Below are 56,302 nucleotides of genomic sequence, written 5' to 3'. Positions count from 1 at the left end.
CTGGGCCCGGTCTCCCTCAAGGGGCGTACGGCCGCGGACGCCGGTGTGGCGGGCGGCCGGGTCGTGCTGCCGTACTGGACCACGAAGCAGGGCACCCTGGCTCTGGACGTCGACACGGCGGGCGTGCGCCTGGGCCTCGGGCGGCTCACGCCCGGGGAGGTCAAGGTGACCGGCGACCGCCTCGAGGTGCCGGTGCCGTTCCACGCGCCCGGTGACACGCCGGTACTGCTCGAACTCACCCGCGGTTCCGGTGCCGCGCCCGTGAGGGTGCCCAGCACGCTGCGTCCCCAGGGCTCCGCGTCCGTCCTGGAGGCGGTGCTGCCGGTCGGCGACCTGGCCGGAGCGGACTGGCGGGCCGCGCTGAGCCCGGCCCCCGAGGCCGAGGAGCCGCGCTTGCATCCGCTGCCGTTCGCGCTGCGGGTGAAGGGGCACCGGGTCGAGGTCGTGGCCTCGCGCGCTCCCCGGCCCGCGGCCGGACAGCCGCTGGTCCGCAGGGCGCGGCGGCTGGCCGGGAGGCTGGTCGGCCGGCTCATGGCACGCTGCGGGTAGGGACAAACAGAGCCGGGGAGGACGCGTTCCGCGTCCTCCCCGGCTCACTGCGCGTCGCTCAACCGACGTCCGTGAGCTGCTTCAGGCTGGTGCGCAGGTACTCCCAGCTTCGGTCACGCTTGCTGCCGCGGTTGCGGGCGTTCACCAGCGGCTTCCAGAAGGCGGCGTCGATCAGCGTCTCCGGCTTGATCGCCACGCTCCGCTCCAGGACCGTCTCGGGCACTTTCTGCGGGTCGGGGACCACGTACTCCGCGATGATCTCGTCGTACTTGTCCGTGAGCACCGTGTTGGTCGGGTCCGCGCCGAAGACCACGAGCTGGCCGGTGGGCTCGGTGTCGACCAGGACCGCCACCAGGTCGGGACGGTAGCGGTTCAGGACCTCGATCATCTTGTAGACGTCACCGGTCCAGGCGTTGGTGTGCCGGTCCCGGGCGGCTTCGTCCACGTTGCGCGGGAGCATGTCGTCGAAGACGATCACGCTGGCCCAGTCCGAGTACCTCTCGACGTTGATGAAGTCGCGCAGCGCGTACTCGAACAGGTGCATGCCGTCGATGAACGCCAGGTCCAGCGTGACGTCCTTCCAGTAGCCGAACGGGCTGCGGTTGCGGACGATGTTGCGCAGCGGGTGACGGCCGCCCTTGAGGTGCTGCAGCGGGTTTTCGCGCGCGAAGAAGTCGTCGCTGGTGGCCTTGGCCAGGTGGACGTCGCAGCGGATCTCCGAGACCACCTTGAACGCCGGGTCGATCGCGATGCTCGGTACCCGGGAGAACGTCAGGCTACGGCCGTCGTTGACGCCGATCTCCAGGTAGTTGCGGTTCGCGCTGGCTTTGTGGAGCCCCCGCAGGAACTCGTGACGTTTCACTGGGAAATCTCCTTGCGGATGTGTGGCAGTGCTTCGTGCAGGGCGGACCAGCGTGGTGCGGGCCCGTCGTGGGCCGCGCTGCTGGTGGGGCCGGCCCGGCAGGGGTCGACCGAGGTGCCGGAACGCTCCCCGCACCGGTCCGTACCGGCTTCCCTGACCAGAACCGGATCCGTGGACGTGCCTGCTGTGAGCTCCCCCTGAGGGGACTTCGCGCCGAGGAACATGGTCCTGAGGGGCGGGCGTCGGCGGCGGCGAGGACGCTCATGAATGGTTCCGCACCTTGCTGTGGTCTCCGAGCACGAGGCGGTGGGCCCGGGGCACGCTCGGCGCCGGGGTCACCTCGAAGTGACGGCCGATCAGCGAGGACTCGACACAGGCCACGCCCTCGATCGAGGCGTCCCGCAGCACGAGGGAGTACTCGACTTCACTGTCCACGATCCGGCAGTTCTCCGCGACGGAGGTGAAGGGGCCGCCGTAGGAGTCGCGGACCTCGGTTCCGACGCCGATGACGGACGGACCGACGATGCGTGAGCCGGTGACACGCGCGCCCTCCTCCACGACCACCCGGCCGACCGTCTCGGTCTCCTCGTCGACCTCGCCGTCGATGCGGCACTCCGGACCTTCCAGGACCGTCCGGTTGACCTCCAGCGTGTCGGTGACGTTGCCGGTGTCCTTCCCGTAGCCCGCGACGACCGTGGAGCGCACGTCGGCGCGCACGTCGATCAAGTGCTGGACGGCGTGGGTGATCTCCAACTCGCCCCGCCAGGACGGCTCGACGGCCCGTAGGGCGAGGCCGCTCCTGGGCTGCTGCGGCTTCTCCTCCGGGCCGATCACCTGGCCGTCCGGGCCGAGTTCGGCGACCCCGCCGATGAAGTCATCGCCGCCGAGCCAGTGTCGCCTGGTCGATCCGTCGCCGACGGCCTCCTGAATCTCGGCGGCGGTGTCGCCGACGATCATCCCGACCCGGGTGATCCCCACGTCGGCGAGAGATTCGAGGCCGTGGAACAGGACAGCCTTGTCGGCGAGGGGCACCAGTTGTTCGGCCGAGGTGTGCGTGATCGGCCGCAACCGTGTACCGGCCCCGCCGGACAGCACGAGAGCCTTCATCTGCGTCACCCTAGTCCGGATCCGGGACGAACCGGCCAAGGCAGAGGGTAACTCGGGAGTGACGCGGCGTGACGCGGCTGGACCTCAGTCCTCGCCGCGGAAGATGTTGCCCTCCCCGGTGTTCGCCGTGGTGGTCGCCGCCCGGTCCTCGATCGCGGGCAGGCAGGTCCGCAGGTCTCCCTTGCCGTGCAGGCGGCGGGTCCTGGACCAGCCCGTCTCGGGCCGGCGTGCGACGGGTTTCTCAACGGTCTGCGAGGTCACGGCGGTTCACCGTCCTTCCATGCTGCCCTCCGGGTCCCCCGGCAGGCTCGGGACAAACGGGCCGGGAGACCCGTCAGCCCCTCGCCGCCGCACACACATTCGCCGGGGATCGGGCGCACCAGAACTTGACAGCCGGGCCGAACCGGCCTGCCCGGCTCAGGTGTTGGGCCGGGCGACGCTGATGTCGCCCAGGGCCGATCCCGGATCGCGTTCCATGGCCGCGTCGCCGAGGGCGACGATGCCCACGGGGTGGCCGTGGTCGACGACCGGGATCCGGCGCACAGCGTGTTCGCGCATGAGCTCGATCGCGTGGTCCAGGTCGTCCTCGGGCGTGACGGTCACCAGATCGTCGCTGCACGCGCCGGCCACGGTGGTCTGCTCCGGATCGCCGCCCTCGGCGAGGGAGCGCACCACGAGGTCGCGGTCGGTGACCAGACCGCGCAGTTCGTCGCCATCGGTGACCAGGACGGCGCCCAGGTCCTGGTCGCGCATGATCCTGGCGACGGCCGTCAAGGAGGTCTGCGGTTCCACGGTGACCGGAGCGCTGGTCATGATGTCGCTGACGTGCTGAGTCATGACGTACCTCTCTTCTGCGGGGTGGTGCGCTCCGAGTACCCCGCCTCAGGCGTCCAGTGCGATTTCGCTCCACACCTGTTTGCCGCCGCTGACGGGGACACTCCCCCAGGCCGCCGACACGGCCTCCACGAGGAGGATGCCGCGGCCCCCGGTGGCCTCCCAGCCGATGTTGGTGGGCTTGACGGGGGTGCGGGGCGAGGCGTCGGCAACCGAGACGCGCAGCCGGCGGCCGACGAGGGTGAGCGCGAGCCGGACCTGGCCGCCGGTGTGCACGAGGGCGTTGGTGACGAGCTCGGAGACGACGAGCAGGGCGGTGTCCATCGCGTCCTCGGGGACGCCCCAGACGCGCAGCGTGCGCCGGGTGAAGCGGCGGGCGTGCCGGGCGGCCTCGGGGACCCGCCAGACGGTCCAGCTCTCCCGGAGCGGATGGGTGGCCATGCCGTCGTAGCGCAACAGGAGCAGGGCGACGTCGTCGCTGCGGCGGGCGCCTCCCAGCAGGGCGTCGGCGACGAGGCCGAGGTGGTCGGGGTCGGAGACGGCCAGCCCGTGGGCGAGGCGGTCCATGCCCTCGTCGATGTCGGCCTCGGTGGACTCGACCAGGCCGTCGGTGGTCAGGGCGACCAGGGTGCCGGGCCGCAGCCGGAGCGGGGTCATCGGGAAGTCGGCCTGGGCCACCACGCCGAGCGGGGGGCCGCCGTCCGTCTCGGCGATCTCCGTGGTGCCGTCGGGGTGGCGCAGTACCGGCGGCAGATGACCGGCGCGCACGCACCAGGCGGTGCCCTCCTCCAGGTCGAGGTCGAGATAGACGCAGGTGACGAAGAGGTCGGTCTCCAGGTCCATCAGGAGGCGGTTGGCGCGGGCGACGACGACGTCCGGGGAGTGACCCTCGACGGCGTAGGCGCGCAGGGCGGTGCGCATCTGGCCCATGAGGGTCGCAGCGGCGGCGCTGTGGCCCTGGACATCGCCGATGACCAGGGCGACGTGGTTGTCGAGCAGCGGGATCACGTCGTACCAGTCGCCGCCGAGCTCCAGGCCGGCGGTGCTGGGCAGATAGCGGGCGACGGCGATCGCGCCGGGCAGTTCGGGCAGGCGGCGGGGCAGCAGCTGGCGCTGGAGCATGCCGACGAGTTCGTGCTCGGCGTCGAGGGCGTGGGCGCGCATCAGGGCCTGTCCGGCGAGGCCTGCGGAAGCGGTGAGCAGGGCGCGTTCGTCGGGGCCGAAGTGGTGCGGGGTGTCCCAGCCGATGAGGCAGGCGCCGGCCATGCGGCCTGCGGCGGGCAGCGGAAGGACCGCGAGGCCGCCGGGGCCGACGTCGGCGAGGGCGGGTTCGAGGACGGTGCCGGCGGGCCAGATCTGGGCGCGGCCCTCACGCAGGGCCGTGGCCAGGGTGGGCATGGCCCGCACCGGCGCCTCGGGCCACTCGCTGCGCCACTCCAGGCGCCACAGCTCGGGCCAGGACTCCGGTTCGGGCGGGTCGAGGACCGTGACGACGAGCCGTTCGTTCTCCAGCTCGGCGAGGGCGATCCGGTCGGCCCTGAGCGGGGCGCGGAGGGCGGAGACGACGGCCTGGCTGACGTCGCGGACGGTGCCGGCCATGGCGAGGGCGGCGGCCAGGCGCTGCACGCGGGCCACGTCGGTGACGTCGGAGCGCAGGGTGGAGGCGTCGGCGACGGTGCCCACGAGCTGGGAGGGACTGCCCTCGCCGCCGGGCAGCATGCGGCCGCGCAGCCTGAGCCACTTGGGTGGCCCCGACAGCTGGAGGATGCGGAACTCCAGCTCACGGTCACCGATGGACATGTGGCCGGCTTCGAACAGCGACATCAGCGAGGGCAGGTCCTCGGGGACGGTCAGGCCGAGCAGGGTCTCGACCTTGCCGTCGAAGGCGGCCCGGCTCATGCCGAACAGCTCCAGGATCCCGTCGCCGACCTCGATGCGACCGGTGTCCATGGCGAGGCTGAAGGCGTTGGAGCGCAGTTCCGTGCCCTCCCTGGCGACCACGGGGGCGGGGCAGACGATCGCGTCGGCGATCAGTTCGAGGCACTTGCGGTCCTCGTCGTCGAAACCGTGCGGGTCCTCGCTGACGGCGACGAGACAGGCTCGGCCGTCGTCGCCGTGCGCGGGCAGGACGGCCAGGTGGAAGTCCCGCCGGCCCGCCCCGCGGGGCTCCGAGCAGTCGGCGACTTCCTGCGGGCCGAGGAAGAGCGGCCGGCCCGAGCGGTGCGCGTCGGCGGGCGGGGAGGCGCCGGAGCTCGGATAGCTGTCGCGCAGCCCGTAGACCGTTCGGGGGACGCCGGCCGACTCGACGAGACCCAGCAGGTCCCCGTCCTCGACGGGCGTGTACACGGCGGCGAGGGAGGCCCCGGCGAAGACGAGCGCCTGTTCGAGGACACGGCGCAGCCTTTCGGGCGATCCGGGACCGTCCGTGACCGATGTCAGGGCATTTTCGGCACGCAACGCTCTCGTTCTGCGTCCCGCAGCGCCCTCACTCACCACTTCGCCATTACAGCGCTTATACGGCACGTGCGCAGCCCCTGTGAGCGTTCCGTGGTCCCTCTGCGGGCAGACACGCTCGAAACCCTTCGAACACTTCCTGACGCATGCGTTCCGCACAGTGGTCTCGAGACAGCCGTGACTGTCCGTGGCCACCGCCCCGCTGGAAGGCCCGATGGCGGGCCGCGGAAGGAGCCGCATGGACAAGCGCCACGAGGTGTACGCACTCACCGACAGACACTTCCACGAGACGCCCGACCGGATCTCGGCCGGCGAGGCGCCCGTCCACGAGGCGGCGCGCCGCGCGGTGCCGGACGGCTGGAACGCGGCACGCATCGGCGACCGGCTGACGCTCACGCCGCCGGGCCGGACTGCTGCGGTGGTGGACCGGGCCCGCGCTCTTCCTGCTGCGGCAGTACGAACGCACCGGCGAGCCCTGCTGCTGAGGGCGGCGGAGGTGGCGCTGCGGCGGGACCCGGAGTGCTGCGTGACGCGCCTCGCTGTACTCGTTTCCTGGCGCGGCACGTCCGCCGCGTCAGCCCTTGTCGACCTCCAACGCGTGCCCCGTTGTTCGGGTCCTGGTCCGCCCTCGGGCGCGAAGAACTGCCATCAGGGTGCGCGGGGGTACGCACAGGGCGCCCGTGTACCGTCGCGCGCTTCCACTGGAGGGCATGACCCGGGGCCGAGGGGGTACGCAGTCGCACTCGCTGTCGCGGGGGCACCCGTGTGCCCGCGCAAGGGAACGCTCGCCGTGCGGGACCTGCCGTGAGGGGGGAGATTGATCCCTGAGGGCCCGGCACGCGACAGCGGCCCGCGCCCCTTCCGGGACGCGCCCGTGCGAGGAGGTGGTCGGCGTGTCCGACGGGCACAGGTCCGCCCAGGCGCCGACGAGCGCACGGACCCGGGTGGGACGGCCACTGCTCTCCCTCGCACTGGCGTCGATGATGGACGAGGTGCACGCCCACTCCGGTGCGGTGTATCTCCTGGCCGCCGACGAACCCGTGCTGGAGATGGCGGTGATGGCGGGTCTGCCGCGGGCGTTCGCGGCGCCCTGGGAGCGGGTGGGGCTGAGCGCGCCGATCCCGGTCGCGGAGGCGGTACGGGAGCGGCGGCTGGTGTGGGTGGGCGGCGAGCAGGAGATGGCGCGCCGCTATCCGCGGATCGCCGTGGTGCTGCCGTATCCCTTCTCACTGGCCGCGGTGCCGGTGGCGACCTCGTCCAAGGTGTACGGCGCCGTCTTCGTGACCTGGCCCGGTTCGCACCCGCCGGATCTGTCCGACCGGGAGCGGGAGCATCTGATCGCGGCCTGCGGGCGGCTCGCGGTGCGGCTGGAGCGGGCGGTGGAGGACAACGTGTCGCCGCACATCGAACCGGATCTGCTGGGTGGGGCCCAGGTCGGAAGCCCGGCCGGGACGCTGGGCACGGTGGAGGCGGCACGGATGGTGGCGAGGCTGCCGTACGGACTGTGTTCGCTCGATCTGCACGGGCGGATCTCCTTCGCCAACGCCGCGGCGGCCGAGCTGATCGGTGTCCCGGTCTCCCAGTTGCTGGGTTCGCAACTGTGGGCGGCGGTGCCCTGGCTCAACGACCCGGTCTACGAGGACCGTTACCGGGCCGCGCTGCTCAGCCAGCACAGCACGTCGTTCGTGGCGCTGCGGCCGCCCGGGGACTGGCTGTCGTTCCGGCTGTACCCGAGCACGACCGGACTGAGCGTCCGGGTCAGCCGGGCCCGGGCGGTGACGGAGATGAACCGGTCCGGTCCGCAGCCCGGCGACTCGCCGTCCCGGCTCGTCACGATCTCGCAGGTGCTGAGCCTGGCCGGGGCGCTGACCGAGGCGGTGGGCGTGCAGGACGTGGTGCAGATGGTGGCGGACGAGATCGCCCCGGCGGTGGGGAGCCAGGCACTGGTCGTGCTCGGTTCACGGGCGGGGCGGCTGCTCGTGCTCGGGCACCGCGGGTATCCGGACGCGCAGGTCGTGGAGCGGTTCGACGGGCTGCCGCTGGCCGAACCGACGCCGGGCACCCGTGCCCTGACCACCGGGGTGCCCGCGTTCTTCGAGTCCCGTGAGCAGTTGGAGCGCCTGTACCCGCGGTGCCACGCCACCCCCGACGGGTTCGCGGCCTGGGCCTATCTGCCGCTGATCGCCTCCGGGCGCCCGGTGGGCACCTGTGTGCTGGCCTACACCGAACGGCACCCCTTCCCCGCGGACGAGCGGGCGGTGCTGACGAGTCTCGGCGGGCTGATCGCGCAGGCCCTGGAGCGGGCCGTCCTGTACGACGCCAAACACCAGTTGGCGCACGGTCTGCAGGCGGCCCTGCTCCCGCACACCCTGCCGTCGCTGCCGGGTGTCGACGCGGCGGCCCGCTATCTGCCGGCCACCCAGGGCATGGACATCGGCGGCGACTTCTACGACCTGGTGCGGGTGGACGGGCTGGCGGCCGCCGTGATCGGGGACGTGCAGGGCCACAACGTGACGGCGGCCGGGCTGATGGGGCAGATCCGGACGGCGGTACGGGCGTACACGACTGTGGGCCAGACGCCGGAGGAGGTCATGCGCTCGACCAACCGGCTGCTGATCGACCTCGGCGCCGACCTGTTCGCGAGCTGCCTGTATCTGCGGCTCGACACAAAGCGAAGGCGGGCGGTCATGGCCCGGGCGGGGCATCCGCCGCCGCTGCTCCGGCGGCCGGACGGCCGGGTGCGGGTGCTGGACCTGGCCGGGGGCCCGCTGCTGGGCATCGACGGCTCGGCCGGATACCCGACGACGGAGGTGGATCTCGTGCCCGGTTCCGTCCTCGTCCTCTTCACGGACGGCCTGATCGAGTCCCCCGGCGCCGACATCGAGGACGCGCTCGCCGAACTGGGACGGCAACTCGCCGAGTCCGGTGACCGTCCGCTCGACGAAGTGGCCGACGACCTCGTCCGCCGCAGCGCGGCCGCGCAGGAGCGGATCGACGACGTGGCCCTGCTTCTGCTGCGAGCGGACGGGTGACCCGGCCGGGATCCACCGTCACGCTGCCCGGCCTGCTGGAGAACACGCCGGTCCGGCCCTCCCGCCGGAGGGCCGGACCGTGGCACCTCCCGGGCCGGAACGGCGGTGTGGCCGGGAGGTGGCCATAGGGCCTGCGTCGGCAGCGGAGGGTGTGGGGGGACCGCTGCCGACGCGGCCGGTTCAAAGGTGTGGTGCCGGACCGACGGGTCAGTTGTGCGTCTGGCCCGCGGCATCGCCCGCGGCATCGCCCGCGCCGTTGCCGGTCTCCTGGCCGTTGCCGGCCTCTTCGCCGCCGATCACGTCACCGCCGGCCTGCTCGCCGCCGACTTCCTGACCGGCGCCGACCTCCTCACCGGGGCTCGCGCCGGCGTCGCCACCGGCACCTGCCTCCTCGCCCGCTCCGGCACCGGCGTCGCCACCGGCACCCGCCTCGTCACCGGCACCGGCACCGGCCTCCTCGCCGCCGGCCTGGTCATCGCCCGCGCCCGCGCCGCCGACCTGGTCGTCGCCCGCGCCCGCGCCGCCGGCCGCGTCACCCGCGCCGAGCGTGGCGCCGACCGCCTGCAGGGCGGTGGTCACCGGCTGGAAGAAGGTCTCGCCGCCGACGGTGCAGTCACCGCTGCCGCCGGAGGTCAGACCGATCGCCGAGCCGTCCTGGGTGAACAGCGAACCGCCGCTGTCGCCGGGTTCGGCGCAGACGTCGGTCTGGATGAGCCCGGTGACGGTGCCCTCCGGGTAGTTGACGGTGGCGTCGAGTCCGAGGACCTGGCCGTCGGCGAGGCCCGTGGTGCTGCCCATCCGGAAGACCTGCAGGCCTACCTCGGCGTCCGCGGCCTGGCTGATCGCGACGGTCTGGCCACCACCGACGTTGACCTCACTGGGTGCCTCGGTCGCCGGGTCGTCGTACTTGACCAGGGCGAAGTCGCCGTCGCCGGGGAAGGTGGCCTGGTCGACGGTGGCGATCGGCTGGCCGTCCTGGGTGTCCGACCACTGTTCGGCCGCGACCCCGCAGTGACCTGCGGTCAGGAAGGCGGGGCTGCCGTCGCCCGCGGTGACGTTGAAACCGAGCGAACAGCGAGCGCCGCCACCGAAGATCGCGTCACCGCCGGACACGAAGGTCTTGAAGGTGCCGGCCGACTTCTTGATGGTCGCCATGTCGGAGCCGAGGCTCTTCACGGTCGACTCGACGGTGTTCCACTTGTCGCCGGTGACCGTGCTGTCCGCGGTCACGAGAATCTTGTTGGTGCGCGGGTCGACCGCCCAGGCCGTGCCCGGGATGGTCGCCTCCTCCTTCAGGGTCTTCGCGCCGGCCGCCAGTTCGGTGAGGCTGTTGTCGACCTCACGGACCTTCGCACCGGCCTTCTTCGCCTGCACGACGACGTTGTTGTTGTCGCCGGATATGACGTTCACGACGAGCTGCTGGCTGTCGGAGTCGTAGTAGGACCCGGCGAAGGCGTCGCCGAGCAACTGCTCGAGCTGCGAGGCGAGGTCCGAGGCGTCCGTCGCCTTCAGAGTCTTCGGCGCGACGGCCGCCGCGTCGTTCGACGAGCCGTCCTGGGAAGCGTTGGCGTTGGGCAGCAGAATCGCGGCAGCTCCGAGCGCCACCACGGTGCCTGCCGCGAACGCGGCCTTGCGCTTCGGAATTCGCTTGTGACTCAAACTTCTCGACCTCCTGGGGGACCGGAGTCTGTAACCGCCGTATGGCAGTCGGTTGTTCGGGGCGCCTGGATGGCCATGGGTACGCACGGTGCGCGCGGTGCGTTCAATGCCGTTTCTTTACGCCCCGATTGCCACGCCGATTAGGCCACGGGCCGTGCCGGGCCGGCCGCGGGCGGGAACAATCCCCCATATGACGATGACGCCCGCCGAAGCCGACAAGATCCTCGCCGACAACTTCGCCCCATGGGTCCTCGACCTCGGCCTGTCGGTCGAGGCGCTCGGCGACGACCATGCGGTCCTGCGACTTCCCTGGTCACAGCGATTGGCGCGGGAAGGCGGCGCGTTGTCGGGCCAGGCCCTGATGGCCGCCGCCGACACCGCCACCGTGATCGCCGTCTCGGCGGCCAGAGGCGCCTACGGACCGATGACGACGGTGCAGCAGTCCACCAGCTTCCAGCGGGCGGTGACCGGTTCGGATGTCCTGATCAAGGCGGTCGTCACCAAGCTGGGCCGCCGCATGGCGTTCGCCGACATCACGATGACCGACTCCGCCTCGGGTGACCTCGCGGCCCACGCGAGCACGGTCTACGCACTTCTGGGTTGACACGCTCAGCAAACGGTCAGCGACGGTCTGTTGTGAAGAGCGGCCCGAATCCCCTCTCCCACGAATCTGCACATCGAATGCGCAACCAAGTCACTCCGAGCGGAAGTTCTGCACAAGCACGGACCGGCACTCATGTCATTGGCGAGGTGTGTCGCATTCGCCACGACGACGACAAGGGCCCCTTCACGCCGCCGCAACATCACCTGTGAAGAAGTCGGCACCAAGGCGTGCGCAAGCCTGCACGGATGGAGGCTTCTGTGGCTCAAGTTCCCTGGTGAGACGGGTGGTTAATTGGAAGGGCGGAGCTGACGCGTGCTTTGATCCATCGCACCGCAGGGCCGCTGGGGTTCCCGGAAACGGGATCCGGCGCCATGCGATTGCGGCCGTCGTCTGTCCCCAGAGGGGGCCGCTCCCCCCTTGCGAAATACCCATACGAAGGGAAGTTCCATCATGAACTCCACCCCCCAGGTTGAGACCGTCGAGATCTCGGACGCCGACCTCGACAACGTCTCCGGCGGCCTGCAGCTGAACGCCCTCGGCACCGTCACCGGCCTGGTGGACGGCGTTGCCCCGGTTTCCGGCCTGGTCAACACGGCCGTCGGCACGGTCGAGGGTGTGACCGGCCTGAACACCGCCCCGGTCTCCGGCCTGGTCTCCGGCCTCTGATCACATTCTTCGTGATCTGATCACTATCTTGTGGTCGACCCGTCCCGGAGCCGCAAACCGGCGGTTCCGGGACTCTTGGGTGCCGTAATCCGGCCGGCTCGCGCGAGTCGGTCCTTTCTCATTCGCAGCAGTCGCAGCTTTCGCAGGTGAGGGAAGACCCGTGCAGTTCCGCCAACAGGCCCTCGCCAAGCTCCAATCACCGGAGGAGCTCGACCTTCCGGTGCGCTTCGCACGTCCGCAGGGCTGGCTGGTGATGTCCGTGACGGTGGTCGTGATGGCCGCCGCCTCGGTGTGGGCAGTGACCGGATCGGTGGCCTCCACGGTGAGCGCACCCGCCATCCTCACGCACGGGCAGGGCAGTTACATCCTGCAGAGCCCGGTCGCGGGGCAGGTCACGCAGGTGATCGCCAAGGAGGGCACCCAGCTGCCCGCCGACTCGCCCGTACTGAAGGTCCGTACGTCCGACGGCGACACCGTCGTCCGCACGGTCGCCGCGGGCCGGCTCACCGCACTGGCGGCCACCATCGGGCAGATCATCTCGACCGGCGCGAACGTCGCCGCCGTGGAGAAGGTCGCCCATGCCTCCGATCCGATGTACGCCACGGTCTACGTGCCCGCCGAGAACGCGGCCTCCATTCCCGAGGACGCCGCCGTGGATCTGACCGTCTCCTCGGTGCCCACCCAGGAGTACGGCGTGCTGCGCGGCCATGTGAAGTCGGTGGACCGCTCGGCCCAGTCGGCACAGCAGATCGCCGCGTTCCTCGGGGACAGCCAGCTCGGCGAGCAGTTCACCAAGGACGGCCGGCCGGTCGCCGTACTCGTGAGGCTCGACAAGTCCAAGGCCACGAAGAGCGGTTACCGGTGGTCCTCCGCCGAGGGCCCGCCGTTCGCCCTCACCTCCATGGCCGCGGCCTCGGGTTCCATCCGGCTGGCCGATCAGCGTCCCGTCGATTGGCTGCTGCCGTGAGCACCGCACAGGACACCCGGAGCAGGCGCCGCTCCGCCCCGCCCAGACGCCCTGTCCCCAAGGGGAAGGCGAAGACGGTCCGTACGCCCACCGTCCTCCAGATGGAGGCCGTGGAATGTGGCGCCGCCTCTCTCGCGATGGTGCTCGGCCACTACGGCAAGCACGTCCCGCTGGAGGAACTGCGCATCGCCTGCGGTGTCTCCCGGGACGGCTCGCGCGCCAGCAATCTCCTCAAGGCGGCCCGCAGTTACGGCCTGACGGCCAAGGGCATGCAGATGGACACGGCCGCACTCGCCGAGGTGAAGACGCCGGCCGTGCTGTTCTGGGAGTTCAACCACTACGTCGTCTACGACGGCATGGGCCGCCGCTTCGGCCGCCGCGGTGTCTACATCAACGACCCCGGCAAGGGCCGCCGCTTCGTCCCGATGGAGGACTTCGACGGCAGCTTCACCGGCGTCGTGCTGGTGATGGAGCCCGGCGAGGGCTTCACCAGGGGCGGCCGCAAGCCGGGTGTTCTCGGCGCGATGCCGGCCCGGCTGCGGGGCACCGCGGGCACCATGCCGACGGCGGTGCTGGCGAGCCTGCTGCTGGTGCTGGTCGGCGCGGCCACTCCCGCGCTGAGCCGCACCTACATCGACATGTTCCTGATCGGGGGTCAGACGTCGCTGCTCGGCGTGCTGTTCACGTCGATGGGGGCCTGTGTGGCCCTCACCCTGGCCCTGACCTGGCTCCAGCAGGCGAACCTGCTGCACGGCCGCATCATCTCCTCGACGCTGTCCAGCGCCCGCTTCCTGCGCCACCTGCTGCGCCTTCCGGTGACGTTCTTCTCCCAGCGCAGCCCGGCCGACCTCGTGCAGCGCCTGCAGTCCAACGACCAGGTGGCCGAGACCCTGTCCCGTGACCTCGCGGCGGCGGGCGTCGACGCCGTGGTCGTCGTCCTCTACGCGATCCTGCTCTACACCTACGACCCCCAGCTCACCTATGTCGGCATCGGTGTGGCCCTGCTGAACGTGGTGGCCATGCGGGTCGTCATCCGGCTGCGCGCGACGCGTACGGCGAAGCTGCGCGCCGACAGCGCCCGGCTCACCAACACCGCCTACACGGGCCTGCAGTTGATCGAGACGATGAAGGCGACCGGCGGTGAGGACGGCTACTTCCGCAAGTGGGCCGGGCAGCACGCCACCACACTGGAGGAGCAGCAGCGGCTCGGTGTGCCGAGCGCCTGGCTGGGCGTGGTCGCCCCGATGCTGGCCACCTTCAACAGCGCCCTCATCCTCTGGATCGGTGGCATGCGGGCGATCGAGGGCGGTATCTCGGTCGGTCTGCTGGTCGCCTTCCAGGCCCTGGTCACCCGCTTCACCGCGCCGATCACCCGCCTGAACGGCGTGGCCGGCCGCATCCAGGACTTCGCGGCCGACGTGGCCCGGCTGAAGGACGTGGAGAACTTCAAGGCCGACCCGCTCTACGGCCGGCCCGGCGCCGGCGACTCGACGCGCAGGCTGCACGGCCATGTCGAGCTGCAGAACATCACGTTCGGCTACAACCCGCTCGACAAGCCCCTGTTGACCGGCTTCGACCTGACCGTCGGTCCCGGCCAGCAGGTGGCGCTGGTCGGCGGCTCCGGCAGCGGCAAGTCGACCGTCTCGCGGCTGATCTCGGGGCTGTACGCGCCCTGGGAGGGCGTGATCCGCATCGACGGACAGCGCCTGGACGACATTCCGCGCGGCGCGCTCGCGTCCTCGGTGTCCTTCGTCGACCAGGACGTCTTCCTCTTCGAGGGTTCGGTCCGCGACAACGTGGCGCTGTGGGACCCCTCGATCCCGGACGACGCCGTGGTGGACGCGCTGCGGGACGCGGCCCTGTACGACGTGGTGCTGCGCCGCCCCGGCGGCATCCACAGCAGGGTCGAGCAGGACGGCCGCAACTTCTCCGGCGGGCAGCGCCAACGCCTGGAGATCGCGCGGGCGTTGGTGCGCCGGCCCAGCATCCTGGTCCTTGACGAGGTGACCAGCGCGCTGGACGCGGAGACCGAGCTGGTCGTCATGGACAACCTGCGCAAGCGCGGCTGCGCCTGTGTGGTGATCGCGCACCGGCTCAGCACCGTGCGCGACAGCGACGAGATCGTCGTACTGCAACACGGCACGATCGTGGAACGCGGGCGGCACGAGGAGCTGGTGGCGCGCGGTGGCGCGTACGCGGCGCTGGTCAAGGAACGGTGACATGACCTCCCCCCAAGACGGTGACCTCGTCCTCAGCGCGCTCGGGCAGATGGGCACGCGGGTCGACTGCGCCGGTTTCAGCCGTATCGACCTCGAAGGGCCGCAGGTGCTCTGGCTGGTCGTGTCGGGCGCGGTGGACCTGTTCGCGGTCGACGCCGGACAGCAGGGTCACTGGCACCACCTGGGCCGTCTGGAGCCGGGCGCGCTGCTGCTCGGGCCGGTGGCGGGGCCGCAGCACACCCTGGTGGCCCGGCCCCTCAGGGACTGCGTGGTGCACCGCATCGGCCTGCGCGAACTGTACGAGCCCGCGCACACCCAGACGTGGTCGTACGACGAGTACGGCAACCCCCAGTACGTACCGCCGACGACGAGCCCGCTGGAGTACGCCCTCGCGCTCGGGGTGGGCCGGAGCCTGTCCATCCTCTTCCAGGCACCGATGGCCGACGAGCGGGCCGCCGCCCCGACCGACGACGACGTGTTCTGGATGCAGGTGCCGCCGGGCAGTGTGCAGTACGGCTCGCTCTACGGCGCCGAGGCGGCCGCCGACCTGCTGATGGACCCGGCGGTCTGGCAGTCCATGGTCGACCAGCAGTACCGGCTGCTGACCACGCTGGACCGCTGGATCGAGCAGCTGGAGCGCACCCACGAGACCCGGACGGCCGCCGGTATCAAGGCGGGTGAGGCCGTGCGCGCCCAGGCCGACCGGACCTTGCTGGCGTCCATCGGCAAGTCGAAGCAGCGCACGACGACGGCCGACGCCGACGCGAGTTACGCGGCGTGCAAGCTGGTCGCCGACGCGGCCGGGATCCCGCTCGCGGAGAACGCGCACAGCGGCACCGAGAGCGACCGTCTCGACCCGGTCGAGCGGATCGCCCTCGCCTCCCGCGTCCGGATCAGGTCGGTGCGCCTGGACGGCAGTTGGTGGCGCGACAACGTCGGCCCGCTGGTGGGCCACCGGGCGCTGTCGGGTGCGCCGGTCGCGCTGCTGTGGCGGCGCGGCGGCTACGTGGCCGTGCATCCGGCGACGGGACGCGAGACGCCGATCGAGAAGGACAACGCGGAGGAGTTCGAGCCGCGCGCGGTGATGTTCTACCGCCCGCTGCCCGACCGGAGGCTCAGCCCGCTCGGGCTGCTGCGGTTCAGCATGCGCGGCACCGGCGGCGATGTCACGAACCTGCTGCTCAGCGGTCTGGTGACGGTGGCGATCGGCGCGTTGGTCCCGATCGCCACCGGCAAGGTGCTCGGCGAGTTCGTGCCGAAGGCCCAGACCGCTCTCATCGTGCAGGTGTGTCTGGCCGTGATGGTCAGCGGGGTGGTGACGGCGGCCTTCATGCTGCTGCAGAACCTCACCATGCTCCGTCTGGAGGGCCGTATCGAGGCGACCCTGCAACCGGCCGTCTGGGACCGGCTGCTGAGGCTGCCGACGAAGTTCTTCACCGAGCGCTCGACCGGCGAACTGGCCAGCCAGGCCATGGGCATCAGCTCGATCCGCCGGATGATGGCGGGCCTCGGTCCCACCGTCGCCCAGTCGGTGACCATCGGTGCGATGAACCTGGGCCTGCTGTTCTGGTACAGCGTCCCGATGGCGATGGCGGCGATCGGCATGCTGGTCGTCATCGCCGCCGGCTTCCTCGGCCTCGGGCTCTGGCAGGTGCGATGGCAGCGGCGACTGGTCGTGCTGAGCAACAAGCTGAACAACCAGGCCTTCCAGACCCTGCGCGGTCTGCCCAAACTGAGGGTGGCGGCCGCGGAGAACTACGCGTACGCGGCCTGGGCCTCGGAGTTCGCCCGCAGCCGCGAGCTCCAGCAGAAGGTCGGCCGGATCAAGAACCTCACCTCGGTGATGGGCTCGGTCTATCTCCCGCTGTGCACCCTGCTGATGTTCATGCTGCTCGCGGGCCCGGCGCGCGGGTCGATGTCGGCGGCCGAGTTCCTCACCTTCAACACCTCGGTGACCATGCTGCTGACCGCGGTCACCCAGCTCACCGGCGCCTTCGTCTCGGCGGTGGCCGCGCTGCCGTTGTTCGAGGAGATCAAGCCGGTCCTGGAGGCGCAGCCGGAGGTGCGCACCGCGAGCACCCGGCCGGGGCCGCTCACCGGGGCGATGGAGGCCCGCAGGCTCTCCTTCCGCTACTCCGAGGACGGTCCCCTGATCCTGGACGACGTGTCCTTCGAGATCCGGCCGGGTGAGTTCGTGGCGATCGTCGGCCCGAGCGGCTGCGGCAAGTCGACCCTGCTCCGGCTGCTGATCGGCTTCGACCGGCCGGTCTCCGGGAGTGTCCTGTACGACGGCCAGGACCTGGCCGCCCTCGACCAGTCGGCGGTGCGTCGGCAGTGCGGTGTCGTCCTTCAGCACGCGCAGCCGTTCACCGGCTCCATCCTGGACGTCATCTGCGGCACCGAGCCCTACACACCCGAGGAGGCGATGGCGGCGGCCGCGATGGCGGGGCTCGCGGAGGACATCCAGCGCATGCCGATGGGGCTGCACACCATCGTCTCGGGCAGCGGGGCGATCTCCGGCGGCCAGCGCCAACGGCTCATGATCGCCCAGGCGTTGATCCGGCGGCCGCGGATCCTCTTCTTCGACGAGGCGACCAGCGCCCTGGACAACGACACCCAGCGCACGGTCATCGAGTCCACCAAGGCCCTCAACGCCACCCGGATCGTCATCGCCCACCGGCTGTCGACGGTGCTGGACGCCGACCGGGTGATCGTGATGGAGAACGGCAAGGTCGCCCAGCAGGGGCCGCCCGCGCAGCTGCTGGCGGACACGGGCGGTCGGCTGCACGAGCTGGTGCGGCGCCAGATGGCGTAAGCGGGACCCCTCGGTCCCTCCCCGGGACGGCGCCCCCGGAGGACCTCCAACGAAACGTTGCCGTTTCGATTGGATTCGGCTAGCCTCCATGTGTACGAAACGGTTTCGTTTATGACCGGGTAGAACCGGCCGACTTTCCCTGGAGTTGTCCCCATGTCCCAGAAGACTCTGACCGAGAGCGGGCAGGAGGGCGCCGTCGAGGCGCCGACCGCCGCTTCGGCCAAGCGATGGTGGATTCTCGCCGTCGTCGCGCTCGCCCAGCTGATGGTGGTTCTGGACGCCACCATCGTGAACATCGCCCTGCCCTCGGCCCAGGCCGACCTCGGTTTCTCCGACGGCAACCGGCAGTGGATCGTCACGGCCTACGCCCTGGCGTTCGCCTCCCTGCTCCTGCTCGGCGGGCGGATAGCCGACCTCTTCGGCCGCAAGACGGCCTTCCTCATCGGTGTCGTCGGCTTCGCGGCCGTCTCCGCGCTCGGCGGTGCCGCCACCAACTTCGAGATGCTGGTCACCGCCCGCGCCCTGCAGGGCGCCTTCGGCGCACTCCTCGCGCCGGCCGCGCTGTCCCTGCTCAACACGACGTTCACCGACGCCCGCGAGCGGGCCCGGGCGTTCAGCGTGTACGGCGCCATCGCCGGTGCCGGCGGTGCGGTGGGTCTGCTGCTCGGCGGCGTCCTGACCGACGCGCTCGACTGGCGCTGGACCCTGTACGTCAACGTCGTCATCGCCGTCGTCGCCTTCGCCGGCGGCTGGCTGCTGCTGCACAACCACCGTGACGCCGCGAACTCCAAGCTCGACGTGCCCGGGACGCTGCTGGTCGCCGCCGGTCTCTTCTCCCTGGTGTACGGCTTCTCCAACGCCGAGACGCACGACTGGAGTTCTCCCGAGACCTGGGGCTTCCTGGTCGCGGGCGGTGCGCTGCTGGCCGCCTTCACCTGGTGGCAGACCCGTGCCGCGCACCCGCTGCTGCCCCTGCGCATCCTGCTGGACCGCAACCGGGCGGCCTCCTTCCTGGCCGTGCTGATCTCCGGCGGCGGCATGTTCGGTGTCTTCCTCTTCCTCACCTACTACCTCCAGCTGAACCTGGGCTTCAGCCCGACCAGGACGGGTGCGGCCTTCCTGCCGATGGTCGCCGCCCTGATGGTGGCGGCCCAGGTCAGCACCACGATGCTGGTTCCCCGGATCGGACCGAAGGTGGTCATCCCGGTGGGCTTCGCGGTCGCCGCGGTCGGCATGGCCTGGCTGACCGGGATCGGCGTCGGCTCCAGCTACCTGTCCGCCGTACTGCCGCAGCTGATCGTGACCGGCTTCGGCCTCGGCCTGGTCATGCCCCCGGCCATGCAGCTGGCCACCGGCGGGGTCGCGGCCGAGGACGCCGGAGTGGCCTCGGCCACCGTCAACGCCATGCAGCAGGTGGGCGGTTCGATCGGCACCGCGCTGCTGAACACGCTGGCCGCGAGCGCCGCCACCGGCTACCTGGCCGGAAAGGACCCGACGAACAAGCTGGTCCAGGCCCGGGCGACGGTCGAGAGCTACACCACCGCCTTCTGGTGGTCGGCCGGCCTCTTCGCCGTCGGCGCGCTGATCACCTTCCTGCTCTTCCGGCGCGGGGTGCCGGAGCAGGACGCGGACGCCGCACCCGTCGTCCACATGTAACAACCGCAGCAGGAGCCGTTTGGTCCGAGGGGCCGCCGTCAGCAGGGAGACGGCGGCCCCTCTCGCGTTCTCCGCCAGGCGCCGGCGACGCGGTGCGCCCGGCCTGTGGCCGAGAGCGACGCCCTGACAGGACGGCCGGCGTTGGAGGCGGGCGTCCGTGGGTACCCACAGGTCCATGCGGATAAGCGTGGTGGATGTGGGGTCGAACACGGTCCGGCTGGTGGTGGCGGACGCCGAGGGCGGGGTGCCACTGCCGGTGCACACGGCGAAGTGGCGGCTGAGACTGTCGGATCATGTACGGCCGGGCGGACCGGTGCCCGAGGAGGCCGTGGAGCGGCTGGTGGAGGCGGTGGAAGAGGCGAGTCGGACCGCCGCCAAGTGGGGTGCGGCCGGTCCGCTCGCCTTCGCGACCGCCGTCGTGCGGTCCGCGCCGAACCGTCAGGAGGTGCTGCGCACCGTCCGTACCCGGACCGGCGTCGGGCTGTACACCCTGCCGGGCGAGGTGGAGGCGGAGCTCACGTTCCTCGGGGCGCGGCGCTGGATGGGCTGGCGCGCGGGGCCGCTCGCGCTGTTCGACATCGGCGGTGGGTCGCTCGAAGTCGCCTTCGGACGCGGCCGGTTGCCGGACTACGTGGCCTCGCTGCCCCTGGGCGCGGGCCGGCTGACCCATGAGTTCTTCGAGGGGCAGGACCCGCCGCCCCCGGAGGCGGTGCGGGCACTGCGCCGCAAGGTCCGACACCAGCTGCGGGACGTGGCGTCGCGGATCCGCTGGGAGGGACCGCGCACCGCCGTGGCCACCTCGCGCACCTTCGAGCAGCTGGGGCGGCTGTGCGGAACTCCGCCCGGCCGCCGCGGCCCGTTCGTGGAGCGGCGGATGCACCGCGCCGACCTGCGGGAGGCCATCGAGGCTCTGGCCGCCCTCCCGGCCGCGCGGCGGGCCGAACTGCCCGGCATCTCCGCGCCGCGCGCCGCGCAGAGCCTGGCCGGTGCGGTGGTCGGGCACACGGCGATGAAACTCACCGGCATCAGGACCGTCACCATCTGCCCCTGGGCGATCCGTGAGGGGGTCCTGCTGCGGCACATCGAGGACGGCGCCTCCTGGTGGGCCGAGATCGCCCGCCGCAACGAGGAGCACACCTCTCCCCCGGAGCCGGTCCCCCTGCGCATCGCGACCGCCACGACCTGAACGAAGAGAAGGAAGAAAGAGGAGACAGCCGTGCCGGAGAAGAAGCAGAAGCCGGACACCGCCCTGGACGAGGTCCTGCACGAGTTCGAGGACGCCGAGAAGCGCGTCCAGGACCCCGACGGAAGGCGCGGGCACACGGGTGAGGCCGCTGACGCCATCACCCCCAACACCCGGGCCCAGGAGGAGTCCGAGGGCGAGTGACCCGTCGGCGGCGCGCCCCGCGGCGTGCCGCCGGCGACGGCATCCCCGGCCCCACTCCAGGCAGGCGGGTGACCTCCCGCTTCACGGGTACCCGGGGCGCATGGATCACGACCGCCAGGAACCGCCGCTGCCGCCGCCCCGGGGCCCGGTCTCCGCCGCCGTCCAGGAGTATCTGCTCGGTGCCGGACCGCTGCCGCGTCACGAGACCGTCGCAGGCGCGGACGTGTACGGCGACGACCTCCAGCTCGCCCTGTACATCTGCTACGAACTGCACTACCGCGGCTTCTCGGGCGTCTCCTCCGACCACGAGTGGGACCCCGGGCTGCTGCGCACCAGGGCGGCCCTGGAACACCGCTTCCTGTCCGCCCTGCGCACGGACACCCCTGCCCACGACAGCGTCGAGGACGCGCTCGCCGGGCTCCTCGTGGAGCCGGTCGACGGCACGGGACTCAGCCATTTCCTGAGCAAGGAGGGCGAACTGTGGCACGTACGCGAATACGCGGCCCAGCGCTCGCTCTACCACCTCAAGGAGGCCGACCCGCACGCGTGGGTGCTGCCCCGGCTGTGGGGCCGGGCCAAGGCGGGCATGGCGGCGGTGGAGTTCGACGAGTTCGGCGGCGGCCGCCCCGACCGCGTCCACGCCCGCCTGTTCGCCGACCTGATGACGGACCTGGGCCTGGACACGACGTATGGGTACTACCTGGAGGCGGCCTGCGCGGAGATGCTCGCGACGGTGAACCTCATGTCCCTGCTGGGCCTGCACCGCAGCCTGCGCGGAGCTCTCGTGGGCCACTTCGCAGCGGTCGAGATCACCTCCTCGCCCGGCTCCCGGCGACTCGCCGAGGCGATGCGCCGCACCGGCGCGGGACCGGCCGCCGAGCACTTCTACGACGAGCATGTCGAGGCCGACGCCGTCCACGAACAGGTCGTACGCCACGAGGTCATCGGCGGTCTGCTGGCCGAGGAACCGCACCTCGCCCCCGATGTCGCCTTCGGTATCGACGTCACCGGACTTGTCGAGGACCGTCTCGCCGAGCGCCTTCTGCGCGACTGGACGGACGGACGCTCGTCGCTGCGCACACCCACACTTTCCGAAATCCACCATATTTCCTGAATGTCGGGGTACTTGGGCAGCGTGAGATCACTGATTCCCCCTCTGACTCTTCCTGGCGTCTACACCCCCCAGGAGGACACCGCACTGCTGGCCGGGGCCCTGTCCGAAGAACCGCTGCCGCCGGGCGCGGACGTTCTGGACGTGGGCACCGGGACCGGTGCCCTCGCTCTTCAGGCGGCGCGCCGGGGCAGCCGGGTGACCGCGGTCGACGTGTCGTGGCGGGCGGTGTGCACGGCCCGGGCGAACGCCTGGCTGACGGGTGCGCGGGTCCGCGTCCGGCGCGGGAACCTCTTCCACCCCGTGCGGGACCAGTCGTTCGACCTCATCCTGACCAATCCGCCGTACGTGCCGGCACCGACGAACCTCCGGCCGCCGCACGGAAGGGCGCGGGCCTGGGACGCGGGCCACGACGGGCGCTTCGTGCTGGACCGCGTCTGCCGTGAGGCGCCCGCCCTCCTGCGCCCCGGAGGGGTGCTGCTGATCGTGCACTCCGAACTGAGCGACTCCGGACGGACGGTGGGGCATCTGCGCGCGGCGGGCCTCAAGGCCGCCGTGACCCGCCGTCGCCGCATCGCGTTCGGACCGGTGCTGCGCACCCGGGAGGCCTGGCTGCGCGAGCGCGGCCTGCTGCCCGCCGACGCCGCCCACGACGAAAAGGAAGAGCTGGTGGTCGTCCGTGCCGAACTCCCCCTCTGACTCCGACCGACCGCGCCGCATCCGGGTCCAGCACCGGGGCCCGCTGCTCGTGGAGGGCCCCGTGGAAGTGGAGCTGGAGGACGGCAGCACCGTCATCTCCGACCGCTTCCGGGTGGCCCTGTGCACCTGTCGGCGCAGTCGCCGCTATCCGTGGTGCGACACCAGCCACCGGGAGCGGACCCGCTCTTAGACGAGAAGTCAACGCAATTGACAGAAGTTCACCAGGTCGAGTGAAGCAGATCTTGCGGACCCCGCTGGGTGGATGCTCCACGCCGCTGCGGGGTAACTACCGAGATCGAATGCGTCCCTCGCCGAGGTGGAGCGGCCATGACGCCGGAGTCCGACGACCGCGCTCCCGAAACGCCCGCGGCGAACCCGTATGCCCGCACCCGGGTGAACGGCGGGTTCACGGTGGTGGAGGCCGTCGGCGAGATCGACCTCGCGACGGCGGGCCTCCTCGCGGAGCATCTGGACGCGGCGACCGCGACCGATCGGCCCGATGTGCTGGTCGACCTGCGGCAGGTGGAGTTCTTCGACTGCTCGGGCCTGCGGGTGCTGTGCCGCGCCGAGTCCCGGGCGCGGGCGCGGGGCGGGCGGCTGCGATTGGTCACCGACGGGCCGCACCTGCACCGGCTGCTGCGTGCCTCCGGCCTGTGGCGCCGCTTCCCACCGCTCCTCGAGTTCCCCAGGTTCCCGGAGTTCCCGGAGAAGGCGTGACCCGAGGGGCCGGCGGACGGCCCCACTCCGTCCGCCGGCCCTCGGTGCGGGATCACGGGGTTCCGTGAGAGGGGCGGCACTCCCCAACTGCGGGCCCCTCGGGCAGTCACGGGCACCACGCGACCCCGGTCTCTCAGAACGCGAAGACGCTCGTCTCGTAGGAGCTCTTCACGCACTCGTTGGCGAAGGTGCGTTCGTAGGAGACCCGCTTGCCCCGCCATACGCCGTCGACCGTGACCACCACGGGGTCGTACTCCTTGGTGCACAGGGCGTCGGATCTGGCCCCGAGAGCGTCGAAGTCCCCTCCCGCGGCCCGCAGTTCGGCGCAGGCCAGGGGCGCTGCCGGATGGGTGCCCGACGGGGTCGGGGCGCAGGTCAGCGTCACGGCCCGTTCCGGGGTGACGGTGGCGGCACTGTCGCCGTGGCCGAGGGTGAGCACGAGGGCCGAGGGAGCGTAGAGGCCCGAGGCGGCGGCCGGTTCGGCGAGGGCGGCCCCGGTCAGGGGCCCGCAGACGGCGGTGGCCGTGAGGCCGAGGGTCGCTGCCCAGCGCGCGGTGTTCCGCATTGTGTGCATCCTTCCGCTGGATTCGAGGGTGTGCCCTCCGACTCGGTCGGTGCCGGAGCGGCGAGCGCGAGTCTGCCGAGTCCTGGCCCGAACTTCACATCGACCCCACAGCTTTCAGTAACCTTGCGTGTTGAATCAGTGGCGTGAAGTCACGTCATCCGAACAGCTGAGCCCTTCAACCGGGCGGTTCTTGATCGTCCGATCCGGCCGGATGGCCTGAACACCCCGCCTGGGCAATAGGCCTGAAACATTCCGCTTCCGCCGTCAGCGCAGCCCGTCCCAGCCGCTTGCATTCCCGGAGCTCTGGAGTAATCGTGATTACATGATTACTGACGAGCAACGAGAGAAGCTGCGCGGCTGGTTCACCGGCCGGTTGCCCGACGACCTCTTCGAGGCCCTGGCCGAGGTGGTCGTCGACCGCGAGGAGATCACCGTGATCGGCCGTATCCCCGGCCCCCGGCTCGCCGAGGACGTCTCGGCCGCCGAGCGGGAGGCGGCCGTACAGGGCAGGATCCAGGAGTTCCGGGAGCGCACCCGGGACGAACGCATCGAGGTCGCCCGCGAGGCCGAGCACAAGTTCCGCCGGAAGGTGTCCTGGGGAGTGGAGTGCGACGGCGAGCGCGTCCTGTTCACACACGTGGCCGCGCCCGTCATGACCCGGCTGCGCCAGCCCGAGCGCCAGGTCCTGGACACCCTGATCGCCGGCGGGGTCGCCCGCAGCCGCAGCGATGCCCTGGCCTGGTGCGTCCGGCTGGTCCAGCGGCACACCGACGACTGGCTCGCCGAGCTGCGGGACTCCCTGGAACACGTCCAGCGGGTGCGGGACCGGGGGCCGGACACCGAGGAGGTGGCCGGTACCTCCACCGGAGACCAGGAAGACGGATGAAACGTCCACCGGCTGGGGTGCTTAGGCGGGCCGTACCGTCGGCACACCCCAGCGGGACGGCAACCGCGCGGCGGCCGTCACTGGTTCGCGCACGGCTGGAACTGGCGGGGCATGACCAATCCTGACGCTGCTGCGGGTCCTCCCCGAACCGCGGGCCGTGTACGGGCCCGCGGGCGGGCGGCCGGTCCGCACGGTCGAGGTGCCGGTGCCGCCGATCACCGGGCGGGGGCGGTGCCGGTGCCCTCGGCTACATTGCGGGCATGACCAACTTCGTACTGGTGGCGGGCGCGAGGCTCGGCGCCTCGGCGTGGGACGAGGTCGCGGCCGAGCTGCGCGCGGCCGGGCACGAACCCCGTCCGCTGACGTTGTCGGGCCTCGCCGAGAAGCGGGACGTGCCCGCGGGACAGCAGACACATGTGCGGGACATCGTCGACGAGGTGGAGCGGCTGGACCTGCGCGAGGTGGTGCTGGTCGGGCACAGCTACTCCGGCATACCCGTGGGACAGGCCGCCGAGCGGATCGGTGACCGGCTCGCGCGGGTGGTGTTCGTGGACTCCAGCGTGCCCGTCGACGGGGAGTCGTTCCTGTCCGGATGGCCGAGCGACCACGTCCGCAAGGCGATCGACGAGAGCGACGGCGTCTGGCTGCCCGCGGGCCCGGAGCACTACGCCGACCAGGGCCTGACGGACGAACAGATCGCCCGGATCATCGACCGCTCGTCCCCGCACCCGGGCGCGACGCTCACCGAGCCCGCCGTCCTCACGCGTCCCCTGGGCGAGCTTCGGGCGACCTACGTCAAGTGCCTCCTCGACGACGAGGAGCCGATGCCCGTCGTGGCCGAGCTGCTCAAGAGCGAGCACTGGGAGCTCGTCGAGATGCACACCGGCCACTGGCCGATGTTCTCCCAGCCGCGCGAACTGGCCCGGATTCTCGCCGAGTCCGTTTCGACCCCGGCCCTCCCCTCCTGACCAGTGTCCGCCCGCGGATATCGTCGGCGCACCCGACGACGAGAGGCGGTTCGGACGGATGGCCAAGCACTGGGCGGACTTCCAGTACGAGATCTACCTGGGCGGGATGTCGGGTGCGGTGCCACGGCTGCCCACCGACCTGACCCGGCTGGAGGAGCTCACCGAGCAGCGCCTCGGTCCCGGGCCGGTGGGCTATGTCACGGGCAGTGCGGGCGACGGCAGTACGGCGCGAGCGAACCGGGCGGCGCTGGAGCGGCGCCGGATCGTCCCGCGCATGCTGCGGGACGTCCACGAACGCGACCTGTCCGTCGAGGTGTTGGGGCGTGCCCTGCCCGCCCCGCTGGCGCTGGCGCCGGTCGGCGTCCTGTCGATCATGCACCCGGACGCGGAGTCGGCGGCGGCCCGGGCGGCGGCCGCACAGGGCGTGCCGTACATCCTGTCGTCCGCCTCCAGCACGCCGATGGAGCAGGTCGCCGAGGCGATGGGGGACGCCGAGCGCTGGTTCCAGCTGTACTGGCCGAAGGACCCGCGGGTGGCGCTGAGCTTCCTGAACCGGGCCAAGGCTGCCGGCTTCACGGCCCTGGTCGTCACCCTGGACACTCCGCTGCTGTCCTGGCGGCCCCGCGATCTCGACCAGGCGTATCTGCCGTTCCTGCACGGCGTGGGCACCGCCAACTACTTCTCCGACCCGGCCTTCCAGGCGGGTCTGGCCAAGCCGGTGCACGAGGACCCCAACGCGGCCGTGCTGCACTTCGTCGGCATGTTCGCGGACCCCGGCAAGACCTGGCCCGACCTCGCGTTCCTGCGGGAGAGCTGGGACGGGCCCATCGTCCTCAAGGGCGTACTGCACCCGGACGACGCCCGCCTCGCCGCCGACGCCGGGATGGACGGGGTCGTGGTGTCCAACCACGGCGGCCGCCAGGTGGCCGGGTCGGTCGCGGCGGCCGACGCACTGCCGCGGGTGGTGGAGGCGGTCGGTGACCGGCTCACGGTCCTCTTCGACAGCGGCATCCGCACCGGGGACGACGTCTTCAAGGCCCTCGCGCTCGGCGCCCGGGCGGTGCTCCTCGGGCGGCCGTACGTCTACGGCCTCGGCCTGGACGGACAGGCGGGCGTCGAGCACGTGATCCGCTGTCTGCTCGCGGAGCTGGACCTCACGCTCGCGCTCTGCGGACACGCGACACCGGCGACGGTCGGCCCCGACGACCTCCTGGAGGGCCCCGCCTGAGGGGAGGCCTCCGTGAGCGGAGGCCTCCCTGGTCCTAGATCCGGTCCGTGAGCTCCGCAGGCCGGGCCTGCGGGGCCTCGCTCCCGGTGACCGACAGTGAGCCGGGCCCGGCGCTGGAGACCGGGCCGGTCAGCCAGCGCTGCTGGTCCGAGTGGTCGCGGACCTTGACGACGACGTCGGCACCCGGGTCCTCGGTGGTGGAGGCGAGGGATAGCCGCTCGTCCCAGCGGGGCAGTAACTCCCCCTGCACCGTGAGGTCGTAGCGCACGTCGTCGGCCCGCTTCGTCTTCTCCCCCGCGCAGGTGCCGAGGATGACCACGCCCGCGTCCCCGCGCGAGTCCAGACACAGCTCCGGATCCGCCTCGCTGCGCAGCAGACCGTCCTTCTCGTACGACCACTGCTGGGTCCGCTCGGTCGAGCAGGCCGCCAGTTCGGTGCCGGCGCCCTCCTTCACCGTGCCCCGGACATCCAGGCAGAGGCCGGCGGCGGCGTTGCGCAGCCGGGTCACCGCCGGTGCGGTGGGCAGCTGGGCGGTGCCGGGCGTCGGCGTGTCGGCGCCCGGGGCCGTGTTGCCGCCTGCGGCGCTGGTGGAGGCGGCCGGGTCGGCGCCGCCGTCGTGCGACCACAGCCCGGCGGCGAGCATGGCCGCGAGGAGGCCGGCGGAGGTGAGGCCCACTCCGGTGAGCAGCGTCCGTGAGGACCGCAGGCCCCCGCCCTCGCCGGGAGCGCGGCGGCCGGGAGTGGGGATGCGCGCGAGGATGCGGCGGCGTTCCGCGCTGTGCCGGCCGGTGCCCCGGCTGCGGCTCTCCGTCTGGGGCGTACGCCCGGCGCGCAGTTCGAGATAGCGACGGGCACCCCAACCGAGCACCGCCTCGGCGATCAGCACACCCAAGCCGCCCTCGAAATGGCTCAGTTGTTCCGCGGCGGAACGGCAGTAGCGGCACTCCGCGAGATGCTGCTGGACATCCGGCAGCAGGGCTCCGCCGCGACGAATCGGAACGTCGAGGAGCCGGTTGTAGAAGCGGCAATCCTTGGTCGGCGCGAGTTCCCGATGGGCATGTACACATCCTTCGCGGAATTTTTCACGCGCCTGTTCGAGCGCCGCCGACGCGGTGTCGGTGGCCATGCCGAGGAGTGCGGCGGGCACGACAATCGACTCCGCCTCCACCTCGGTGTGCCACAGCAGGCAGCGGGCGAGTCCGGGAAGGGACTGGAATGACCGCTCGGCGAGCTTGCGATTTTCGGGGGTCATGGACTTCGCGGCCCGCATACCGCGGCCGCCGTTCGGTTTCACCAGGTCCGGCAGAACATCGGTGATCCGGTCCTCGGCCGTCCACTCCCTGACCGTGTCCCGCACGGCCACGAGGGTTCTGGGGCGCAGCGCGAGGGCCGGTTCGCCGAGCGCCAGCCGGTCCAGGACCTGGTGGAAGGCGGCCGCGGCCACCATGGAGGCGGTCTCGGACGGCGAGGCGAGGCAGATGACCGCGTACTCGTGCGCCGGTTTCCAGTGGCGCGCCATGAGGAGCGCGACGGCCTGGGCGGCCTCGCCGTCGGGACGGCCCCTGAGCCGGGCGGCGAAATCCTCGTCGGATTCTCCGGAGGCACCGCCGGGCGGCGGGTAAGGAGGGAGCGGTGGGTGGGGGGTTGGCACTGAGCGGTTTCCTTCCCACAGACATGGGACTCACAGAAGTTCTCGTTGCCGAAAAGAAGTGCCGAACGGGGCATCCCTTTTGGGCGCGGGCGTGGGAAGCACGAATTCGCCGACGCCCCTCCACCCCGGTTCCCCACGGGACGAATGCGACCCGGCCCTTGCCCCCCACATGGGTGGTTCACCCTTGCACAAGTCACTCACGGCCAACAAGGGCACCTGAGCAACATCCGCGCCAATTGCGAGATAGCCGGAGGGAGCCGCAACTGCGTGCGCTCGCACCGGCTTTCGACATTTCATGCGCCCCGTGTGAAACACGCGCACGCGCCGGAGCGCCACGCACGCTCCCCCCGGGTGGCCACCGGTGGTCCACTGGAGGCGGCCCTTCCAGGAGGCCCCGCGCAGGACGGCGGCTCTCCCGCGCGAAACCCCGGCCGCCGACCCCCTCCTCCCGCCCTCGGTCGGCGGCCCCGGGGGCGGGACGGCCGGTGTCCTGCCCGGCACCCCGATCCGGCTCAGGATCGGCCGCCGGCCTCAGATCTGCCAGGAGCGCAGCCGGTCCGCCGCCCCGTAGACGTCGGTCTTGCCGGAGATCAGATCGCGGGCGAGGTCGACGAGGGCGCCGTAGGGCGGGTCGATGCCGACGCCGCTGACGAACATGTAGGCCACAGCCGTGGCGCAGGCGAAGCGGGCGTTGGCCGACGGTAAGGGCTTGAGCAGGGCCAGGGTGTGCAGAAGGGCGGCGGCGCGCCAGGCGGGGTCGGAGTCGACGCCCAGACGGGGCGGGTCGACGCGATGCCGGGCGACGGCGGCGACGAGGGCCGAGAAGTCGTTGATCGTGGGCTGGTCGGGCAGGACCTCTTCGTGCCGCTGAAGCAGCCAGGGCACGTCGATGTGGACGACGGAAGCCATCGGTCAGGCGACCCGTCCCGCGCCCCTGGCGGACGGTTCGTCCTCCGGGAAGGCGGCGGCGAACTCGTCGGCGTGGGCGGAGAAGAACCGCCGGAACGCTTCCGCACCTTCCTGCAGGGCCCGGTGCCGGGCGATGTCGGCCGCGGCGGCCTCCCGCACGAGGGCCTTCATCGACGTACCGCGCTCCTTGGCGATCTGGCGCAGGTCCTCTAGCTCGCGATCGCTGAACTCCACGTTGAGAGCTGGCATGCCTTCACGGTACCGCGCGGGTACTCAACCGTAAATATCCGCAGGTCAAGTCACCAGTCGAGCGGTACCGAAGAGGTGCGAGCACCGTGTCCGATTCCCGCCGGACACGGGACGACGGGCGTCCCACACTCGAAGGCGAGGAGGAAACGACATGACCGTCACCCCCGACGTGGCCGCCGCCCGGGTCGCCGAGACCGACTGGGCCGCCCTCGCCGCCGAGTTGGACGCGCACGGCTGCGCCCCGACGGCACCGCTGCTGACGCCCGCCGAGTGCCGTGACCTGACAGCGCTGTACGAGAAGCCGGAACTCTTCCGGACCACCGTGGACATGGCACGCCACCGCTTCGGATCGGGTGAGTACCGCTACTTCACCCACGACCTGCCCGCCCCGGTGTCCGCCCTGCGCGCCGCGCTCTATCCCCGCCTGCTGCCCGTCGCCCGTGACTGGGCGGCCCGTCTCGGACGCCCGGCACCGTGGCCGGACTGCCTGGAGGAGTGGCTGGAGCGCTGCCACGCGGCCGGGCAGGACCGTGCGGCGCAGATCCTGCTGCGCTACACGCAGGGCGACTGGAACGCGCTGCACCGGGACGTCTTCGGCGACCTGGTCTTTCCGCTGCAGGTGGTGGTCGGCCTCGACGAGTACGGCACCGACTACACCGGCGGCGAGTTCCTGATGGTCGAGCAGCGCCCCCGGGCCCAGTCCCGGGGCACGGCGACCGTCCTCCCCCGGGGCCACGGTGTGGTCTTCACGACCCGGGACCGGCCCGTGCGCAGCAGGCGCGGCTGGTCGGCCGGGGCGATGCGGCACGGGGTGAGCGTCGTGCGCTCCGGCCGGCGGCACGCGCTCGGGATCGTCTTCCACGACGCGTCCTAGCCGCCCCGCCCCGGCCTCGGTGAGGCGTGGGTCACATTCCGGCCGTCGGATGTCACATTCCGGCGCGCTGAAGGCCTCGCAGTGGTGAGCGCGCCACTGGGAGGCCACACGAGATGTCCGAGATTCCCGTTCCCGACGCCCAAGAGACGACCGGTGTCTTCGTCGAGCACCGGGAACTGCTGTTCGGCGTCGTCTACAACATGCTGGGCAGCGTCACCGACACCGAGGACGTGCTCCAGGACACCTGGCTGTCGTGGTCACGCCGGGGCGCCGGAGGGATCGACAACCCACGTGCCTATCTGGTCCGGATCACCGTCAACCACGCGCTCCAGCGGCGGGCCGTGGTCAACCGCCGCCGCGAGACGTATGTCGGCCCGTGGCTGCCCGAGCCCCTGCTGACCGACGAGGCGAGCGCCGACGACCCCGCGCTGCGCACCGAGTCCGTGTCGCTGGCGATGCTGGTGGTCCTGGAGTCGCTGTCCCCGCTGGAGCGCGCGGTGTTCGTGCTGCACGAGGTGTTCGGCTACCCCCACGCCGAGATCGCGGAGATCATCGACCGCACCCCGGCCGCCGTACGGCAGTTGGCGCACCGCGCGCGGGCCCCTGTGCACGCCCGCCGCCCGCTGTACGAGGCCCGTCCCCAGGTCCGCCGGGAGGCGACCGAGCGGTTCGTGCGGGCCGCCGTCGGCGGGGACATCGCGGAGCTGATGGAGATCCTCGCGCCGGACGTGACGGTGTGGACGGACGGCGGCGGCATGCGCAAGCAGGCCCTGCGCCCGGTGCACGGCCGGGAGAAGGCGGCCCGGCTGCTCAACGGGTACGCGAGGCAGGGCGGGGCGCAGGCCCTGGGCCTGGAGGTCCGCCACCGGCGCGGCAACGGCGACGACGCGGCCGTGCTGTTCGAGCACGACTCGCCGTACGCGGTGATCGTCCTGGACCTCACACCGGAGGGCGACCGGGACTCGAACCTCTTCGTCGTGACCAATCCCGACAAGCTCACGCATGTGCAGAAGGAGGAGGCGTGACTGCTGTGGAACGCCCGGCGGAGCCGGAGAAGGGCGAGCGGCTGTCCGGCTGGCTCGACGGACGGCTCGGCACCCGCACGCTCGGCGCGAAGTACCTGCGCAAGGTCTTCCCGGACCACTGGTCCTTCCTGCTCGGCGAGATCTGTCTGTACAGCTTCGTCGTGCTGATCCTGACCGGGGTGTGGCTGACCCTGTTCTTCCATCCGTCGATGAACGAGGTGACGTACCACGGCAGTTACACGCCGCTGAACGGCGTGCGGATGTCGGAGGCGTACGCCTCGACGCTGGACATCAGCTTCGACGTGCGCGGCGGGCTGCTGATCCGGCAGCTGCACCACTGGTCGGCCCTGATCTTCGTCGCCGCGATGCTCACGCACATGATGCGGCACTTCTTCACGGGCTCGTTCCGCAAGCCGCGCGAGGTCAACTGGCTGTTCGGCTGGGCACTGCTGTTCCTGGGCCTGTTCGAGGGCCTCTTCGGCTACTCGCTGCCGGACGACCTGCTGTCGGGCACGGGCATGAGGTTCGTCTACGGCGCCACCCTGTCGGTGCCGGTCGTCGGGACGTATCTCTCGCTGTTCCTGTTCGGCGGCGAGTTCCCGGGCCATGACATCGTGGCCCGCTTCTACTCGCTGCACATCCTGGTGATCCCCGGCATCATGGCGGCGCTCGTGGTGGCCCACCTGATCCTGGTCGTCTACCACAAGCACACCCAGTTCGCGGGCCCCGGAAAGACCGAACGCAACGTGGTGGGGACACCGTTCTTCCCGGTGTACCTGGCGAAGGCGGGCGGGTTCTTCTTCCTCGTGTTCGGGGCGCTCACGCTGATCGCGGCCGTGGCGTCCATCAACCCTGTCTGGTCGTACGGCCCTTACCGCGCCGACCAGGTCTCCACGGGCGCCCAGCCCGACTGGTACCTGGGGTTCGCGGAGGGGCTGGTGCGGGTGATGCCGGGGTGGGAGGTGACCCTGTGGGGCCACACGCTGATCCTCGGAGTCCTGATACCGGTCGTGATCTTCCCGCTGCTGCTGGTCTTCATCGGCGTCTACCCGTTCCTGGAGGCCCGGTTCACCAAGGACACGCGGGAACACCACCTCCTTGACCGCCCGCGCAACAGGCCGGTCCGTACGGCGATCGGCGCGTCCTGGATCAGCCTGTACCTGATCCTGCTGGCGGGCGGCGGCAACGACATCGTGGCGACCCGGCTCCATCTGTCGATCAACACGGTGACGTGGGCCGTGCGGATCGGCGTGCTCGTGGTCCCGGCGCTCGTCTTCGTCGCCACCCGGCGGATCTGCCTGGGTCTCCAGCTGCGGGACCGGGAGCTGGTGCTGCACGGCCGGGAGACCGGTGTGATCAAGCGGCTGCCGCACGGTGAGTACGTCGAGGTGCACCAGCCGCTCGATCAGGCCCGGCTCCACACGCTCACCGCGCACGAGCGGCCCGGTGAGCTGGTGGAGCACGCGAACGTCAGCCTTGATCCGCCACGAAGGACGCCATCCGGGTCAGAGCGGAGTTCCAGTTGATGGTGTGCTCGTTGGTCGACCAGGACTGGATGTCGTCGATATAGCAGAACTGGCCGACACAACCCTGGAGTTTGCTCTGTGCGTAGGGGTCCTGGATGCCCGAGTTCGGCCCGCCGGCGAGAGTGCCCTTCGGCGGGTTCGGCATGCTCGGGTCGAGCTGGTGGGCGTACCAACGGGCGTGTTGGTTGTGGGAGTTGACCTCGCCGTAGCCGGTGACGTAGGAGATGTTCAGCGCGTTTCGCCCGAAGATGTAGTCGATGCCCTGGAGAGCGCCGTCACGGTACTTCGTGGCGCCCGTGATGTCGTAGGCGGTGGCGATGACGATCCCGTTGTGCAGGATCTGGTGGTTGGAGCCCCAGTCGTAGAGGTTGCCTTCCGGGGCGTACGGCATGCCGTACGGGTGGGCCTTCAGGGTGGCCAGGTAGCGGTCGGCGCCCTTGACGACCGACTGCCGCACCGTGTCCCGGCCGGGCAGCCTGCTCGGCACGGTCGCCAGGTCCAGGCGGGCCGCCGCGGCCGTGCGCGCCCAGTCGTAGCCGACGGGGGTGAAGATGTCGGCGGTGTGGACCGGCGAGGCGAGCACGTGGTCCTGGAACGCCTTCTCCCCCGTGGTGAGATACAGCTCGGCCGCGGCCCAGTAGAACTCGTCGGTGACGTTGTTGTCGGCGTAGGTGCCGCCTCCGGTGCCGTCGCTCTCCGAGGCGTACAGGTCAGGGTGGGCGAGTGCCGCGGTCCAGGCCTTGCGGGCGGCCGCCAGGGCCTTCGCCGCGAACGCCTTGTCGTACGGCTTGTACAGGCGGGCGGCCTGCGCGGCGGTCGCGGCCAGGTTCAGGGTCGCGGCGGTGGACGCCGGGTGCAGTTCACGCTTTTGCGGGTCGTCGCTCGGCATGAGCGGCAGGCCGGTCCACTGCTCGTCGTGGACCTTGTGGTGGGCCATCCCGGCCAGCGGCTGCCCGTCCGGTACCTGCATCCTGAGCAGGAAGTCCAGCTCCCAGCGGGCCTCGTCGAGGATGTCGGGCACCTTGTTGCCGCTCTCGGGGATGGCGAGGGTGCCGTCGCCGAGCTTCGCGGGCTCTCCGGTGCGGGCCAGCAGCTCGCGCTCGTACGTGCTCAGCACCTCCCAGGTGGAGATGCCGCCGTTCACCACGTACTTGCCGTGGTCGCCGGCGTCGTACCAGCCGCCGGTGACGTCGAGGGTGTAGTCGCACACCCCCGGCTGGCAGGGCACGTCCTTGTCGCCCTGGTTGGGGGCCGTGTTCACGTGCCCGGCGGCGCGTCCGTAGCCCGGGCGCAGGTCGTCGCGGATCGCGATGCCGCTGCGCTGGGTGTAGTAGTACTTCGCCGCGTCGAGCCGGAGCTGTTCGTAGGCACCCGTGCCGATGTCGAAGGGCCGGCTGGCCTCGCCGTCCGCGACCAGGGTGAGACCCGCGCCGCGCTTCTTGTAGGCGCCGAAGTCGATGGAGTGGACGTTCTGCCCGGAGGAGACGTCGGTGCCGCGCGGCACGGTCCAGCCGTGGGCGACGACAGTGCCGGAGGCGCTCTTCAACTGCCAGGGCAGCTTCGCCGTGGCGTCGGTGACCAGGGTGGCGTTCTTCGGCCCGGCGGGCAGATAGGCGACCTGGTTCACGCGCACGCGCGGTCCGGTGTCGGGCTCGTACACCTCGGGCGGGACCCCGCCCAGCAGGGACACATCGTCCATGCAGAAGCGGAACGGGTCGGCGCTGCCGCCGAGTTGGAAGCCGACCTGGCCCTGGGCGGTGTCGACGGGCGAGGTGAACGTGTAGGAGTAGGAGTTTCCGGAGACGCTCAGCTGAGGGCTCACCTCGAAGTAGGTGTCGTAGGGCGCCACTTGCAGTCCTACGATCGCCCGCAGGACGTGCCCTTCGGGCGAACCGTTCGCGGTGAAGGAGAACTTGTACGACTGCCCCTTCACGAGGGAGACGTCGTTCTGGCCGACGGCGGCGTCCCAGCGGTTGGCGGTGCCACCCGGCACGTCCGCGCACAGCTGTCCGCCGGACAGGCCCGCGGTGACGTTGCTGCTCGTCCACCAGGGCGCGGTGGTGGTGTCGAAGGTGCCGTTCTTGAGCTGCTCGACCTCGTCGGCGGCGGCCGGGGACCCGGGCGAGGCCACAAGTGCCGCTCCCAGCAGGGCGGTCAGGGACAACAGGGCGGTCTTGCGTCTGTTCACGTCCGGTCTCCTCGGGGGAGGTACGGGCGGCGCTCACGATGGGAGCGCTCCCAACTGACGGTCGCAGGCCATGTTTGTTGCAGCCATGACACCTAGTCAACGGTCCGGACGGGACTGGTTTCCCGTCCGGACCGCTGCCGGTGGGGGTCAGCTCCCCGGCACCTCCAGCTTGCTGACGCGTACCGCTCCCCTGGTCTCGCCCGGATAGGCGCTGGTCAGCGTGAGCCGGAGCCGGGAGCCGCGGGCGGCGTCGAAGGTGACCACCGTGGGCTCGTCGGAGGCGGTGGCCCAGGCGACCGAGACGCCCTCGGCCGGCACATACCGCTTCCCGTCCCACACCGCGGCCTGCACGGCGGCAGGCAGGCTGTGGGTCGCGCTCAGCGTGAAGGAGACCTCCGCCCGGTCGAAGGTCCTGGTCCGTCCGAAGTCCACGCAGACCCAGTCCTTTGCCCTCGCCCCGCTGAAGGCGGGCAGCAGGGCGGTGGCGGCCTTGCTGAAGGCGTTGGACCAACCGGTGGCCGGGTCCCCGTCGAGCATGGCGGCCGGGAGGGTGTCCGGGCGTCCGGAGTAACTCGCGTCCACCTGCGGGTAGTTCGGGGGCGCCGGATGGTCGGGGGTGAAGGCGGCCGGCTCGGTGCGGGCGACCGACCGGGACGGGGTGGTACGCACCTTCGCGCTGCCCGCCCGAAGGCCCTGCGCGCTCGCCGTGACCTTCAGGACCCCCGGCTCGGTGCCGGAGCGCACGATCGCGAGGGCCTTTCCGTGAAAGGCGGTCCGGGTGGTGGCCTGGTAGCGCTCGGCGCTCTCCTCGCGGCCGTTGTCGAGACCGGCGAGGGAGCCGCCCGTGACCGCGAAGGAGATCAGGTGCTCGGCGTCGGGCACCACCACACCCCGGGAGTCGACGACGTCCGCCGTGACGAAGGCCAGCGAACGGCCGTCCGCGGCGAGCGACGTGCGGTCGGCGGTGAGGCGTACGGCATGGGGCTTGCCGGCCGTGCGCAGCACGTCGGTGGCGACCACCTTGCCGTTCCTGCGGGCCACGGCCTTCAACTCGCCCGGCGCATAGGGCACCTTCCAGGTCAGATGGAGCTTGCCCGCGCTGCCGTTCGGGCTGGTGTAGCTGCCGGGGTAGGGGCCGTCGGTGAAGGTCGTGTCGTCGCCGGTGGCTTCCGTGGTCTCCAGGTACACCCGGCCGTCCGTGGTCTTCTTGGTGTCGAAGGTCCGGGTGCCGAGGGACGTGCCGTTGAGGAACAGCTCGACGGTGGAGACGTTGGCGTACGCCCACACCTCGACCATGTCGCCCTCCGCGTGGTTCCAGGTCATCGGAAGGAGATGGACCATCGGTTCGTCCACCCACTGGCTGCGGAAGAGGTGGTACATGTCCTTGGGGAAGCCGGCGGTGTCGACCGCGCCGAAGAAGGACGCCTTCACCGGGAAGACGTCGTACGGCGTGGGCTCCCCGATGTAGTCGATGCCCGACCAGAGGAACTGCCCGGCGAACCACTTCCGGTCCCGGTCCTTCTTGTGCCCGTACTCACCGCTCATGGTCCAGGAGGCGAGGTTGTTGTCGTACGACGAGGTCTCCCTCCTGCCCGGCGTGTGGTTCTCGCCGGTGTTGAGGTGCTCGGGCTCCTGGTAGGTGCCGCGGGTCGAGGTCTCGGAGGACGACTCCGACTCGAAGAGGAAGAGGTGCGGGTAGGCGGCGTGCAGCTGGTCCACCGACTTGGCCGTGTTGTAGTTGAGACCGAGCCCGTCCAGCTTGGCCAGCATCAGGTCGGCCGCCGAGCCCTTGGCGGGCAGGCGCCGGTACTTGTCGGAGCCGATGATCAGCGGGCGGGTGTCGTCGACGGCCTTGATCGCGGCGATGATCCGGTCGGCCATGGCGAGTCCGGCACCGGACGTCGAGTCGGGGATCTCGTTGCCGATCGACCACAGCAGCACCGCGGGCGAGTTGCGGGCCGCGAGGACCATCTCGGTCGCGTCCCTCTCGCACCACTCGTCGAAGAACCGGCCGTAGTCGTAGCGCGTCTTGCCGGTGCGCCAGCAGTCGAACGCCTCCACCAGCATCACGATGCCCAGTTCCTCACAGACCTGGATCATCTCCGGGGAGGGCGGGTTGTGGGAGGTGCGGAAGGCGTTGACGCCCATCGACTTCATGATGGTCATCTGTCTGCGGATCGCGTCGATGCTGACGGCCGCGCCGAGGGCACCCAGGTCGTGATGGAGGTCGACGCCCTTGATCTTGTGATGGGTGCCGTTGAGATGGAAACCCTCGTCCGGGTCGAAGCGGAAGGTGCGCAGGCCGAACGGGGTGCGGTACGTGTCGACCAGCTCGCCGTCGCGGCGGAGTTCGGTCTCCAGGGTGTAGCGGTGGGGCTCCGAGATGTCCCACAACCGGGGTTCGGGGACGGTGAGTTCATGGGTCTCCGTCGCCCTCGTCCCGACCGTGATCGTGGTGGCCGTGCGGGCCACGGTCCGGCCCCGGGGGTCCTTGATCCGCGAGCGGATCTCGACCGGCCCCGCCGTGCCGGACTCGTCGACCACCGAGGTCCGCACCCTGACGCGGGCCCGCTCGGCGGTGATCTCCGGCGTGGTGACCTGGGTGCCCCAGCGCTCCACGTGCACCGGATCGGTGACGACCAGGCGCGCCTCGCGGTAGATGCCGCTGCCCGAGTACCAGCGGCTGCTGGGGAGCCGGTTCTGCACCTTGACCGCGATCACGTTCTCGGTGGTGCCGTCGGTGTGGAGCAGGTCGGTGAGGTCGAAGGCGAAGCCGGTGTAGCCGTAGGGGTGACGGCCGGCCTCGGTGCCGTTGCAGTAGACGTACGAGTCCATGTAGACACCGTCGAACTCCACCGAGATCCGCTGGCCGGCGAAGGCGGGCGGCAGGGTGAAGGCGAGGCGGTACCAGCCCAGGCCGCCGGGGAAGAAGCCGGTGCCGCTGGTGGTGCCGTTCTCGGTGGTCGGGGCGAGCTCGATGCTCCAGTCGTGCGGCACCGCGATCTCGCGCCACCCCGAGTCGTCGTACCCAGGGGCCGCGGCGTCCGTGTACTCCCCCGTCGGATCGGTGATCCCGCCCGGGTTGACGAGCGCGAAGCGCCAGCCGTCGCGCAGCGCGACGGTACGGCGGCCGGACGCGCTCCCGGCGGACTCGGCGGCCTGGGCCACCGGCGTGGCCAGAAGCACTCCCGCGGCCGGTGCGGCCGTGGAAGCGAGCAGAACCGATCTGCGAGTGACGGTCATGGCGGCTCTCCCTCATCAGGGCCCAGAAGTACTCACAACTGATCGTGAACACACAGAATCTGACGACGTGCCACTCAGCTCCGTCAAGAGTGCGGAAAGCGCCTTCTGCCCCGGCCGTCCCCTCGCACGGCCCATTCGCCTCCGCGTGCCGCCGCCCCGTACAGGTGGGATCGGCGTTCACCGGCGGGCGGGACGCACTAGGCTGGGACTCGATTTACGCACCTTTCACTGTGCGTAGGCGCGATGGAGTGGCGACGATCGACGATGAGGCCGGTGGATCCGTTCGACGATGCCTCGACCGCACGGGCCGTCATCGACGACCGGGGCGCCGTGGCCAGATGGGGCGTCGGTGCCCGGCGGCTGCTGGGGTACGAGGCCCACGAGGTGCTGGGCCGCCCCGCCGCGGCCCTGCTGGCCGAGCCGGATGCCCTGGCCGCCCTCGTCGGCCCGCGCTGGAGCGGCGATCTCGCTCTGCGGCACCGGGACGGTCGCACGGTCTCCGTCCACCTGCTCGCCCTCCGCAGGCCGCAGCGAGGGGACCGGGCCGACTGGCGGGTCGTCGTCCGGCCCGACCACGCGGAGCTCGACCCGCCGGACGACGTGGTGACCACGGCCGCGCTGGACCAGTCTCCCTGTCCCATGCTGGTCTGCGACGAGCGGCTGCGCGTGCGGTGGATCAACGACCGGATGGCCGAGCTGATCGACCTGCCCGACCACGAGGTCAGGGGCCTGAGGATCACGGACATCGGCGTCCGCCGGGAGAACGCGGAGGTCGAGGAACTCCTCGCCGATGTGCTCGCCACCGGGCGGGCACGCGACATCGAGGGGTACGTCCGTCCCAGCGGCCTCCACCGCGCGGCCGGGACGCTGACCCGGATCGCGCCGCTCACCGACGGCTCGGGACGGGTGCGGGGAGCCTGTCTGACCGGCCACGACTTCACCGAGCACCACCTCGCCCGGGAGCGGCTCCGGCTGGTCAACGAGGCGAGCGTGCAGATCGGCACCACCCTCGACGTCACCCGTACGGCCCAGGAACTGGCGGACGTCTGCATTCCGGCGCTCGCCGACTTCGTGAGCGTCGACCTGCTGGACCGGCAGGAGAGCGGCGAGGCCCCGACCGAGCTCGCGGCGCCGGTCGAACTGCGGCGCGCCGCCCACCATTCCGTGGACCCCGGCAATCCGATGGCCGTGGTGAAGCCCGGGCACACCGAGGTGTATCCCGCCACCTCGCCACAGGCCGACTCTCTGGTGGCGGGCCGCACCATCGTCGCCACGGTGGCGTCCGGGCGCCTGGACCAGTGGCTCAACTGGAACAGAACCCGCGGCGAGCGGGTCAAGGAGTTCGGCGTCCACTCCACGATGTCCGTACCGATCCAGGCCCGCGGCCACACCCTCGGGGTCGCGGTCCTCACTCGCTACCGGCGGCCCGACCCCTTCACCCCGGACGACGTGCTGCTGGCCGAGGAGATCACCGCGCGGGCCGCGGTCTGCATCGACAACGCCCGTCGGTTCTCCCGCGAGCGTGAGACCGCCCTCGCCCTGCAGCGCAGTCTGCTGCCCCGCTCGCTGCCGCGCACGGCCGCCGTGGAGGCGGCGTCGCGTTATCTTCCGGCGGCGCGGGCCGGGGTGGGCGGCGACTGGTTCGACGTGATCCCGCTGTCGGGGATGCGGGTCGCGATGGTCGTCGGGGACGTGGTCGGGCACGGCATCCAGGCCTCGGCGACGATGGGCCGGCTGCGCACCGCCGTCCGCACCCTCGCCGACATCGACCTGGCCCCGGACGAACTGCTCACCCACCTCGACGACCTCGTCGTACGGCTGTCCGCGGAGGCCGGCAACGAGGGCAGCCCCGGCGAGGTCGGGGCCACCTGTCTCTACGCGGTCTACGACCCGGTGTCGCGGCGCTGCACGCTGGCCCGGGCCGGGCATCCGGCGCCCGTGATGCTGACGCCGGGAGGGGCGGCACGCGAGGTGGACCTGCCCGCGGGGCCGCCGCTGGGCCTGGGCGGGCTGCCGTTCGAGTCCGCCGAGCTGGCACTGCCCGAGGGCAGCGTGCTCTCCCTGTTCACGGACGGCCTGATCGAGTCCCGGGAGCGGGACGTGGACGCCGGTCACGCCCTGCTGTGCGAGGCCCTGGCCGTTCCCTCCGACTCCCTGGACGAGACCTGCGACCGGCTGCTGGGCGCGCTGCTCCCGCCCGGCGGCTCCTCGGACGACGTGGCCCTGCTGCTGGCCCGCACCCTGGGCCTGCCCGCCTCCCAGGTGGCGACCTGGGACATCCCGGCCGACCCGGCGCTGGTGGCGCCCGTCCGCAAGCAGGTCGTCCAGCAGCTGGATCGCTGGAACCTGAGCGAGGCGTCGTTCACGGCGGAGCTGGTGGTGAGCGAGCTGGTGACGAACGCGATCCGGTACGGCGCCCGTCCCATCCGGCTGCGGCTCATCCATGACGCGACCACGCTGATCTGCGAGGTCTCCGACACCAACCACACCGCCCCGCACCTGCGGCGCGCCAAGACCTGGGACGAGGGCGGCCGGGGGCTGCTCCTGGTCGCGCAGCTCACCCAGCGCTGGGGCAGCCGCCACACGGCCGAGGGCAAGACGATCTGGGCGGAGATCAGTCTCCTCGGCGAGGAGTGAGCGAACTTTTCCGGGTCGCTGCGCATCGGACCTTCATGAGGGGGCACAAGGCGCCGTACGCGCGCGTGCGTGAAATCTCCGGGAGTGTGGAGACATGACGAACAGGTTCCTGGGTGGGCGGCGGGCGGCTCTGCTCGCGAGTCCGGTCGCGATGGTCGGTCTGCTGGCGGGCTGCGGCAGCGGCGACGACACGGCGAGCGCCCCGCGCACGGAGTCCGGCACGGCGGCGCCCGCGACCGGCACCACGACACCGTCCGACGGCACCAGCAGCGCGCCGAGCGGCGTGCCGACCGACGCGGTGAGCAACTCCCTCACCCCGTCCGCACCGCAGTCCCCGGCCGGCGGAACCCGCTGCCACACCTCCGAACTGAGCGCCTCCGTCGGCCGCAACAACCCGGGCGCCGGGCAGGAGAACTTCCCGGTCGTCCTGACGAACGAGTCGAGCCGCACCTGCACCCTGTACGGCTATCCGGGCACCGCCTTCGTCGACGCGTCGGGCAAGCAGCTGGGACCGGACCCGAAGCGTTCCTCCGCCGAGCCCGAGACCGTGAAGCTGGCGCCGGGCCAGAGCGCCTGGGCCGGATTGTCCTTCGCGAACCCCGAGGTCAGCGGGGCGGGAACGGCCACCCCTGCCGCCCTGGTGGTGACCCCGCCGGACGAGGAGGACCCGCTGAAGGTGGCGTGGACGTCCGGGGAGGTCCCGGTGTCCGGCAACGAGTCGTCGGTGCGGCTGATCCCCTTCAGTCCCGGTACCGGGGCCTGAGCGGGCGCGGGTCGCGTTCGGGGCGCTGACCGGGTTCTTACCCCGGCCTGATTTCATGACCGGGCACGATCTGCTCGCGTCCCGAAGGATTCGCCCTGAACACCCCGCTCGCCGAAGCCCTGTCCGTCGCACTGCTCGTCGCCGTACTCGTGTGGGCGGTCCTGCGCCCCTTCGGCCGGCCGGAAGCCGTGGTCGCGGTCCCGGCGGCGGGGCTCGCGGTAGTGACCGGGGCGATCTCCCCGGAGCACGCCTGGGCGGAGGCGGAGCGGCTGGGGCCGGTGGTCGGGTTCCTGGCAGCGGTTCTGGTGCTCGCCCACTTCTGTGACGTGGAGGGGCTGTTCCAGGCCTGCGGGGCCTGGTTGGCCCGGCGGGCGGCGGGCTCGCCCGGGCGGCTGCTGACCGGTGTGTTCGGGCTGGCGTCGGCGATCACTGCGGTGCTCAGCCTGGACGCCACCGTGGTGCTGCTGACGCCGGTGGTGCTGGTCACCGCCTCCCGGATGGGGGCCCGCGCGAAGCCGCACGTCTACGCGTGCGCACATCTGTCGAACACGGCCTCGCTGCTGCTGCCGGTGTCGAACCTCACCAACCTGCTGGCGTTCGAGGCGAGCGGGGTGAGCTTCACCCGGTTCGCGCTGCTGATGGCGCTGCCCTGGCTGGCGGCGATCGCCGTCGAGTACGCGGTCTTCCGGCGCTTCTTCGCAACCGACCTCACCGTCGTCGACCACTCCCCCGAGCCCTCCGAGGAGCCCGCGCTCCCGCTGTTCGCGCTGGTCACGGTCGGCTGCACGCTGGCCGGGTTCGTGGTGGCCTCCGCGTTCGGCGTCGATCCCGCCTGGGTCGCCTGCGCGGGCGCGCTCGTACTGGCGGGCCGCGCTCTCGTCCGGAGGAAGGCCACCCCGGTCACGGTGGTGCGGGCGGCGGCACCGGCCTTCCTGGCGTTCGTGCTCGCGCTCGGCGTCGTCGTGCGCGCGGTCGTCGACAACGGGCTCGCCGACGCCCTGCACCACGTCCTGCCCCACGGGACGGGAATCGTCGCGCTGCTCGGGATCGCCGCGCTGGCCGCCGTACTGGCGAACCTGATCAACAACCTGCCCGCGGTCCTGGTCCTGCTGCCGCTCACCGCCGCGGCCGGTCCCGGCGCGGTCCTCGCGGTGCTGCTCGGGGTGAACATCGGCCCGAACCTCACCTACGCCGGGTCCCTTGCCACGCTGCTGTGGCGGCGCATCCTGCACCGGGACGACCACGCGGTGGAGCTCGGGGAGTTCACCCGGCTCGGGCTGCTGACCGTGCCGACCGCGCTCGCCGCCGCGGTGGTGGCCCTGTGGGGCTCGCTGCAGTTCGTCGGAGCCTGAGCGGGGTCAGCGCCCGCCTCCGTAGCCACCGCCCCCGTACCCGTAGCCACCGCCGTAGCCATAGCCATAGCCGCCGCCGTATCCGTAGCCGCCGCCATAGCCGCCGGGCTGGCCGCCCCCGTAGCAGTAGTACGGGTTGGTGGAGCAGTTGGCGCCCGGGTACGGGCTGCTCGACGGTGTCGGCGTGGCCGTCGGTGCGGCGGACGCCGTCGGGGTCGGTGTGGGCGTCCTGGAGGGCGCGGGGGCGGACTTCGGGGTCGGCGTAGGGCTGCTGTCCGCGTCCCAGTTGACCGCTTCCATCTGAGGGTCGGTCTTCGAGGTGTCGAAGACCCAGCGCTGGGCGGGGCCGTCGTCCCGGTTCTTCAGGACCAGCGCGCCGGACCCGTCGGTGGCGGCCGGGGTCAGCGCCAGGTCCTGGTCCCAGCGCGGTACGAGCGTGCCCTGGAGGGTGAAGTCATAGCGGACGTTCTTGGCGTCGGGCGAGGTGGCACCCGTGCAGGCCGCGAGGCGCACCGAGAAGCCGAGGTGGGAGTCCAGGCACAGGTCGGGGTCGGCGGCGCTGCGCAGCAGTCCGTCCGTTTCGTACGTCCACTGCTGGCCCTCGGCCGCGGAGCACTCGGCGAGCTCGGTCTCGACGCCCTGGGCGATGTTCTTGCCGACGACGCCGACGCACAGCCCGGACTCGACGTTGTGCAGGCGTCCGCGCAGGTCGCCTTGGCGCGCCTCGCTCGCGCCGGCCCGGGACGGGTCGGTGGTCGAGGAGGCCGCGTCGGAGCCGGGCGCCTCGGAGGGGGCGGCGTCGGCCGGGCCGCTGCCGTCCGAGTGGAACGAGGACCACATGACCAGGGGGAGGACGACGAGCCCGCTCACCGTCAGGACGGCCGCGGTGAGGTTGCGGCGGGAGGACTTGCGGGCGGAGTGACGGGAGGCGGAGCGCGCACGGGCGCGGGGGCCGGGGGCGGTGGGCGGCGGACCCGTGGGGGCGGGGCCCTGGGCCGGGGCGGCGGGCGGCATCGGAACGCCGAAGGCCTCACCCGCGAACGGTCCGCTCGGCGCGTGCCGTTGCGCTTCCTGTGCGGCTTCCGGGTCGTCGACGCTCATCCGTGATTCCACGTAGGCGGCGGCGCCCCAGCCGAGCACGGCCTCGGCGAGGGCGAGGCCGAGCTGCCCGTTGAACTGGTGCAGCTGGTCGGCGGTGTGCATGCAGTGCCGGCACCGCTGCAGGTGCTCGCGCAGATCGGGGTCGAGCTCGGCACCGCCGCGCCGGTACGTCACGTCGAGCAGCCGCAGATAGTGCCGGCACTCCTGCTCGGGGGCGAGTTCGCGGTGTACCTGGAGGCACTCCTCGCGCAGCCGCTCGCGGGCCCGGCGGAGTTCGACGCCGGCGTCCTCCTCGTCCAGGCCGAGGAGGGCTGCGGGGACGCCGAGCGGCTCGGCCTCGACCTCGGTGTGCCACAGCAGACAGCGGGCCGACTGCTGCAGCCGCTGGAAGGCACCGGACAGCAGACGCCGCTCGGCGGGAGGCAGCAGGCGGGCCGCGGCTCTGTCGCCGCCCGCCTCGGTTCTCAGCGCGGGGTGGAGCATCTCCCGTCGGCCGTCGGAGTCCCATTCGGCCGCGATCCGGCGGACGGTGACCAGCAGATGGGGCCGCCAGGCGGCGGTCGGACCCGTGTGGCGCAGAGATTCGCCGAACAGGCGCGTGAACGCGGCCGTGGTGAGCATGCCCGCGGGACGGGGACCGTCGGTGCACAGCCGCGCGTACGCGAAGGCGGCTTCCCAGTGCCGGTCGAGGAGTTCACCGACGGGCTGCAGGGCCGGCGTCGTGCCGCTCCACTTCTTGAGCTCGGCGCTCAGCTGCTCGTCCGTGACGTCGTACGGGCGAACCGGAGACGGGTAATTCGACAGGCCTGCGTCGTTCACGGCGGCATTTCCTCCCGAGGGCATGCTGCGTTGCATAAAGTCCATACCAATGGGTACGTCCGCCTGGGACAGCTCTTTTGAAGCGTGAAGGGCGTACGGAGGGGTCGAGAACGCACAGGGGGAAAATGTATTGTCCGTGCGCCGACAACGCACACCTTTGCACAGGTCAGCGAGGCGTAACAAGAGATCTCGCGGTTTTGTGCATAGCGTTGAGCCTGTGGAGGTTTGACCATTCGTCAAGCCCGGCGCCTGGGGATTGCCGCACTTTTTGGCCACGGTAATTGGAAACGGGATTCATTTGGTGCGCCACCTCATCCGCACCAACCATTGAACCGCCACTACACACCGCGTCCGGATTACCCCGCGAGGTCACGTCCCAACCATTGGCCCGGTGGTCCGGTAGGTCCCGGGCGGAGTCCCGTAGCGGGCACGGAAGACCCGGTTGAAGTGGAAGGGGCTGGCGAAACCGGAAGCGGCGGCGACGCGTTCCACGTACAGATCGGTGCTCTCCAGCAGTCGGGCGGCATGGTGGAGGCGCGCCTCGCGCAACTCCCGCATCGGTGACCGGCCCAGCTGCCGGGAGAAGAGGTGGGCGAACCGGGAGGGCGACAGCGACACTTCGGCGGCGAGCGACCGCACGGTGTGCGGGGCGCCGGGATCGGCCGCGATCAGCTCCTGGGCGCGCCGCACCCGGGGATCGACGCCGGTCCCGGCCCGGGTCCCGCGCGCGGTGCCGGCGCTGAGCAGGACGACCTCCTCCAGCGCGCACAGGGCGAGTTCGCGGGCGGTGGTGCCGTGGGCCACGGCGACGGCGACCCGGTCGTCGGCCGATGCGGACGCGGGCGCGGCGGTCTCGGGCGGGGTGCCGGTGCCGGTCCAGCGGGCGTCGGCGAGCATCCGGTGGAAGGCCGCCTCGATGCGGGCGCGCGGGCCGTCGCCCGCGGGGTCCGGGGTGACGATGTACAGGCCGTCGCCCCTGCCGTGCGGCCCCAGCCAGGCGGTCCAGGACGGTCTGGCTCCGCAGTGGGCCCACCAGAACTCCCAGTGGTCGGCGCCCTGTTGGACGCCGTAGCGGTGCGGGATGCCGGGGGCGAGCACCACCAGGTCCCCGGGACCCGCGCCGGTCTCGGTCCGTCCCTGGCGCAGGGTGCCCCGCCCGCCCACCGTCCAGGTGAGCAGCCAGCTGTCGGCGCCCCGCGGTCGCTGGACGGCGTAGCCCGGGAGTTCGTCGTAGCGGCCGACGACCACGAGGCCCGGTGGCGGACCGGGGTCGCCGTGGGCGGCAGTCTCGGGCAATCCGTCGGCGGTCACGGGCATCCTCCTCGGGCGGGCTGCGGCCTAGCGTGACGAGTGGAACACATCGCACCAGGGAGGGGACGCATGACAGTCACAGGCATCGAGACAGGGGTCCGGCAGTTCCAGGAGGACGGCTTCATGGTCGTTCGCGGGCTGTTCGCACGCGACGAGATCGACCGGCTGTGCGGCGCGTTCACGGCACTGCACGCCGGCGGGCCGGTGCCAGGGCATTTCGAGCCGAGTGCGCCGGGCGAGTCGACGGATCCGCTGCGGAGGTATCCGCGGGTGATGCAGCCGCACGAGATCGACGGCCTCGCGCTGCGCTTCCTGCTGGACGCCCGGCTGCGGGAGGTGCTGGAGACGCTGCTCGGGGAGGAGGTGCTGGCCGCGCAGAGCATGTTCTACTTCAAGCCGCCGGGGGCGCGGGGGCAGGCACTGCACCAGGACAACTTCTATCTGCGGGTCGAACCGGGCACCTGCGTCGCGGCCTGGGTGGCCTGCGATGTGATCGACCGGGACAACGGAGGGCTGGAGGTCGTCCCGGGTACGCACCGGATGGACCTGTTCTGCCCGGAACTCGCGGACTCCGAGGTGTCGTTCGCGCGGGAGTACGTGGCACCGCCGCCGGGGCTCGCCGCGGTTCCCGTCGACATGGCGCCGGGGGATGTTCTGTTCTTCAACGGGAGCCTGGTGCACGGCTCGCAGCCGAACCGCACGGCCGACCGGTTCCGTCGGTCGTTCATCGGGCACTACGTGGGGGCTTCCACCGAGCGGATCGGGCACTACTACCGGACGTTGTCGATGAGCGGTGCGCGGGTGCCGTTGCCGGAGAGCGAGGGGGCGGGGCCGTGCGGCACGGAGTTCGCACCGCACGGACCGCACTAGTCAGCTGTGGCCGACGATCGGACGGGTCGTGTACGGCTCCTCCAGCTCCTCGATCTCCTTCTCGCTGAGCTCCAGTTCGACCGCTGCCACGGCGTCCTCGATGTGGTGCTGCTTGCCCGCTCCCACGATCGGGGCAGCCACCGTGTCCTGGGCCAGGAGCCAGGCCAGGGCCACCTGGGCGCGTGGGACGCCCCGGTCGCCGGCGATGCGGGTGACGGCCTCGACGATGGTGCGGTCGCCCTCCTGGTAGAGGCGGCTGCCGAAGTTGTCGGTGGAGCTGCGGTCGGTGACCGTGCCCCAGTCCCGGGTCAGGCGGCCACGGGCCAGCGGGCTCCACGGCAGGGCGCTGACGCCCTGGTCGGCGCAGAGCGGGAGCATCTCGCGCTCCTCCTCGCGGTAGAGGAGGTTGTAGTGGTTCTGCATGGACACGAACTTGGTCCAGCCGTGCCGCTCGGCCGTGTACTGCATCTTGGAGAACTGCCAGGCGTACATCGAACTGGCCCCGAGGTAGCGCACCTTGCCCGCCTTCACCAGGTCGTGCAGCGCCTCCATGGTCTCCTCGACCGGGGTGTGGGGGTCGAAGCGGTGGATCTGGTACAGGTCGACGTAGTCGGTGCCGAGGCGCCGCAGGCTGTGGTCGATCTCCGTCATGATCGCCTTGCGGGAGAGCCCGGAGGCGTTCTGCCCGGAGCGCATCCGGCCGTGCACCTTGGTCGCGAGCACGATCTCGTCGCGGTTCGCGAAGTCGGCGAGAGCCTTGCCGACGATCTCCTCGCTGGTGCCGTCGGAGTAGACGTTCGCGGTGTCGAAGAAGGTGATCCCGGCGTCCAGTGCCTGCCGTATCAGGGGCCGGGACGCCTCCTCGTCGAGGGTCCACTCGTGCACGCCGCGGTCCGGCAGGCCGTAGGACATGCAGCCCAGACAGATCCGCGAGACGTCCAGGCCCGTCGAACCGAGCTTCACGTACTGCATCGTTGCTGCTCCTGACGTCGAGAGAGGTCCGAAGTGGAGCGTACGACTTCGCGCTTCAGCATCTTCCCGGCTCGACCAGATCCAGCGCCCGTTCCCATCCGAACTCCTCGCCCTCGGCGCCCTGGTAGGGGTGTCCGAAGCGCACGCCCATCCCCCGCAGCCGGATCAGGCTGTCCTGGTAGGCGGGGTGACCGGCGAGGTCGTCGGAGACACAGGTCAGGACGCCGATCGGGACGCCCCGGCCGGCCACCTCGCACAGCGTGCCCACCGCGAGGGTGTCGGCGATACCGGCCGCCCACTTGTTGATCGTGTTGAAGGTGGCCGGGGCCACCACGACCGCGTCCGGGTCCGGGAAGGGCCGCGGGTCCCCCGGCCGACGCCACGCGGAGCGGATCGGGTGGCCGGTGGCCGCCTCGACGGCCGCCGTGTCGAAGAAGCCGTCCATGGCGGTGGGCGTGGCGATGACGCCGACCTGCCACTCCCGCTCCTGCGCGGCGGTGATCAGTTTGCCGACGTCCGCCGCGATACCGGCGGCGCACACGACGACGTACAAGAAGCGCGGTATCTCGTCCTGTTCGGTCACGCCGGAACCCTACTGAAGCGGGAAGGACAGCCCCCGCTCGGTCTCGGGGCGCGGTCCGTGGATCCGGCGCTCCTTCTCCTCGATCGGCACGTCGTTGATGCTCGCCTCGCGCCGGGTCATCAGCCCGTGCTCGTCGAACTCCCACAGCTCGTTGCCGTACGACCGCCACCACTGCCCCTCGGTGTCCTGGCACTCGTACTGGAAGCGGACCGCGATGCGGTTGCCGTCGTGGGCCCACAGGTCCTTGCGCAGCGCGTACTCCCGCTCGCGTGCCCACTTCGCGGTGAGGAACTCGACGATCTCGGCGCGCCCGGTGACGAACGTCCCGCGGTTGCGCCACACGGAGTCCTCGGAGTAGGCGAGTGCCACCCGCTGCGGATCGCGGGTGTTCCACGCGTCCTCGGCGGCCTGCACCTTCTGGGCGGCGCTCTCGCGGGTGAAGGGCGGCAGCGGTGGGCGGTCGGTCATGTCGTCCTCCATGGGCGAAGCGGTCGGGAAAGGAGAGAACGTGCGTTCTCCCGGCTGCCTGCTACCGTAGGAGAACGATCGTTCTCACGTCAAGGAGTGGCCGTCCATGGACAGCGCAGTGGCCCGCGAGCGCGTGCTGGACGCCGCCGAGGAGCTGTTCTACGGGCGCGGCATCCAGTCCGTCGGCATGGACGACATACGGGGCGCGTCCGGTGTCTCCCTCAAGCGGCTCTACCAGCTGTTCCCGGCGAAGGAGCAGCTGGTGGAGGCCTATCTGGAGCGACGGGACGGACGGTGGCGGGGGCGGCTGGCCGAGTTCGTGGAACTCCGGCCGGCCCCTGAGGAACGAATCCTCGCGGTCTTCGACTGGCTGGAGGAGTGGTTCGGCGAGGAGGGCTTCCGCGGGTGCGCGTGGATCAACTCGTACGGCGAACTGGGCGCGACCTCCGACCGGGTGGCGGCCCAGGTCCGGGCTCACAAGAAGGCGTTCGGGGACTACCTCGCCTCACTCGTGGCCGCCGCGGGGCGACCCGCGGCGCTGGCCGGGCCGCTCTTCCTGCTCGCCGAGGGGGCCATGGTGACCGCGGGCATCACGCGGAGCACGCGGCCCGCGGCGCAGGCCCGGGAGGCGGCCCGGACGCTGCTGGAGCCGCGCTGAGGTCAGGCGGCGGCGAGTGCTGTCACCTGCGCGCGGGCCCGGTTGAGGGAGTCCGTCGCGAGATCCTTCAGACCCGCCAGGTGCGGCAGCAGACCTGCCAGGGTGAGTTCGGCTGCCACGACATGCAGGTGCCGTACGCCGAGCTCGCCGAAGTAGGCCTTGAGGTAAGGCGTCTGGAAGTCGTACGGCTCCCGCGGTGTGCCGGGGCCGTATCCGCCGCCGCGTGCCATGGCCACGACCACACGGGTGTCCCGCAGCTGGCTCTCGCCGGTGTCGGGATCGGCGTACGCGCCGGGGAAGGTCACGCGGTCGATCCAGGCCTTCAGGGACGCGGGGATCGAGAAGTTGTACATCGGGACGCCGAGCAACACCGTGTCCGCGGCGAGCAGTTCGTCGATCAGGGGCAGGGTGTGGGCCCATTCCCGTTCCTCGGCGGCGTTCTCGACGAGCGCGGGCACCTTGTCGGGCGGGACGAAACCCTCACGTTCCACTCGGCGGCCGAGGGCGGCGTACGCCGGGCCGAGCGCGGGGACCGGATCGGCGCACAGGTCCCGGTGGCGGTAGGGGGCCGCGCTGTTGCGGGCCCGCCACGTCGTCGCGAACAGGCCGGTCAGGTACCTGCTGACGGAGTCCTCGGCCGTGTCGGCGCTGGAGTCGATGTGCAGGAGGGTCATATCGGTCACCTCGGTGCTCTGGGGAACGTCAGTGGGGTGACGGGGCACGACGGAGAAAGGTGACCGATGGACGGGCACGACGGGCCGGCACGGCGGTTCCAGGCCGATCGCGGGCGGCTGCGGGCGCTGGCACACCGCATGCTGGGCTCCCTCGACGAGGCGGAGGACGCCGTGCAGGAGGCGTGGCTGCGGCTGGAAAGGGCCGGCGGCGACGGCATCGACAACCTCTCCGGCTGGCTGACGACCGTGGTCTCCCGGATCTGCCTGGACATGCTGCGCTCGCGGGCGACGCGGCGCGAGGAACCGTACGGCCAGGAGGTACCGGAACGGGCCGGTTCCGGCTCACCCGGCTCGCCCGAGTCCCCCGCCTCTCCCGCTTCCCCCGAGGACGAGGCCGTGCTCGCCGATTCGGTGGGGCTCGCCCTGCTGGTGGTGCTCGACCGGCTGGGCCCGGCCGAGCGGTCCCGGTTCGCGGCCGTCGCCCTGGTCGGCGGAGACGTCGGCCTCGTCGTCGCCCCGCGCGGGCGGCTGCTGTTCGCGCTCACCGTCACGGTCGAGGGCGGGCGGATCGCTTCGTACGACGTCGTCGCCGAGCCGGCCCGGCTGCGGCGGGTCGAGCTGGGGGTTGGTAACTGCTCGCCAAGGAGTACGTACGAGGTCGAGTTAGCTCGATCGGGTGATCGCCTGCTGGCGGGCTTGCGGAGTCCTGGGCCGATCGGGCTAACGTGGTCGTGCGACCTGGGACACCGGGTACGGCGTCAGCGTACGGGGCCCCTGCTCCACCAGAGGATGGTCCAGGGCCTCCCCGCCGCCCCTGGCCGTACCTGTTTGGCCAGGTCGCACAGGGAACTGGCCTCCCGGGCCCGGACCACGCACAGGATGCGTGTCGCCGCCCCGGGGTCGAGTACGCCGGGGACCAGCTCGCCCAAGACCGTTCGGGGCGCGCGGCTGAACGGACTCACTCCCGCTCAGTCCACAGGAACGGTGCTCGACCCGCCTGGCCGGTTCAGTTCACCGTCTCCGACACGGTGATGGCGGCGACGGGGCATGCCCGGGCGGCCTCCCGGACCATGGGGTCGCCGCCGCCCGCCTCCCGGCCGGGCAGGAGCGTGCTGAAGCCGTCGTCGTCCTGGGTGAAGACGCCCGGTGCGGCCAGGGCGCACTGGCCCGCCCCGATGCAGGCGTCCTTGTCGATGTCGATGTCCATGTGCATCGTCGGAGCCTCTTACCAGGTCACGGGGAGTTCCAGCATCCCCTGGATCGTGTCGCCGGGTTTGAAGGGGATCTCGTCGGCGGGGGCGGCGAGGCGGAGAGTGGGCAGCCGGTCGAAGAGGGTGCGCAGGGCGATCTCCAGCTCGGCGCGGGCGAGGTTCTGGCCGAGGCACTGGTGGATGCCGAAGCCGAACGCGATGTGGTGGCGGGCGGGGCGGTGCCAGTCCAGGGTGTCCGGGTCGGTGTAGACGTCCTCGTCGCGGTTGACGACCGAGGTCGAGAAGACGACTCCCTCCCCCGCCCGGATCGTCGCCCCGGCCACCTCGATGTCCTCCAGGGCCATCCGCAGCAGTCCGTCGGCGATCGACAGCATGCGCATCAGTTCCTCGACCGCGTTCGGGATCAGCGCGGGGTCGGTGCGCAACTCGGCCAGCCGGTCGGGGTGTTGGAGGAGGGTGTAGGTGCCGAGCGAGATCATGTTGGCGGTCGTCTCGTGACCGGCGACCAGCAGGATGATCGCCAGCGCGATCAGTTCCTCGCGGGTCAGCTCCCCGTCCCGCAGCTGCCGGTGGACGAGTTCGTCCAGTACGCCGTCGCCCGGTTCCGGCTGTTTCTGTTTGCGGTCGATCAACTCGTCGAAGTACTGCTCCAGTTGATCGCGGGCGTCCATGACGTCCTCAGCCGCGGGCCCGCGCAGCAGCCGCCGGGACTGCCCTTCGAAGAAGTCGTGGTCGGTGTAGGGCACGCCGAGCAGGGCGCAGATCACGGTCGACGGGACGGGCAGCGCGAAGGCGCTCACCAGCTCGGCGGGAGGTCCGTGGGCGATCATCGCGTCGATGCGTTCGTCGACGATCCGCTGGATGCGGGGACGCAGTTCGGTGGCCCGCCGGAGCGTGAAACTGGGGACCATCATGCGTCGCTGGACACGGTGCTCCGGGTCGTCGACGCCCAGCAGCGCCGTCCTCCGGTTCTTGATCGCCGCGAAGCGTGCCGTGGGCGCGGGGAAACCGTCGCGGGTGCGGTCGGTGGACAGCCGGGGGTCGGCGAGCAGGGCGCGGGCGGTGTCGTGTCCGGTGACCAGCCAGGCCGGACGGCCGTCGAACAGGGTGATCCGGGACAGCGGGCGGGCGGCACGCAGGGGTTCGTAGCCGGCGGGTGGGTGGTAGGGGCAGGTCCGGTCCTGGGGGAAGGCGACAGGTTCCGTTTCCGTCATGGAAGACCTCGCAGACGAAGGGTGCGTCGTGCAGATCTTCATTAGATGCTCGGGGCATCTATAGGGCGACGAGAAGTTCGGCCAGATCGGTGGCGGAGGCAATCTGGCCGGAGATCGACGCCGTCGGGTGGCCCCGGGTGTACCACCACGTGCGTGGGGATGATTCCCGTTCAGGACGGTGTTTCAGTTGACTGCGAGAACCCCGTACCAGACGACGAGGAGACGGAAACCATGCCTCTTGAGGGCGAGTACGAGCCCAGCCCGACCCAGTGGGTGCGTGAGCAGGTGGAGCTGTACGAGAGCTCCGGCGGCACCAAGGGGAACACGCTCATGGACACGGGGATGCCGGTCATCGTGCTGACCACCCGGGGCGTGAAGAGCGGCAGCATCCGCAAGACCCCCCTGATGCGTGTCGAGCACGACGGGCGTTACGCGGTGGTCGCCTCGCTGGGCGGCGCGCCCAAGCACCCGGTCTGGTACCACAACGTCAAGGCCCACCCGCATGTCGAGCTCCAGGACGGCCCGGTCAAGCGGGACTTCACGGCCCGCGAGGTCACCGGCGCGGAGAAGGACGAGTGGTGGGAGCGGGCCGTCGCCGCGTACCCGCCGTACGCCGACTACCAGAAGAAGACGGACCGGGTGATCCCGGTCTTCGTTCTGGAGCCCGCCGAAGAGAACTGAGCGACCTTCAGGAAAATCTTCCGTCGAAGACGCATGAACCGGTTTCGGCCGGGCACCCGTGCGTCAGGCCCCGCCGCGTTCCCCCGTCGCGGCGGGGCTTTCTCGTGCCTCCTCGGCCGGCCGGTCGGTCACGTCGAGGAAGATCTGGTCCGCCTCGGACACGGTCCGGGCGACGGACCGCTTGATGCGTACGGCGACCTCCTCGACCCGTTCGCTGTCCAGGCCCGGCACCAGGTCCACACGGGCGGCCACCAGGACCGAGTCCAGCCCCATCTTCATGGTGAACAGCGCCTCCACGCTGTCGATCTCGGGCTGTGCGTCCAGCAGGGCCCTGATCCGGGCGCTGGCCTCCGGGTCGGCGGCCTCACCGATCAGCTGTCCCTTGGCCTCGCGTCCGAGCCGGTAGGCCACGTAGACGAGCAGCACACCGATGGCCAGTGAGGCGGACGCCTCCCACACGACCTGCCCGGTGACCATGTGCAGCACCATTCCGGCCATGGCGAGGGTCACGCCGAGCACCGCCGTGCCGTCCTCGGCGACGACCGTACGCAGGGCGGGGTCGCGCATGCCCTGGGCGGCCCCGCCCTGCCGGTGCACCTGGTGCAGTGCCCGCACGAGCGAGATCCCCTCGGCGATGAAGGCCACGCCCAGCACGATCAGGCCGGCCACATAGCCGCTGAGCTTTTCCTCGGCGCCGTTGCGAAGCGCCTCGATGCCCTGGAAGACGGAGAAGCAGCCGCCCATCACGAAGATCCCGACGGCGGCGATCAGCGACCAGAAGAACCGCTCCTTGCCGTAACCGAAGGGATGTCGCCGGTCGGCGGGACGACGGCTGCGGCGCAGCGCGGCCAGCAGGAAGACCTCGTTGAGGCTGTCCGCGACGGAGTGCGCCGCCTCCGACAGCAGCGCGGGAGAGCCCGCGAGGAGGCCGCCGACGGCCTTGGCGACCGCGATCACCAGGTTCGCCGCGAGCGCCACCAGCACGGTGACGCGTGTTTTCCGGTCCGCTGTGTTGTTCGTCGATGTCCCGCTCACCTTCGCCGACTGCCCGGCTCCCCGGCACTCACACCGTGCCGACTGCCGAAAACGGGGAACGCGTCCACAGGAAAGGCGTACTACGGGAGGAAGCATGGGCAGCCCCGACGACGGCAACAGCTCGTACGGCCAGAAGGCGTTCAAGCGGTCCAAGAGCCATTTCGCGGACCGGGTCACAGCCGACGGCCGGGACGGCTGGCCGGTGGAGGCCGGCCGCTACCGGCTGGTGGTCAGCCGTGCCTGTCCCTGGGCGAGCCGGGCGGTGATCTCGCGACGGCTGCTCGGACTGGAGGACGCGCTGTCGATGGCGATCGCCGATCCGATCCAGGACGACCGCAGCTGGCGTTTCACCCTGGACCCGGACGATCGCGACCCGGTGCTCGGCATCGGCTACCTCAGCGAGGCCTACGACCGGCGGGAGAGCGACTATCCGGGCGGGGTGAGCGTGCCCGCGCTCGTGGACGTGCCCAGCGGGAAGCTCGTCACCAACGACTACCAGCAGCTCACCCTGGACCTGGCCACCGAGTGGACGGCCCTGCACCGTCAGGGCGCGCCCGATCTGTATCCGCGGGCGTTGCGCGACGAGATCGACACGGTGATGGCGGAGGTGTACGAGGACGTCAACAACGGTGTGTACCGGGCGGGTTTCGCCACCGGCCAGGAGGAGTACGAGGAGGCGTGCGCGGGCGTGTTCCGCCGGCTCGACCTGCTGACCCTGCGCCTGGCCCGGCAGCGGTATCTCGTCGGGGACACCATCACGGAGGCGGACATCCGGCTGTTCACCACGCTGGTGCGTTTCGACGCCGTCTACCACGGTCACTTCAAGTGCAACCGCTGGAAGTTGACGGAGAACAAGGTGCTGTGGGCGTACGTCCGCGACCTCTACCAGACGCCGGGCTTCGGCGACACCGTCGACTTCGACCACATCAAACGGCACTACTACCAGGTGCACACCGGCATCAACCCGACCGGCATCGTGCCGCTCGGGCCGGACCTGGCGGGCTGGCTGACACCGCATCACCGTGAGGAGCTCGGCGGCCGTCCGTTCGGCGACGGGTCCCCGCCGGGGCCGCCTCCCCCGCAGGAGCTGGTTCCGGCACAGGGACGGCCCTGATCGCCCCCCCGATCAACGACTCACTCGACCTAGGAGACCCCATGGCCAAGAAGAAGAAGCTGCCCCTCGCCTACCAGCCCCTCGGATTCGTCCTCGGCTGGTCGAGCGGTTGGCTCGCGGGACTCGCGTTCCGCAAGACCTGGATGGCGATCCGTCACGAGGAGGACGCGCCCGACGCCCTGGACCGGG

Annotated in this window: 51 protein-coding genes and 1 pseudogene (2 of these 52 only partly in view); 31 read left to right on the top strand and 21 right to left on the bottom strand. The window is 71.2% G+C overall.

Features of this window, described 5'->3' with window-relative positions:
* Positions 1-549: the 3' portion of a glycosyltransferase family A protein gene (locus QF027_RS44775; protein ID WP_307081233.1), read on the top strand. 1,401 nt of this gene lie to the left of the window's left edge; the window shows 549 of its 1,950 coding nt (coding positions 1,402-1,950); its start codon lies off the left edge, out of view; the stop codon is at positions 547-549.
* A gap of 58 nt (positions 550-607) precedes the next feature.
* Here QF027_RS44775 and QF027_RS44770 read toward each other — a convergent pair whose 3' ends face one another.
* From QF027_RS44770 to QF027_RS44750, 5 genes are all read right to left on the bottom strand, one after another.
* A complete protein-coding gene (locus tag QF027_RS44770) occupies positions 608-1,411 on the bottom strand; it encodes a class I SAM-dependent methyltransferase (protein WP_306973133.1) in 804 nt (267 codons plus the stop codon).
* A 261-nt stretch (positions 1,412-1,672) separates the two neighbouring features.
* Positions 1,673-2,518 carry a sugar phosphate nucleotidyltransferase gene (locus QF027_RS44765; protein WP_307081231.1) on the bottom strand — a complete coding sequence of 282 codons (846 nt, stop codon included), beginning with the start codon at positions 2,516-2,518 and terminating at the stop codon, positions 1,673-1,675.
* Between the two features lie 84 nt (positions 2,519-2,602).
* Positions 2,603-2,779: a hypothetical protein gene (locus tag QF027_RS44760; protein WP_306973135.1), complete on the bottom strand. Its 177-nt coding sequence runs from the start codon at positions 2,777-2,779 to the stop codon at positions 2,603-2,605.
* Positions 2,780-2,935: 156 nt separating this feature from the next.
* Positions 2,936-3,355 (bottom strand): CBS domain-containing protein, encoded by a 420-nt coding sequence (locus QF027_RS44755; RefSeq protein ID WP_306973136.1) that lies wholly within the window; start codon positions 3,353-3,355, stop codon positions 2,936-2,938.
* 45 nt (positions 3,356-3,400) lie between these two features.
* Complete coding sequence (locus tag QF027_RS44750) at positions 3,401-5,848, bottom strand: SpoIIE family protein phosphatase (protein WP_306973137.1); 2,448 nt, start codon at positions 5,846-5,848, stop codon at positions 3,401-3,403.
* 196 nt (positions 5,849-6,044) lie between these two features.
* Between QF027_RS44750 and QF027_RS44745 the strand changes: the two genes are divergently transcribed.
* On the top strand, positions 6,045-6,614 hold the full coding sequence (locus tag QF027_RS44745) for a hypothetical protein (RefSeq protein WP_307082800.1): 570 nt from the start codon (positions 6,045-6,047) through the stop codon (positions 6,612-6,614).
* 76 nt (positions 6,615-6,690) lie between these two features.
* Complete coding sequence (locus QF027_RS44740; RefSeq protein ID WP_307081230.1) at positions 6,691-8,838, top strand: SpoIIE family protein phosphatase; 2,148 nt, start codon at positions 6,691-6,693, stop codon at positions 8,836-8,838.
* Between the two features lie 207 nt (positions 8,839-9,045).
* Here the strand turns inward: QF027_RS44740 and QF027_RS44735 are convergent, their stop codons facing one another.
* Positions 9,046-10,497 (bottom strand): S1 family peptidase, encoded by a 1,452-nt coding sequence (locus tag QF027_RS44735; RefSeq protein ID WP_307081228.1) that lies wholly within the window; start codon positions 10,495-10,497, stop codon positions 9,046-9,048.
* Between the two features lie 190 nt (positions 10,498-10,687).
* Here QF027_RS44735 and QF027_RS44730 point away from each other — a divergent pair, with 190 nt between their 5' ends.
* From QF027_RS44730 to QF027_RS44675, 12 genes are all read left to right on the top strand, one after another.
* Positions 10,688-11,101 carry a PaaI family thioesterase gene (locus QF027_RS44730; RefSeq protein WP_307081226.1) on the top strand — a complete coding sequence of 138 codons (414 nt, stop codon included), beginning with the start codon at positions 10,688-10,690 and terminating at the stop codon, positions 11,099-11,101.
* A gap of 450 nt (positions 11,102-11,551) precedes the next feature.
* A complete protein-coding gene (locus tag QF027_RS44725; protein ID WP_306973141.1) occupies positions 11,552-11,767 on the top strand; it encodes a type A2 lantipeptide in 216 nt (71 codons plus the stop codon).
* A 160-nt stretch (positions 11,768-11,927) separates the two neighbouring features.
* Positions 11,928-12,734, top strand: a complete 807-nt coding sequence (locus tag QF027_RS44720) for an HlyD family efflux transporter periplasmic adaptor subunit (RefSeq protein WP_307081224.1) — start codon at positions 11,928-11,930, stop codon at positions 12,732-12,734.
* On the top strand, positions 12,731-14,953 hold the full coding sequence (locus QF027_RS44715; RefSeq protein ID WP_307081223.1) for an NHLP family bacteriocin export ABC transporter peptidase/permease/ATPase subunit: 2,223 nt from the start codon (positions 12,731-12,733) through the stop codon (positions 14,951-14,953). The genes QF027_RS44720 and QF027_RS44715 overlap by 4 nt, the downstream gene beginning before the upstream one ends.
* A gap of 1 nt (position 14,954) precedes the next feature.
* Positions 14,955-17,768 (top strand): NHLP bacteriocin export ABC transporter permease/ATPase subunit, encoded by a 2,814-nt coding sequence (locus QF027_RS44710; RefSeq protein ID WP_307081221.1) that lies wholly within the window; start codon positions 14,955-14,957, stop codon positions 17,766-17,768.
* Between the two features lie 153 nt (positions 17,769-17,921).
* Positions 17,922-19,424, top strand: coding sequence for an MFS transporter (locus QF027_RS44705; RefSeq protein WP_307081219.1), 1,503 nt, complete (start codon positions 17,922-17,924; stop codon positions 19,422-19,424).
* Between the two features lie 175 nt (positions 19,425-19,599).
* Positions 19,600-20,610: a Ppx/GppA phosphatase family protein gene (locus tag QF027_RS44700; protein ID WP_306973146.1), complete on the top strand. Its 1,011-nt coding sequence runs from the start codon at positions 19,600-19,602 to the stop codon at positions 20,608-20,610.
* 30 nt (positions 20,611-20,640) lie between these two features.
* Complete coding sequence (locus QF027_RS44695; protein ID WP_306973147.1) at positions 20,641-20,811, top strand: hypothetical protein; 171 nt, start codon at positions 20,641-20,643, stop codon at positions 20,809-20,811.
* Between the two features lie 100 nt (positions 20,812-20,911).
* On the top strand, positions 20,912-21,925 hold the full coding sequence (locus QF027_RS44690) for an iron-containing redox enzyme family protein (protein ID WP_307081217.1): 1,014 nt from the start codon (positions 20,912-20,914) through the stop codon (positions 21,923-21,925).
* Entirely contained in the window at positions 21,926-22,621 is a 696-nt protein-coding gene (locus tag QF027_RS44685) for a HemK2/MTQ2 family protein methyltransferase (protein ID WP_307081215.1), read from the top strand.
* Positions 22,602-22,811, top strand: coding sequence for a CDGSH iron-sulfur domain-containing protein (locus QF027_RS44680; RefSeq protein WP_306973150.1), 210 nt, complete (start codon positions 22,602-22,604; stop codon positions 22,809-22,811). The genes QF027_RS44685 and QF027_RS44680 overlap by 20 nt, the downstream gene beginning before the upstream one ends.
* A gap of 137 nt (positions 22,812-22,948) precedes the next feature.
* On the top strand, positions 22,949-23,338 hold the full coding sequence (locus tag QF027_RS44675) for an STAS domain-containing protein (RefSeq protein ID WP_307081213.1): 390 nt from the start codon (positions 22,949-22,951) through the stop codon (positions 23,336-23,338).
* A 133-nt stretch (positions 23,339-23,471) separates the two neighbouring features.
* On the opposite strand, the gene QF027_RS44670 is transcribed toward QF027_RS44675, so the two are convergent.
* A complete protein-coding gene (locus QF027_RS44670; RefSeq protein WP_307081211.1) occupies positions 23,472-23,903 on the bottom strand; it encodes a protease inhibitor in 432 nt (143 codons plus the stop codon).
* 322 nt (positions 23,904-24,225) lie between these two features.
* Here QF027_RS44670 and QF027_RS44665 point away from each other — a divergent pair, with 322 nt between their 5' ends.
* From QF027_RS44665 to QF027_RS44650, 4 genes and pseudogenes are all read left to right on the top strand, one after another.
* Positions 24,226-24,789, top strand: coding sequence for a hypothetical protein (locus tag QF027_RS44665; protein WP_307081209.1), 564 nt, complete (start codon positions 24,226-24,228; stop codon positions 24,787-24,789).
* A 57-nt stretch (positions 24,790-24,846) separates the two neighbouring features.
* Positions 24,847-25,018, top strand: a pseudogene (locus QF027_RS44660) (cytosine permease); the annotation flags it as partial.
* Positions 25,019-25,049: 31 nt separating this feature from the next.
* Complete coding sequence (locus tag QF027_RS44655) at positions 25,050-25,757, top strand: alpha/beta fold hydrolase (RefSeq protein WP_306973154.1); 708 nt, start codon at positions 25,050-25,052, stop codon at positions 25,755-25,757.
* Positions 25,758-25,815: 58 nt separating this feature from the next.
* Positions 25,816-26,985 carry a lactate 2-monooxygenase gene (locus tag QF027_RS44650; protein ID WP_307081207.1) on the top strand — a complete coding sequence of 390 codons (1,170 nt, stop codon included), beginning with the start codon at positions 25,816-25,818 and terminating at the stop codon, positions 26,983-26,985.
* A gap of 34 nt (positions 26,986-27,019) precedes the next feature.
* On the opposite strand, the gene QF027_RS44645 is transcribed toward QF027_RS44650, so the two are convergent.
* From QF027_RS44645 to QF027_RS44635, 3 genes are all read right to left on the bottom strand, one after another.
* Complete coding sequence (locus QF027_RS44645; RefSeq protein WP_307081206.1) at positions 27,020-28,636, bottom strand: ricin-type beta-trefoil lectin domain protein; 1,617 nt, start codon at positions 28,634-28,636, stop codon at positions 27,020-27,022.
* Positions 28,637-29,167: 531 nt separating this feature from the next.
* Positions 29,168-29,545, bottom strand: coding sequence for a hypothetical protein (locus QF027_RS44640; RefSeq protein ID WP_007386606.1), 378 nt, complete (start codon positions 29,543-29,545; stop codon positions 29,168-29,170).
* Between the two features lie 3 nt (positions 29,546-29,548).
* Entirely contained in the window at positions 29,549-29,794 is a 246-nt protein-coding gene (locus tag QF027_RS44635; protein WP_306973157.1) for a hypothetical protein, read from the bottom strand.
* Positions 29,795-29,945: 151 nt separating this feature from the next.
* Between QF027_RS44635 and QF027_RS44630 the strand changes: the two genes are divergently transcribed.
* The 3 genes from QF027_RS44630 to qcrB all read left to right on the top strand — a co-directional run bounded on the left by QF027_RS44630 (position 29,946) and on the right by qcrB (position 33,219).
* Positions 29,946-30,668 (top strand): 2OG-Fe(II) oxygenase, encoded by a 723-nt coding sequence (locus QF027_RS44630; RefSeq protein ID WP_306973158.1) that lies wholly within the window; start codon positions 29,946-29,948, stop codon positions 30,666-30,668.
* 113 nt (positions 30,669-30,781) lie between these two features.
* A complete protein-coding gene (sigJ, locus tag QF027_RS44625; RefSeq protein ID WP_307081204.1) occupies positions 30,782-31,693 on the top strand; it encodes an RNA polymerase sigma factor SigJ in 912 nt (303 codons plus the stop codon).
* The gene (gene qcrB, locus QF027_RS44620; protein WP_306973159.1) at positions 31,690-33,219 is read left to right on the top strand and encodes a cytochrome bc1 complex cytochrome b subunit; all 1,530 of its coding nucleotides are present in this window, start codon (positions 31,690-31,692) and stop codon (positions 33,217-33,219) included. The genes sigJ and qcrB overlap by 4 nt, the downstream gene beginning before the upstream one ends.
* Here the strand turns inward: qcrB and QF027_RS44615 are convergent.
* Complete coding sequence (locus QF027_RS44615) at positions 33,164-35,407, bottom strand: glycoside hydrolase family 9 protein (protein ID WP_306973160.1); 2,244 nt, start codon at positions 35,405-35,407, stop codon at positions 33,164-33,166. The genes qcrB and QF027_RS44615 overlap by 56 nt on opposite strands.
* A 147-nt stretch (positions 35,408-35,554) precedes the next feature.
* Positions 35,555-38,650: a glycoside hydrolase family 2 TIM barrel-domain containing protein gene (locus QF027_RS44610; protein WP_307081203.1), complete on the bottom strand. Its 3,096-nt coding sequence runs from the start codon at positions 38,648-38,650 to the stop codon at positions 35,555-35,557.
* Positions 38,651-38,914: 264 nt separating this feature from the next.
* Here QF027_RS44610 and QF027_RS44605 point away from each other — a divergent pair, with 264 nt between their 5' ends.
* The 3 genes from QF027_RS44605 to QF027_RS44595 all read left to right on the top strand — a co-directional run bounded on the left by QF027_RS44605 (position 38,915) and on the right by QF027_RS44595 (position 43,402).
* Positions 38,915-41,287 (top strand): SpoIIE family protein phosphatase, encoded by a 2,373-nt coding sequence (locus QF027_RS44605; protein WP_307082711.1) that lies wholly within the window; start codon positions 38,915-38,917, stop codon positions 41,285-41,287.
* Positions 41,288-41,381: 94 nt separating this feature from the next.
* Positions 41,382-42,050, top strand: coding sequence for a DUF4232 domain-containing protein (locus QF027_RS44600; protein WP_306973162.1), 669 nt, complete (start codon positions 41,382-41,384; stop codon positions 42,048-42,050).
* Positions 42,051-42,145: 95 nt separating this feature from the next.
* Complete coding sequence (locus QF027_RS44595; RefSeq protein ID WP_306986437.1) at positions 42,146-43,402, top strand: SLC13 family permease; 1,257 nt, start codon at positions 42,146-42,148, stop codon at positions 43,400-43,402.
* Positions 43,403-43,408: 6 nt separating this feature from the next.
* Here QF027_RS44595 and QF027_RS44590 read toward each other — a convergent pair whose 3' ends face one another.
* Both QF027_RS44590 and QF027_RS44585 read right to left on the bottom strand, forming a co-directional pair.
* Positions 43,409-45,322 (bottom strand): RICIN domain-containing protein, encoded by a 1,914-nt coding sequence (locus QF027_RS44590; RefSeq protein WP_307081201.1) that lies wholly within the window; start codon positions 45,320-45,322, stop codon positions 43,409-43,411.
* 369 nt (positions 45,323-45,691) lie between these two features.
* Positions 45,692-46,639, bottom strand: a complete 948-nt coding sequence (locus tag QF027_RS44585; protein ID WP_307081199.1) for a helix-turn-helix domain-containing protein — start codon at positions 46,637-46,639, stop codon at positions 45,692-45,694.
* A 63-nt stretch (positions 46,640-46,702) separates the two neighbouring features.
* Between QF027_RS44585 and QF027_RS44580 the strand changes: the two genes are divergently transcribed.
* Entirely contained in the window at positions 46,703-47,503 is an 801-nt protein-coding gene (locus QF027_RS44580; protein ID WP_307081197.1) for a phytanoyl-CoA dioxygenase family protein, read from the top strand.
* On the opposite strand, the gene QF027_RS44575 is transcribed toward QF027_RS44580, so the two are convergent.
* From QF027_RS44575 to QF027_RS44565, 3 genes are read right to left on the bottom strand one after another with little or no spacing between them, the layout of a single operon-like run.
* Positions 47,504-48,475 (bottom strand): aldo/keto reductase, encoded by a 972-nt coding sequence (locus tag QF027_RS44575; protein WP_307081195.1) that lies wholly within the window; start codon positions 48,473-48,475, stop codon positions 47,504-47,506. It abuts the gene before it with no gap.
* Between the two features lie 55 nt (positions 48,476-48,530).
* Positions 48,531-49,058 carry a flavoprotein gene (locus QF027_RS44570; RefSeq protein WP_307081193.1) on the bottom strand — a complete coding sequence of 176 codons (528 nt, stop codon included), beginning with the start codon at positions 49,056-49,058 and terminating at the stop codon, positions 48,531-48,533.
* Between the two features lie 9 nt (positions 49,059-49,067).
* Complete coding sequence (locus QF027_RS44565; RefSeq protein ID WP_306973168.1) at positions 49,068-49,526, bottom strand: nuclear transport factor 2 family protein; 459 nt, start codon at positions 49,524-49,526, stop codon at positions 49,068-49,070.
* Positions 49,527-49,632: 106 nt separating this feature from the next.
* Between QF027_RS44565 and QF027_RS44560 the strand changes: the two genes are divergently transcribed.
* On the top strand, positions 49,633-50,184 hold the full coding sequence (locus QF027_RS44560; RefSeq protein WP_307081191.1) for a TetR/AcrR family transcriptional regulator: 552 nt from the start codon (positions 49,633-49,635) through the stop codon (positions 50,182-50,184).
* Between the two features lie 2 nt (positions 50,185-50,186).
* On the opposite strand, the gene QF027_RS44555 is transcribed toward QF027_RS44560, so the two are convergent.
* Positions 50,187-50,858 (bottom strand): FMN-dependent NADH-azoreductase, encoded by a 672-nt coding sequence (locus tag QF027_RS44555; RefSeq protein WP_307081189.1) that lies wholly within the window; start codon positions 50,856-50,858, stop codon positions 50,187-50,189.
* Positions 50,859-50,924: 66 nt separating this feature from the next.
* Here QF027_RS44555 and QF027_RS44550 point away from each other — a divergent pair, with 66 nt between their 5' ends.
* The gene (locus QF027_RS44550; RefSeq protein WP_307081187.1) at positions 50,925-51,890 is read left to right on the top strand and encodes a sigma factor; all 966 of its coding nucleotides are present in this window, start codon (positions 50,925-50,927) and stop codon (positions 51,888-51,890) included.
* Here the strand turns inward: QF027_RS44550 and QF027_RS44545 are convergent.
* Together QF027_RS44545 and QF027_RS44540 are read right to left on the bottom strand one after the other, a co-directional pair.
* Positions 51,865-52,065 carry a ferredoxin gene (locus tag QF027_RS44545; protein WP_307082709.1) on the bottom strand — a complete coding sequence of 67 codons (201 nt, stop codon included), beginning with the start codon at positions 52,063-52,065 and terminating at the stop codon, positions 51,865-51,867. The genes QF027_RS44550 and QF027_RS44545 overlap by 26 nt on opposite strands.
* 18 nt (positions 52,066-52,083) lie before the next feature.
* The gene (locus QF027_RS44540; RefSeq protein WP_306973172.1) at positions 52,084-53,283 is read right to left on the bottom strand and encodes a cytochrome P450; all 1,200 of its coding nucleotides are present in this window, start codon (positions 53,281-53,283) and stop codon (positions 52,084-52,086) included.
* Between the two features lie 231 nt (positions 53,284-53,514).
* On the opposite strand from QF027_RS44540, the gene QF027_RS44535 reads away from it, so the two are divergent.
* On the top strand, positions 53,515-53,964 hold the full coding sequence (locus tag QF027_RS44535) for a nitroreductase family deazaflavin-dependent oxidoreductase (protein ID WP_306973173.1): 450 nt from the start codon (positions 53,515-53,517) through the stop codon (positions 53,962-53,964).
* Positions 53,965-54,027: 63 nt separating this feature from the next.
* Here the strand turns inward: QF027_RS44535 and QF027_RS44530 are convergent, their stop codons facing one another.
* A complete protein-coding gene (locus QF027_RS44530) occupies positions 54,028-54,999 on the bottom strand; it encodes a cation diffusion facilitator family transporter (RefSeq protein WP_306973174.1) in 972 nt (323 codons plus the stop codon).
* A gap of 94 nt (positions 55,000-55,093) precedes the next feature.
* On the opposite strand from QF027_RS44530, the gene QF027_RS44525 reads away from it, so the two are divergent.
* Both QF027_RS44525 and QF027_RS44520 read left to right on the top strand, forming a co-directional pair.
* Complete coding sequence (locus QF027_RS44525; protein WP_307081186.1) at positions 55,094-56,113, top strand: glutathione S-transferase family protein; 1,020 nt, start codon at positions 55,094-55,096, stop codon at positions 56,111-56,113.
* A 41-nt stretch (positions 56,114-56,154) separates the two neighbouring features.
* Positions 56,155-56,302: the beginning of a DUF4235 domain-containing protein gene (locus QF027_RS44520; RefSeq protein ID WP_266511975.1), read on the top strand. It continues 149 nt past the right edge of the window; only the first 148 of its 297 coding nucleotides appear in the window; the start codon lies at positions 56,155-56,157; the stop codon falls past the right edge of the window.

Origin of the sequence: Streptomyces canus, from assembly GCF_030816965.1 — a bacterium.
In the GTDB taxonomy this organism is placed as follows: Bacteria; Actinomycetota; Actinomycetes; order Streptomycetales; family Streptomycetaceae; genus Streptomyces; species Streptomyces canus_E.
This window is presented reverse-complemented; position numbering and strand designations above follow the sequence as displayed.

What these genes read in the sequence shown, in the direction of transcription:
- QF027_RS44765 (WP_307081231.1), bottom strand. Translation starts at nt 2,518, where the DNA reads ATGAAGGCTCTCGTGCTGTCCGGCGGGGCCGGTACACGGTTGCGGCCG.
- QF027_RS44755 (WP_306973136.1), bottom strand. Translation starts at nt 3,355, where the DNA reads ATGACTCAGCACGTCAGCGACATCATGACCAGCGCTCCGGTCACCGTG.
- QF027_RS44745 (WP_307082800.1), top strand. Translation starts at nt 6,045, where the DNA reads ATGGACAAGCGCCACGAGGTGTACGCACTCACCGACAGACACTTCCAC.
- QF027_RS44730 (WP_307081226.1), top strand. Translation starts at nt 10,688, where the DNA reads ATGACGATGACGCCCGCCGAAGCCGACAAGATCCTCGCCGACAACTTC.
- QF027_RS44725 (WP_306973141.1), top strand. Translation starts at nt 11,552, where the DNA reads ATGAACTCCACCCCCCAGGTTGAGACCGTCGAGATCTCGGACGCCGAC.
- QF027_RS44710 (WP_307081221.1), top strand. Translation starts at nt 14,955, where the DNA reads ATGACCTCCCCCCAAGACGGTGACCTCGTCCTCAGCGCGCTCGGGCAG.
- QF027_RS44705 (WP_307081219.1), top strand. Translation starts at nt 17,922, where the DNA reads ATGTCCCAGAAGACTCTGACCGAGAGCGGGCAGGAGGGCGCCGTCGAG.
- QF027_RS44700 (WP_306973146.1), top strand. Translation starts at nt 19,600, where the DNA reads ATGCGGATAAGCGTGGTGGATGTGGGGTCGAACACGGTCCGGCTGGTG.
- QF027_RS44690 (WP_307081217.1), top strand. Translation starts at nt 20,912, where the DNA reads ATGGATCACGACCGCCAGGAACCGCCGCTGCCGCCGCCCCGGGGCCCG.
- QF027_RS44685 (WP_307081215.1), top strand. Translation starts at nt 21,926, where the DNA reads ATGTCGGGGTACTTGGGCAGCGTGAGATCACTGATTCCCCCTCTGACT.
- QF027_RS44675 (WP_307081213.1), top strand. Translation starts at nt 22,949, where the DNA reads ATGACGCCGGAGTCCGACGACCGCGCTCCCGAAACGCCCGCGGCGAAC.
- QF027_RS44670 (WP_307081211.1), bottom strand. Translation starts at nt 23,903, where the DNA reads ATGCGGAACACCGCGCGCTGGGCAGCGACCCTCGGCCTCACGGCCACC.
- QF027_RS44665 (WP_307081209.1), top strand. Translation starts at nt 24,226, where the DNA reads ATGATTACTGACGAGCAACGAGAGAAGCTGCGCGGCTGGTTCACCGGC.
- QF027_RS44655 (WP_306973154.1), top strand. Translation starts at nt 25,050, where the DNA reads ATGACCAACTTCGTACTGGTGGCGGGCGCGAGGCTCGGCGCCTCGGCG.
- QF027_RS44650 (WP_307081207.1), top strand. Translation starts at nt 25,816, where the DNA reads ATGGCCAAGCACTGGGCGGACTTCCAGTACGAGATCTACCTGGGCGGG.
- QF027_RS44640 (WP_007386606.1), bottom strand. Translation starts at nt 29,545, where the DNA reads ATGGCTTCCGTCGTCCACATCGACGTGCCCTGGCTGCTTCAGCGGCAC.
- QF027_RS44635 (WP_306973157.1), bottom strand. Translation starts at nt 29,794, where the DNA reads ATGCCAGCTCTCAACGTGGAGTTCAGCGATCGCGAGCTAGAGGACCTG.
- QF027_RS44630 (WP_306973158.1), top strand. Translation starts at nt 29,946, where the DNA reads ATGACCGTCACCCCCGACGTGGCCGCCGCCCGGGTCGCCGAGACCGAC.
- sigJ (WP_307081204.1), top strand. Translation starts at nt 30,782, where the DNA reads ATGTCCGAGATTCCCGTTCCCGACGCCCAAGAGACGACCGGTGTCTTC.
- QF027_RS44610 (WP_307081203.1), bottom strand. Translation starts at nt 38,650, where the DNA reads ATGACCGTCACTCGCAGATCGGTTCTGCTCGCTTCCACGGCCGCACCG.
- QF027_RS44605 (WP_307082711.1), top strand. Translation starts at nt 38,915, where the DNA reads ATGAGGCCGGTGGATCCGTTCGACGATGCCTCGACCGCACGGGCCGTC.
- QF027_RS44600 (WP_306973162.1), top strand. Translation starts at nt 41,382, where the DNA reads ATGACGAACAGGTTCCTGGGTGGGCGGCGGGCGGCTCTGCTCGCGAGT.
- QF027_RS44585 (WP_307081199.1), bottom strand. Translation starts at nt 46,639, where the DNA reads ATGCCCGTGACCGCCGACGGATTGCCCGAGACTGCCGCCCACGGCGAC.
- QF027_RS44580 (WP_307081197.1), top strand. Translation starts at nt 46,703, where the DNA reads ATGACAGTCACAGGCATCGAGACAGGGGTCCGGCAGTTCCAGGAGGAC.
- QF027_RS44575 (WP_307081195.1), bottom strand. Translation starts at nt 48,475, where the DNA reads ATGCAGTACGTGAAGCTCGGTTCGACGGGCCTGGACGTCTCGCGGATC.
- QF027_RS44565 (WP_306973168.1), bottom strand. Translation starts at nt 49,526, where the DNA reads ATGACCGACCGCCCACCGCTGCCGCCCTTCACCCGCGAGAGCGCCGCC.
- QF027_RS44560 (WP_307081191.1), top strand. Translation starts at nt 49,633, where the DNA reads ATGGACAGCGCAGTGGCCCGCGAGCGCGTGCTGGACGCCGCCGAGGAG.
- QF027_RS44555 (WP_307081189.1), bottom strand. Translation starts at nt 50,858, where the DNA reads ATGACCCTCCTGCACATCGACTCCAGCGCCGACACGGCCGAGGACTCC.
- QF027_RS44550 (WP_307081187.1), top strand. Translation starts at nt 50,925, where the DNA reads ATGGACGGGCACGACGGGCCGGCACGGCGGTTCCAGGCCGATCGCGGG.
- QF027_RS44545 (WP_307082709.1), bottom strand. Translation starts at nt 52,065, where the DNA reads ATGGACATCGACATCGACAAGGACGCCTGCATCGGGGCGGGCCAGTGC.
- QF027_RS44540 (WP_306973172.1), bottom strand. Translation starts at nt 53,283, where the DNA reads ATGACGGAAACGGAACCTGTCGCCTTCCCCCAGGACCGGACCTGCCCC.
- QF027_RS44535 (WP_306973173.1), top strand. Translation starts at nt 53,515, where the DNA reads ATGCCTCTTGAGGGCGAGTACGAGCCCAGCCCGACCCAGTGGGTGCGT.
- QF027_RS44525 (WP_307081186.1), top strand. Translation starts at nt 55,094, where the DNA reads ATGGGCAGCCCCGACGACGGCAACAGCTCGTACGGCCAGAAGGCGTTC.